56 protein-coding genes, 1 tRNA gene and 2 pseudogenes (1 of these 59 cut by a window edge) are annotated in these 54,850 nt (G+C 74.0%); 38 read left to right on the top strand and 21 right to left on the bottom strand.

Features of this window, described 5'->3' with window-relative positions; translation table 11 throughout:
• The 5 genes from ACIQOW_RS06360 to ACIQOW_RS06340 form a co-directional block, all read left to right on the top strand.
• Positions 1–131: the 3' portion of a hypothetical protein gene (locus tag ACIQOW_RS06360; protein ID WP_401080309.1), read on the top strand. It extends 2,239 nt beyond the left edge of the window; only the last 131 of its 2,370 coding nucleotides appear in the window; its start codon lies beyond the left edge, outside the window; the stop codon is at positions 129–131.
• 121 nt (positions 132–252) lie between these two features.
• Positions 253–906, top strand: coding sequence for a DedA family protein (locus ACIQOW_RS06355; protein ID WP_401080307.1), 654 nt, complete (start codon positions 253–255; stop codon positions 904–906).
• A gap of 206 nt (positions 907–1,112) precedes the next feature.
• Positions 1,113–2,834 (top strand): threonine/serine exporter ThrE family protein, encoded by a 1,722-nt coding sequence (locus ACIQOW_RS06350; RefSeq protein WP_401080305.1) that lies wholly within the window; start codon positions 1,113–1,115, stop codon positions 2,832–2,834.
• A gap of 89 nt (positions 2,835–2,923) precedes the next feature.
• Complete coding sequence (locus tag ACIQOW_RS06345; protein WP_401080303.1) at positions 2,924–4,006, top strand: hypothetical protein; 1,083 nt, start codon at positions 2,924–2,926, stop codon at positions 4,004–4,006.
• A 242-nt stretch (positions 4,007–4,248) separates the two neighbouring features.
• Entirely contained in the window at positions 4,249–5,649 is a 1,401-nt protein-coding gene (locus tag ACIQOW_RS06340; protein WP_401080301.1) for a C40 family peptidase, read from the top strand.
• 160 nt (positions 5,650–5,809) lie between these two features.
• On the opposite strand, the gene ACIQOW_RS06335 is transcribed toward ACIQOW_RS06340, so the two are convergent.
• Positions 5,810–6,133 (bottom strand): hypothetical protein, encoded by a 324-nt coding sequence (locus tag ACIQOW_RS06335; RefSeq protein WP_401080299.1) that lies wholly within the window; start codon positions 6,131–6,133, stop codon positions 5,810–5,812.
• A gap of 123 nt (positions 6,134–6,256) precedes the next feature.
• On the opposite strand from ACIQOW_RS06335, the gene ACIQOW_RS06330 reads away from it, so the two are divergent.
• A complete protein-coding gene (locus tag ACIQOW_RS06330) occupies positions 6,257–6,778 on the top strand; it encodes a GNAT family N-acetyltransferase (protein WP_401080297.1) in 522 nt (173 codons plus the stop codon).
• A 40-nt stretch (positions 6,779–6,818) separates the two neighbouring features.
• Positions 6,819–8,099, top strand: a complete 1,281-nt coding sequence (locus ACIQOW_RS06325) for a GNAT family N-acetyltransferase (RefSeq protein WP_401080295.1) — start codon at positions 6,819–6,821, stop codon at positions 8,097–8,099.
• 61 nt (positions 8,100–8,160) lie between these two features.
• Here the strand turns inward: ACIQOW_RS06325 and ACIQOW_RS06320 are convergent, their stop codons facing one another.
• A complete protein-coding gene (locus tag ACIQOW_RS06320) occupies positions 8,161–8,979 on the bottom strand; it encodes a TetR family transcriptional regulator (protein WP_317620327.1) in 819 nt (272 codons plus the stop codon).
• A 180-nt stretch (positions 8,980–9,159) separates the two neighbouring features.
• On the opposite strand from ACIQOW_RS06320, the gene ACIQOW_RS06315 reads away from it, so the two are divergent.
• On the top strand, positions 9,160–9,738 hold the full coding sequence (locus tag ACIQOW_RS06315) for a GNAT family N-acetyltransferase (protein WP_401080292.1): 579 nt from the start codon (positions 9,160–9,162) through the stop codon (positions 9,736–9,738).
• 210 nt (positions 9,739–9,948) lie between these two features.
• Here the strand turns inward: ACIQOW_RS06315 and ACIQOW_RS06310 are convergent.
• A pseudogene (locus tag ACIQOW_RS06310) lies at positions 9,949–10,125 on the bottom strand (Appr-1-p processing protein); the annotation flags it as partial.
• A gap of 189 nt (positions 10,126–10,314) precedes the next feature.
• Positions 10,315–10,929: a YceI family protein gene (locus ACIQOW_RS06305; RefSeq protein WP_401080290.1), complete on the bottom strand. Its 615-nt coding sequence runs from the start codon at positions 10,927–10,929 to the stop codon at positions 10,315–10,317.
• Positions 10,930–11,112: 183 nt separating this feature from the next.
• On the opposite strand from ACIQOW_RS06305, the gene ACIQOW_RS06300 reads away from it, so the two are divergent.
• The 8 genes from ACIQOW_RS06300 to ACIQOW_RS06265 all read left to right on the top strand — a co-directional run bounded on the left by ACIQOW_RS06300 (position 11,113) and on the right by ACIQOW_RS06265 (position 19,079).
• Positions 11,113–14,268 carry an SNF2-related protein gene (locus tag ACIQOW_RS06300; RefSeq protein WP_401080288.1) on the top strand — a complete coding sequence of 1,052 codons (3,156 nt, stop codon included), beginning with the start codon at positions 11,113–11,115 and terminating at the stop codon, positions 14,266–14,268.
• Positions 14,265–14,462: a hypothetical protein gene (locus ACIQOW_RS06295; protein ID WP_401080286.1), complete on the top strand. Its 198-nt coding sequence runs from the start codon at positions 14,265–14,267 to the stop codon at positions 14,460–14,462. The genes ACIQOW_RS06300 and ACIQOW_RS06295 overlap by 4 nt, the downstream gene beginning before the upstream one ends.
• A gap of 33 nt (positions 14,463–14,495) precedes the next feature.
• On the top strand, positions 14,496–15,530 hold the full coding sequence (locus tag ACIQOW_RS06290) for an RNA polymerase sigma-70 factor (protein WP_401080284.1): 1,035 nt from the start codon (positions 14,496–14,498) through the stop codon (positions 15,528–15,530).
• A gap of 34 nt (positions 15,531–15,564) precedes the next feature.
• Positions 15,565–16,692, top strand: coding sequence for a MerR family transcriptional regulator (locus tag ACIQOW_RS06285; RefSeq protein ID WP_401080282.1), 1,128 nt, complete (start codon positions 15,565–15,567; stop codon positions 16,690–16,692).
• A 37-nt stretch (positions 16,693–16,729) separates the two neighbouring features.
• Positions 16,730–17,533, top strand: a complete 804-nt coding sequence (locus ACIQOW_RS06280; protein WP_401080280.1) for an alpha/beta fold hydrolase — start codon at positions 16,730–16,732, stop codon at positions 17,531–17,533.
• A gap of 103 nt (positions 17,534–17,636) precedes the next feature.
• On the top strand, positions 17,637–18,044 hold the full coding sequence (locus ACIQOW_RS06275) for a helix-turn-helix domain-containing protein (protein ID WP_401080277.1): 408 nt from the start codon (positions 17,637–17,639) through the stop codon (positions 18,042–18,044).
• Positions 18,045–18,046: 2 nt separating this feature from the next.
• Positions 18,047–18,607: a hypothetical protein gene (locus ACIQOW_RS06270; RefSeq protein WP_401080275.1), complete on the top strand. Its 561-nt coding sequence runs from the start codon at positions 18,047–18,049 to the stop codon at positions 18,605–18,607.
• 184 nt (positions 18,608–18,791) lie between these two features.
• Positions 18,792–19,079, top strand: coding sequence for a DUF2516 family protein (locus ACIQOW_RS06265; protein ID WP_401081336.1), 288 nt, complete (start codon positions 18,792–18,794; stop codon positions 19,077–19,079).
• 87 nt (positions 19,080–19,166) lie between these two features.
• On the opposite strand, the gene ACIQOW_RS06260 is transcribed toward ACIQOW_RS06265, so the two are convergent.
• Complete coding sequence (locus tag ACIQOW_RS06260; RefSeq protein WP_401080273.1) at positions 19,167–20,663, bottom strand: PP2C family protein-serine/threonine phosphatase; 1,497 nt, start codon at positions 20,661–20,663, stop codon at positions 19,167–19,169.
• Positions 20,664–20,902: 239 nt separating this feature from the next.
• On the opposite strand from ACIQOW_RS06260, the gene ACIQOW_RS06255 reads away from it, so the two are divergent.
• Positions 20,903–21,463 (top strand): O-acetyl-ADP-ribose deacetylase, encoded by a 561-nt coding sequence (locus ACIQOW_RS06255; protein WP_401080271.1) that lies wholly within the window; start codon positions 20,903–20,905, stop codon positions 21,461–21,463.
• Between the two features lie 234 nt (positions 21,464–21,697).
• On the opposite strand, the gene ACIQOW_RS06250 is transcribed toward ACIQOW_RS06255, so the two are convergent.
• Entirely contained in the window at positions 21,698–22,540 is an 843-nt protein-coding gene (locus ACIQOW_RS06250) for a class I SAM-dependent methyltransferase (protein WP_401080269.1), read from the bottom strand.
• Between the two features lie 216 nt (positions 22,541–22,756).
• Here ACIQOW_RS06250 and mshA point away from each other — a divergent pair, with 216 nt between their 5' ends.
• Both mshA and ACIQOW_RS06240 read left to right on the top strand, forming a co-directional pair.
• Positions 22,757–24,127 (top strand): D-inositol-3-phosphate glycosyltransferase, encoded by a 1,371-nt coding sequence (gene mshA, locus ACIQOW_RS06245; protein WP_401081332.1) that lies wholly within the window; start codon positions 22,757–22,759, stop codon positions 24,125–24,127.
• Positions 24,128–24,227: 100 nt separating this feature from the next.
• Entirely contained in the window at positions 24,228–24,764 is a 537-nt protein-coding gene (locus ACIQOW_RS06240) for a YbjN domain-containing protein (protein WP_401080267.1), read from the top strand.
• Positions 24,765–24,778: 14 nt separating this feature from the next.
• On the opposite strand, the gene ACIQOW_RS06235 is transcribed toward ACIQOW_RS06240, so the two are convergent.
• Positions 24,779–26,146: an MDR family MFS transporter gene (locus ACIQOW_RS06235; protein WP_401080265.1), complete on the bottom strand. Its 1,368-nt coding sequence runs from the start codon at positions 26,144–26,146 to the stop codon at positions 24,779–24,781.
• Between the two features lie 148 nt (positions 26,147–26,294).
• Between ACIQOW_RS06235 and ACIQOW_RS06230 the strand changes: the two genes are divergently transcribed.
• Positions 26,295–27,053, top strand: coding sequence for a phosphoglyceromutase (locus tag ACIQOW_RS06230; RefSeq protein ID WP_401080263.1), 759 nt, complete (start codon positions 26,295–26,297; stop codon positions 27,051–27,053).
• An 81-nt stretch (positions 27,054–27,134) separates the two neighbouring features.
• On the opposite strand, the gene ACIQOW_RS06225 is transcribed toward ACIQOW_RS06230, so the two are convergent.
• Positions 27,135–27,314, bottom strand: coding sequence for a hypothetical protein (locus tag ACIQOW_RS06225; protein WP_401081381.1), 180 nt, complete (start codon positions 27,312–27,314; stop codon positions 27,135–27,137).
• A gap of 80 nt (positions 27,315–27,394) precedes the next feature.
• On the opposite strand from ACIQOW_RS06225, the gene ACIQOW_RS06220 reads away from it, so the two are divergent.
• The 3 genes from ACIQOW_RS06220 (at position 27,395) to ACIQOW_RS06210 (ending at position 29,876) form a co-directional block, all read left to right on the top strand.
• Positions 27,395–28,204: a protein phosphatase 2C domain-containing protein gene (locus ACIQOW_RS06220; protein WP_401080261.1), complete on the top strand. Its 810-nt coding sequence runs from the start codon at positions 27,395–27,397 to the stop codon at positions 28,202–28,204.
• Between the two features lie 476 nt (positions 28,205–28,680).
• Complete coding sequence (locus ACIQOW_RS06215) at positions 28,681–28,869, top strand: hypothetical protein (protein WP_401080259.1); 189 nt, start codon at positions 28,681–28,683, stop codon at positions 28,867–28,869.
• Between the two features lie 410 nt (positions 28,870–29,279).
• Complete coding sequence (locus ACIQOW_RS06210; RefSeq protein ID WP_401080257.1) at positions 29,280–29,876, top strand: lytic polysaccharide monooxygenase; 597 nt, start codon at positions 29,280–29,282, stop codon at positions 29,874–29,876.
• Between the two features lie 135 nt (positions 29,877–30,011).
• On the opposite strand, the gene ACIQOW_RS06205 is transcribed toward ACIQOW_RS06210, so the two are convergent.
• Positions 30,012–30,191: a hypothetical protein gene (locus tag ACIQOW_RS06205; protein WP_188296605.1), complete on the bottom strand. Its 180-nt coding sequence runs from the start codon at positions 30,189–30,191 to the stop codon at positions 30,012–30,014.
• Between the two features lie 217 nt (positions 30,192–30,408).
• Entirely contained in the window at positions 30,409–31,098 is a 690-nt protein-coding gene (gene phoU, locus ACIQOW_RS06200; RefSeq protein WP_188296604.1) for a phosphate signaling complex protein PhoU, read from the bottom strand.
• A gap of 306 nt (positions 31,099–31,404) precedes the next feature.
• Between phoU and ACIQOW_RS06195 the strand changes: the two genes are divergently transcribed.
• Positions 31,405–32,817 (top strand): sensor histidine kinase, encoded by a 1,413-nt coding sequence (locus ACIQOW_RS06195; protein ID WP_401080254.1) that lies wholly within the window; start codon positions 31,405–31,407, stop codon positions 32,815–32,817.
• Positions 32,818–32,819: 2 nt separating this feature from the next.
• Positions 32,820–33,515 (top strand): response regulator, encoded by a 696-nt coding sequence (locus ACIQOW_RS06190; RefSeq protein WP_188296603.1) that lies wholly within the window; start codon positions 32,820–32,822, stop codon positions 33,513–33,515.
• Positions 33,516–33,614: 99 nt separating this feature from the next.
• On the opposite strand, the gene ACIQOW_RS06185 is transcribed toward ACIQOW_RS06190, so the two are convergent.
• Entirely contained in the window at positions 33,615–34,277 is a 663-nt protein-coding gene (locus ACIQOW_RS06185; protein WP_401080252.1) for a DUF461 domain-containing protein, read from the bottom strand.
• A 439-nt stretch (positions 34,278–34,716) separates the two neighbouring features.
• Here ACIQOW_RS06185 and ACIQOW_RS06180 point away from each other — a divergent pair, with 439 nt between their 5' ends.
• The 7 genes from ACIQOW_RS06180 (at position 34,717) to ACIQOW_RS06150 (ending at position 41,844) form a co-directional block, all read left to right on the top strand.
• The gene (locus ACIQOW_RS06180) at positions 34,717–35,199 is read left to right on the top strand and encodes a CarD family transcriptional regulator (protein WP_014136563.1); all 483 of its coding nucleotides are present in this window, start codon (positions 34,717–34,719) and stop codon (positions 35,197–35,199) included.
• A gap of 295 nt (positions 35,200–35,494) precedes the next feature.
• Positions 35,495–36,250 (top strand): 2-C-methyl-D-erythritol 4-phosphate cytidylyltransferase, encoded by a 756-nt coding sequence (gene ispD / locus ACIQOW_RS06175; RefSeq protein WP_401081329.1) that lies wholly within the window; start codon positions 35,495–35,497, stop codon positions 36,248–36,250.
• Positions 36,240–36,740 carry a 2-C-methyl-D-erythritol 2,4-cyclodiphosphate synthase gene (gene ispF / locus ACIQOW_RS06170; protein WP_401080250.1) on the top strand — a complete coding sequence of 167 codons (501 nt, stop codon included), beginning with the start codon at positions 36,240–36,242 and terminating at the stop codon, positions 36,738–36,740. The genes ispD and ispF overlap by 11 nt, the downstream gene beginning before the upstream one ends.
• A 142-nt stretch (positions 36,741–36,882) precedes the next feature.
• Positions 36,883–37,275, top strand: coding sequence for a PPOX class F420-dependent oxidoreductase (locus ACIQOW_RS06165; protein ID WP_188296599.1), 393 nt, complete (start codon positions 36,883–36,885; stop codon positions 37,273–37,275).
• Positions 37,276–37,369: 94 nt separating this feature from the next.
• Positions 37,370–38,764 carry a cysteine--tRNA ligase gene (cysS, locus tag ACIQOW_RS06160; RefSeq protein WP_401080247.1) on the top strand — a complete coding sequence of 465 codons (1,395 nt, stop codon included), beginning with the start codon at positions 37,370–37,372 and terminating at the stop codon, positions 38,762–38,764.
• Positions 38,765–38,901: 137 nt separating this feature from the next.
• Positions 38,902–39,894 carry a 23S rRNA (guanosine(2251)-2'-O)-methyltransferase RlmB gene (gene rlmB / locus ACIQOW_RS06155; RefSeq protein WP_401080245.1) on the top strand — a complete coding sequence of 331 codons (993 nt, stop codon included), beginning with the start codon at positions 38,902–38,904 and terminating at the stop codon, positions 39,892–39,894.
• Positions 39,895–40,164: 270 nt separating this feature from the next.
• A complete protein-coding gene (locus ACIQOW_RS06150) occupies positions 40,165–41,844 on the top strand; it encodes a DoxX family membrane protein (RefSeq protein WP_401080243.1) in 1,680 nt (559 codons plus the stop codon).
• 124 nt (positions 41,845–41,968) lie between these two features.
• Here the strand turns inward: ACIQOW_RS06150 and ACIQOW_RS06145 are convergent, their stop codons facing one another.
• The 3 genes from ACIQOW_RS06145 to ACIQOW_RS06135 form a co-directional block, all read right to left on the bottom strand.
• Positions 41,969–42,760: an NDP-sugar synthase gene (locus tag ACIQOW_RS06145; RefSeq protein WP_401080241.1), complete on the bottom strand. Its 792-nt coding sequence runs from the start codon at positions 42,758–42,760 to the stop codon at positions 41,969–41,971.
• A gap of 83 nt (positions 42,761–42,843) precedes the next feature.
• Positions 42,844–43,299 carry a hypothetical protein gene (locus ACIQOW_RS06140; protein WP_401080239.1) on the bottom strand — a complete coding sequence of 152 codons (456 nt, stop codon included), beginning with the start codon at positions 43,297–43,299 and terminating at the stop codon, positions 42,844–42,846.
• A 173-nt stretch (positions 43,300–43,472) separates the two neighbouring features.
• On the bottom strand, positions 43,473–44,564 hold the full coding sequence (locus tag ACIQOW_RS06135) for an ABC transporter ATP-binding protein (RefSeq protein ID WP_401080237.1): 1,092 nt from the start codon (positions 44,562–44,564) through the stop codon (positions 43,473–43,475).
• A gap of 284 nt (positions 44,565–44,848) precedes the next feature.
• Between ACIQOW_RS06135 and ACIQOW_RS06130 the strand changes: the two genes are divergently transcribed.
• Positions 44,849–44,922 (top strand) — tRNA-Thr (locus tag ACIQOW_RS06130).
• 125 nt (positions 44,923–45,047) lie between these two features.
• Here ACIQOW_RS06130 and ACIQOW_RS06125 read toward each other — a convergent pair.
• The 5 genes from ACIQOW_RS06125 to ACIQOW_RS06105 all read right to left on the bottom strand — a co-directional run bounded on the left by ACIQOW_RS06125 (position 45,048) and on the right by ACIQOW_RS06105 (position 49,312).
• A complete protein-coding gene (locus ACIQOW_RS06125) occupies positions 45,048–46,262 on the bottom strand; it encodes a sensor histidine kinase (protein ID WP_401080235.1) in 1,215 nt (404 codons plus the stop codon).
• A complete protein-coding gene (gene cseB, locus ACIQOW_RS06120; protein ID WP_401080233.1) occupies positions 46,259–47,029 on the bottom strand; it encodes a two-component system response regulator CseB in 771 nt (256 codons plus the stop codon). The genes ACIQOW_RS06125 and cseB overlap by 4 nt, the downstream gene beginning before the upstream one ends.
• Positions 47,026–47,883 (bottom strand): hypothetical protein, encoded by an 858-nt coding sequence (locus tag ACIQOW_RS06115; protein ID WP_401080231.1) that lies wholly within the window; start codon positions 47,881–47,883, stop codon positions 47,026–47,028. Before ACIQOW_RS06115 ends, cseB begins: the two co-directional genes overlap by 4 nt.
• A 156-nt stretch (positions 47,884–48,039) precedes the next feature.
• Positions 48,040–48,774, bottom strand: coding sequence for a class F sortase (locus ACIQOW_RS06110; protein WP_401080229.1), 735 nt, complete (start codon positions 48,772–48,774; stop codon positions 48,040–48,042).
• Between the two features lie 82 nt (positions 48,775–48,856).
• Positions 48,857–49,312 (bottom strand): hypothetical protein, encoded by a 456-nt coding sequence (locus ACIQOW_RS06105; protein ID WP_401080227.1) that lies wholly within the window; start codon positions 49,310–49,312, stop codon positions 48,857–48,859.
• A 253-nt stretch (positions 49,313–49,565) separates the two neighbouring features.
• Here ACIQOW_RS06105 and ACIQOW_RS06100 point away from each other — a divergent pair.
• Positions 49,566–49,721 (top strand): annotated as a pseudogene (locus ACIQOW_RS06100) (transcriptional regulator); the annotation flags it as partial.
• Positions 49,718–49,927, top strand: a complete 210-nt coding sequence (locus ACIQOW_RS06095; RefSeq protein ID WP_401080225.1) for a DUF397 domain-containing protein — start codon at positions 49,718–49,720, stop codon at positions 49,925–49,927. The pseudogene ACIQOW_RS06100 and the gene ACIQOW_RS06095, both read left to right, overlap by 4 nt.
• Before the next feature lie 57 nt (positions 49,928–49,984).
• Here the strand turns inward: ACIQOW_RS06095 and ACIQOW_RS06090 are convergent, their stop codons facing one another.
• A complete protein-coding gene (locus tag ACIQOW_RS06090) occupies positions 49,985–50,782 on the bottom strand; it encodes a hypothetical protein (RefSeq protein ID WP_401080223.1) in 798 nt (265 codons plus the stop codon).
• Positions 50,783–50,984: 202 nt separating this feature from the next.
• Here ACIQOW_RS06090 and ACIQOW_RS06085 point away from each other — a divergent pair, with 202 nt between their 5' ends.
• The 3 genes from ACIQOW_RS06085 (at position 50,985) to ACIQOW_RS06075 (ending at position 53,352) form a co-directional block, all read left to right on the top strand.
• Positions 50,985–52,250: an MFS transporter gene (locus ACIQOW_RS06085; protein ID WP_401080221.1), complete on the top strand. Its 1,266-nt coding sequence runs from the start codon at positions 50,985–50,987 to the stop codon at positions 52,248–52,250.
• A 167-nt stretch (positions 52,251–52,417) separates the two neighbouring features.
• Positions 52,418–52,651 (top strand): hypothetical protein, encoded by a 234-nt coding sequence (locus ACIQOW_RS06080; protein ID WP_188296214.1) that lies wholly within the window; start codon positions 52,418–52,420, stop codon positions 52,649–52,651.
• Between the two features lie 155 nt (positions 52,652–52,806).
• On the top strand, positions 52,807–53,352 hold the full coding sequence (locus tag ACIQOW_RS06075) for a methylated-DNA--[protein]-cysteine S-methyltransferase (protein WP_401080218.1): 546 nt from the start codon (positions 52,807–52,809) through the stop codon (positions 53,350–53,352).
• 99 nt (positions 53,353–53,451) lie between these two features.
• Here ACIQOW_RS06075 and ACIQOW_RS06070 read toward each other — a convergent pair whose 3' ends face one another.
• Positions 53,452–54,525: an ATP-grasp domain-containing protein gene (locus ACIQOW_RS06070; RefSeq protein WP_401080216.1), complete on the bottom strand. Its 1,074-nt coding sequence runs from the start codon at positions 54,523–54,525 to the stop codon at positions 53,452–53,454.
• Positions 54,526–54,850 lie beyond the last annotated feature (325 nt).

Genomic DNA, 54,850 nt, shown 5'->3' with positions numbered 1-54,850 from the left:
CCGCGGCCGACGCCCTGCTGCTGCGGCTGACCGACGGCTGGCCGCACCCGCTCGCCTGGCCGGCCCTGGCCAAGGCGGCGGGCACGGACCTCGCCCGGCACGAGGAGGTCGTCGAGCGCTACGGGCTCTGACCGGACGGTTCCCCGGCCCGGGCGCCCCCGCGGGCCGGGGAACCATCCCGGCCCGGAGCGAGTCTTTGTCAATGCTTTACTGTTTCATTGCCAAGACCCGACCTTCCGGAGTGCCCGCACCGTGACCAGCCTCGCCCTCGGCCCGTCCTGGCTCGATCCGACCCACCTGATCTCCACCTTCGGCCCGATCGGCATCCTGGCCATCGTCTTCGCCGAGTCCGGCCTGCTGATCGGCTTCTTCCTGCCCGGCGACTCGCTGCTGTTCACCACCGGCCTGCTGGTGGCCGACGGCACCTACCTGCACCAGCCGCTCTGGCTGATCTGCGCGCTGATCGTGGCCGCCGCGGTGGCCGGGGACCAGGTCGGCTACCTGTTCGGCCGCAAGGTCGGTCCGAGCCTCTTCCGCCGCCCCGACTCCCGGATCTTCAAGCAGGAGAACGTGGAGAAGGCCGCCGCCTTCTTCGACCGGCACGGGCCCAAGGCGATCGTGCTGGCCCGCTTCGTGCCGATCGTGCGGACCTTCACCCCGATCGTCGCCGGGGTGAGCAGGATGAACTACCGCACCTTCGTGGTCTACAACCTGGTCGGCGGCGTGCTGTGGGGCGGCGGCGTCACCGTGCTCGGCTACTTCCTGGGCCAGATCCCGTTCGTCCGGGACAACATCGAGGCCATCCTGGTCGGCATCGTGCTGGTCTCGGTGGTCCCGGTGGTCATCGAGCTGCTGCGGGCCCGCCGCTCCGGCGCGGCCTCCGCCGCCCGCCACCGCGCCGGGTAGGCGCCCGCCGTCCCGTCCGTGGGACGCCGCGTACATGTGCGTCGCGCTTTTCGATCAGGCAAGGTGTAACCCGAGATCGAGCAGTGGCCGAAGGCCACCAGGGGCGGCAAGGAGCGGAAGTGCCTAAGCGGGGCCGACCGGGTGCGGGCAAGCGGGCGAGGGGAGGCCGGGCGGTACGACAGGCGCGGCAGGCACCCCCGACACCGGTGCACCCCGCCGACGCCCCGCCCACCGAGGGCCTGCTCGGCCACCCCGCCCCGCCGGTCGAACCCACCACCGTCGTCCCGCTCGCCCCGCCCGTCCCGGAGACCAGGGGCCTGCTGGCCCCCGAGCCGGTACCCGAGCCCGAGCCGGTGCCCGTGCCGGGGGCCCGCCCGGAGGCCGGGCGCCCGGCCCGCCGCCGCTCGGTCGCCGAGGACACCCTGACCCCCGAGGAGTGGCGGGCGGCCGGCTACACCCCGCCCGACGGCATCCCGATCCCGGAGCTGACCGCCGGCGCCCCCGGCGAGGCACCCTGGCCGGACCGGATGCGCACCCTGCTGCGCACCCCGATGTCCGAGCGCCCCGCCTTCGAGCGCACCGCCCGCGACATGCACCCCGCCGCGGCCGTCACCCGCAACGTCCCCCGCATCCTCGACCTGACGCTGCGCATCGGCGAGCTGCTGCTGGCCAGCGGCGAGGCCGCCGAGGACGTCGAGGCGGCGATGCTCGGCATCGCGCACGCCTACCGGCTGGACCGCTGCGAGCCGCAGGTCACCTTCACCCTGATCGGCATCTCGTACCAGCCCTCGCTGGTCGAGCCGCCGGTCACCGCCGACCGCGTGGTGCGCCGCCGCACCTCCGACTACACCCGGCTCGACGCGGTGTACGCGCTGGTGGCGGACATCACCGCGGAGAAGGTGTCGGTCAACGACGCCTACCGCCGGCTCGCCGTGATCCGCCGCAACCGGCACCCGTACCCGGCCTGGTTCCTCGCCCTGACCACCGGCCTGCTGGCCGGTGCGGCGACCTTCCTGGTCGGCGGGCGGGCCGACGACAAGGGCTGGCTGGTGTTCGCGAGCGCCTTCGTCGCGGCCGTCCTCGGCGACCGGCTGGCCTCCGCGCTGGCCAGGCGCCGGCTGCCGGAGTTCTACCAGTTCGTGGCGGCCGCGATGCCGGCCGCCGCGTCCGGCATCATCCTCTCGCTCAACGACTGGGGCCTGCGCGGCTCGGTCGTGATCACCGGCGGCCTGTTCGCCCTGCTGCCCGGGCGCGCCCTGGTCGCCGCCGTGCAGGACGGCCTGACCGGCTTCTACATCACCGCCGCGGCCCGCCTGCTGGAAGTGATCTACCTGGTCGCGGGCATCGTGATCGGGGTGATGGTGATCCTCTACCTGGGGGTCGGCTTCGAGGCGAACCTGCGGCCGGACGAGAGCCTGGTGGGCGTCAACTACCCGCCGGTCCAGATGATCGCCGCGATGGTGCTGACCCTGGCCTTCGCGACGCTGCTCCAGACCGACCGCCGCACCCTGGCCCTGGTCACGGTCAACAGCGGCATCGGCTGGGCCAGCTACGGCGCGCTGGTCTACAACGCGGGCGTCAACCCGATCGCGGCGACCGGCGTGGCGGCTGGGCTGGTCGGCCTCTTCGGCCAGCTGATGGCGCGCTACCGCAACGGTTCGGCGCTGCCGTACGTGACCGCCGCGATCGGGCCGCTGATGCCCGGTTCGGCGCTCTACCTCGGGATGCTCGCCTTCGCCCAGGGGCACTCCAGCGCCGGCCTGGTGTCGGTCTTCCGGGCGGCGGCGATCGCGATGGCGCTGGCGGTCGGGGTGAACCTCGGCGGGGAGATCGCCCGGCTGTTCATGAAGCTGCCGGTCGGCGACGAGCGCCCGTCGCTCTACCCGGTCATGCCGCGCCGGGCGGCCAAGCGCACCCGGGGATTCTGACCGGGCGTCGGGCCAGGGACCGGGTCAGGTACGGCCCGGGGCCACGTCAGGGCAGGCAGGACGCAGGACCAGGAACGAAGGTAAGACCCATGACCACACTGCTGGACGGCTACCGCGAGCACATCGTCGGCGCGCACAAGCAACCGCTGTTCCTGCTGCTGGTCGGATTCATCACCTCCTTCGTCTTCATCCGGTTCAGCGTCCGGATGATCCGCGCCCAGGTGCGCTGGTGGCCGGGCAACGTGACCCCCGGCGGCCTGCACATCCACCACATGGTGTTCGGCCTGGGCTTTCTGCTGCTCGGCGGCATCGGGGTGTTCGCCACCTACGGCGGGCACCCGTGGATCGACTGGTTCGGGCTGGCCTTCGGCATCGGCTGCGGCCTGGTGCTGGACGAGTTCGCGCTGATCCTGCACCTGGACGACGTGTACTGGAGCGAGCAGGGCCGCAAGTCGGTGGACGCGGTGATCTTCGGCATCCTGTTCACCGCCCTGCTGCTGGTCGGGTACGTGCCGCTCGGCGTGGTGCCCGGCGAGGAGACCAGGTGGGGCCTGATCACGATCATCTCGGTGAACGCGCTGGCCTCGGTGATCACCCTGCTCAAGGGCAAGGTCTGGACCGGTCTGCTCGGGATCATGGTCCCCGGCCTGTCCTGGATCGGGGCGATCAGGCTGGCCCGCCCGAGCAGCCCGTGGGCCCGCTGGCGGTACGCCGGGCGCCCCCGCCGCCGGGCGCGCGCGCTACGGCGTGAGCGCCTGCTGCACCGGCGCGCGGACCGGGCCCGCACCTGGCTGTTCGACCTGATCGCCGGGGCCCCCGACAAGGTGCCCGCCAACCACCCCGCCGCGCACCGGGTGGCCGAGCGGATGGCCGCCAGGGCCACCGCCCATCTCGACGCGCACGCCGCGCGGGCGCTGGCCCGCCGTCAGGCCCGGCTGGCCGACCGCCGCTCGGCGGCCGCCGCCGGGACGGCGGGGAGGGCCCCGGGCGCGGCAGGTCCGGCGTCCGGGGCGGTCGAGCCGGGCCCGGTCCGCTCCGGACTGGCGCAGCAGCGCCGCCGTACCGTCCGGGCCGGGCGCAGCCGGACCTTCGCCGTGGGCCCGACCGGGCTGGAGAGCCGGCCCGAGCGGCACCCCCGGCTGCGGACGCGGACCCGCCGGATCCACCGGTAGTCCGTCCGCCGGCGGGGTCTGTTCGGAGCCGGTTCTGGTCGGATCATCCGATGGTCACTCGACCGATGCAGCGCGTTCCGGGTGTGAAGGCCACCGGAATTGAGAACATGAGCAGCATGTGACCGTTCTGTCACGTGATGGGATGATTCCTCGGACTCCCCGCCGTCCCCGGGCCGCCGACCGCCCGTACGCCGCGCGCCGTCCGACGCCGTCCCCTCCGGACCCGTCAGAAGGGACGTCGCGTGGCGCGCAGGCTCCTGCCGACCATCCTGTTGGCCCTCACCGCCCTGCTCGGACTGCTCCCCGCCGCCCAGGCCGCCCCGGCGGGCCCCGAACCGTCGGTCGTCGGTGAACCGGTCAGAGGCGAACCGGCCGCCGGCGCGCCTGTGGCCGGTCGGACCGGGGGCGAGGAGCCGTACCCGACCACCGAGGAGATCGACCGGGCCAGGGCCGAGGCCGAGGGCAAGGCCTCCGCGGCCGCCGCCCTGGAGGCCGCGCTCACCGCCGCCAGGGCGGAGCTGGACCGGTCCGCGCGCGCCACCGAACAGGCCGTCGAGGCCTACAACGGCGCCCAGCTCGCGCTCACCAGGGCCCGCGCGGAGGAGAGCGCGGCCGCGCGGCGCGCCGCCACCGCCGAGGCCGAACGCTCGGCCGCCGCCGAGGACGCGGCCGGGCTCGCCGCCGAGACGTACCGTCAGGGCGCGGGCGCCGAACTGTCCGCCCTCAACGCCCTGCTCGGCGCCCACGGCCCGCGCGAGGCGGGCGACCGCGCCGCCGCCGTCGGCCAGGTCAGCGAGCGCACCCGGCAGATCCTGGACGCCGCCACCTCCACGGCCGCCGCCGCCCGCAGCGCCTCCGCCGCCGCCAGGGCCGCCACCGAAGCGGCGGGGAAGGCCGCCGACGCGGTGGGCGCGGCCAGGGCCAGGGCGGAGCAGCGGCTGGCCGCCCAGCAGGGCGAGGTCGCCGCCGCCGGGCAGCGCCGCGAGCAGCTGCTCACCGAGCTGGCCGCCGCCAGGAACACCACCGTCGAGCTGGAGCGTCGGCGCCGCGAAGCCCTGGAGGCGATCGCCGCCCGCGAGGCCGAGGCCGCCGCCCGCGCCGCCGCCGAGAAGGCCGCCAGGGAGGCCGAGGAGGCAGCGGCGGCGGCCGCCGCCAAGGCGCAGGCGCAAGCTCAGGCCCAGGCGCAAGCTCAGGCCCAGGCGCAAGCTCAGGCCCAGGCCCGAGTGCAGGCCCAGACGCAGGCCCAGGCCCCGCCGCCGCTCGCCCGCCCGTGGTCCGCCGAGGGCGCGGCCGCCGCGATCGCCTTCGCCAGGTCCAAGATCGGCCTGCCCTACGTCTGGGGCGGCGAGGGCCCGGGCGGCTACGACTGCTCCGGGCTGACCATGATGGCCTGGCGCGAGGGCGGCCGGCGGCTCAACCACTTCGCCGCCGACCAGTACGCCCAGAGCACCCCGATCGGCTACCGCCAGCTGCGCCCCGGTGACCTGGTCTTCTGGACGGCCACCGGGCGGGCCGCCGACATCCACCACGTCGGGCTCTACATCGGCGACGACCAGATGATCGAGGCCCCGCGGGCCGGCATGCCGGTCAAGCAGGCCAGCCTCTGGATCATGGGAACCCCGAACTTCTACGCCCGCCCCTAGGCATTCCGGAACGCTCCGCGGGCCCTCGATCCGGGCGGCCGCTTCGCGGGGATCGATCTGCGAAGGCTCCGTGTCCGCTGCCGATGCCGACCGCCCCGCCTCGGAGCCCTTGGCGCCGGTCCGGGGCGGCCTCCGCGCCGGCCCGGGGCGGCGCGGTCGGCTACCGGCCGGCCAGGGCGGACACGACCGTACGGCTGTCGCGCAGCCGCACCACGGTCCAGGCCCAGAGGGCACCGAGCGGGATCGTCGCCAGGAAGACGGCGACCGCGCCGCCGATCCGGCCGATCACCTCGGAGTCGCAGACCTCCGCCATGTGGAAGCCGGTCGGCTGGTAGAAGGCCGGTGAGCCGCAGAGCCCCGCGGCCGGGACGAGGACCAGTCCGATCGCCCAGAGCCAGCCGGCCACGGTCAGCCCGCCGACCAGCTTCGCCGCCAGCGCCCGGCCCTCGTACTCCTTCAACGCGCGGACGTACTCGTCCTCCATGGTTCCCCCCGAAGCGGATCGTCTGTACCTGAACCGGCACGAGGATGCCAGGTCGGGCCGCCCGGGGCCACTGTCGGTGGGCCGCGCTACCGTGTCCGCTCGGACCGGCACTGAGGAGGCGTCATGCGACTGCGGGATGTTCGGGCGGGGGACCTCGAGGCGTACGTCAGGATGCGCTGCGACCCGGTGATGATGGCCGAACTGGGCGGCCCGCTGCCCCGGGAGACGGTGGAGGCGCGGCTGCGCAAGGACCTCGCCCTGACCGCCGCGGACGACGCCTGGATCAGGATGATCGTGCCGGACGGCGCCGAGGACGACGAGGCGGTGGGCGCCGTCACGCTCTGGTCGGACGAGGAGGACGGCGTGACGGTCTCCGAGATCGGCTGGATGGTGCTGCCCGGGTACCAGGGCCGCGGCCTCGCCAAGGCGGCGGTCCGCCTGGTGCTGGACGCCGCCGCCGCGGACGGCCGCTGGGGCGAGGTGCACGCCAACCCGGGGACCACCAACGGACCGTCCAACGGGATCTGCCGGGCGCTCGGCTTCCGGCTGCTCGGCGAGCGGGACCTCGACTTCGCGGACCGCGTCCTGCGCGCCAACGACTGGGTGGTGGTGCCGGGCGAGCACGTCGGGTCGGGCACGGAATAAATCGGATGCCGCCCCGGGAGGGCCGCCGTACGGTGGCCCCATGGGCGACAGCATCGATCACACGGCCGTGGACAGCGTGAGCGGACTCCGGATCCGGGCCGTCTCGGTGGACGAGGTGGCGGAGTGGGGCCGGGCGCTCAACTTCGGCTTCCTGCGCCCCCACGTGCCCGCCTCGGGGGATCTGCGCCGTCGGCTGTGGACGCCGGGCCGGATGCTGGCCGGCTTCGACGGCGAGCGCCAGATCGCCACCTTCCGCAGCTTCGACGCCGAACTGACCGTCCCCGGCGGGGCCGTCGTGCCGGCCGACGCGATCACCAACGTCACGGTCAGCTCCACCCACCGCCGTCGCGGCCTGCTCAGCGCGATGATGCGCCGGGACCTCGCCGCCGCCGCCGAGCGCGGCAGCGCGGTCGCGATCCTGGCCGCCGCCGAGTACAACATCTACGGCCGGTTCGGCTTCGGCCCGGCCACCCACGGCGGCGGCCGGAACATCGAGCTGCGCCGCACCCGCGGTCTGCGCGACGGCCTGCCGGGCGTCCCCGGCGGCCGGATCGACTTCGTGACCATGGCGGAGCTGCGCGAGCAGGGAGCGGAGCTGTACGACCGCTGGCGCCGCACCCAGCCGGGCGCGATCGACCGCGACTCGCTCTGGTGGGAGCGCACCGTCGGAGAGGTTCCCACGCCCGGCGACGAGTTCAAGGAGCCGTTCGCCGCCGTCCACCGGGACGCCGCAGGCGTGGTCACCGGGCTGGTGGTCTACCGGATCGACGCCAAGTGGGACGGCGCCTACCCCGACGGCAAGCTCACCGTGGACGAGTTCATCGCCCTCGACCTGCCCACCTCCGTCGAACTCTGGCGCCTGGTGCTGTCGGTGGACTGGGTGGCCCGGGTCGAGGTGCGCAACCTCAGCCCGGACGACCCGCTGCCGCTGCTGCTCCAGGACCCGCGCGCGGCCACCCCGCACGAGGACAACGGGGACATCATGTGGCTGCGGCTGCTGGACGTCGAGGCCGCGTTCGGCGCCCGGAGCTACGGCGCCCCCGGCCGGGTGGTGCTGGAGGTCGACGACAAGCTGGGCTACGCCTCGGGCCGTTGGGCGCTGGAGGTGGCCGAGGGCGGCACCGGGCGCTGCGCCCGGACCACGGACGACGCCGACCTCGCGCTCGGCGCCTCGGAGTTGGGCTCGCTCTACCTGGGCGGTGAGACGGCGCCCCGGCTCGCCGCGGCCGGCCTGGTCACCGAGCTGCGCCCGGGCGCGGCGGCCGCCGCCGACCTGCTGCTCCGCACCCCGGTGCGGGCCTGGACGCCGACCGAGTTCTGAGCCCGGCGCCGTGAAGAAGGCCGGCCTGCGATCGGGCCGGCCTTCCGTGTGCCGCTGGGCGCTACTTGACCGCCGCCTTGCCGATGGTGGGCAGGATGAAGTCCTGGATCAGGCCCTTGGCGTCGCGGACGATCGGCCGGAAGACCCGGTAGCGGGACAGGTTGATCACCCGGGCCGTGAGCGGCGTCGAACGCCGGACGAACTCCCTGGTCCGCTCGGTGTCCGGGGTGCGGTCGAAGACCCAGTAGAGCACCACGATCATCAGGTACAGCCAGAGCACGTCCGGCAGCAGGTCGACCAGTTCGGCGTCCAGCTTGGGCGCCAGCTCCGAACCCTGGAGCACCTCGCGGAACAGCTCGACCGCGGTCGCCCTGGCCGGGTGGGACTCGTTGGAGAACGGGCTCAGCGAGCTGGTCGGGTCGGCGGCGGTGCGGAAGAACTGCGCGGAGAACTCGTGGTACGGCGCGGCCGTGTCGAGCCAGGAGGTGAGCGCGATCTGCAACCGCTCGGAGAAGTCCCGGGTATGGGCCATGCGGCGCTTGGCGTCTGCCGCGTGGTCGTAGGTCATCCGGTCGTAGAACCCCTGGATCAGGAATTCCTTCGCCGAGAAGTAGTAGTACGCGTTGCCCACCGAGACGCCCGCCTCGGTGGCGATCGCGCGCATGGTGGTCTTCTCGTAGCCCCGCTCCTGGAACAGCCGCATGGCCGTCTCCAGGATCAGCGCCCGAGTCGCCTCGCTCTTGTCGGTCTTCGGCTGCGCCCGGCCGCCGGGCAGGGGCCCGCCGTCCGGGCCGGGACCGCCCTCCGGTCCTGGCACGGCCGAAGCCTCGGCCGTGCCGTTCTCGCCGTCCGCTCGGTTCGTCGCTGCCAGGTCGTCCACGGGGACGAGCCTAGCCGGAGACGACGTTCCATCCGGTGTCGGTGTTCGTGACACCGGATGTCCCCTCCACATCCGGTGCCACGGTGGCCCCCCGCTTTTCGAACGCGTTCAAAGGCTGGACAGGATTGTAGGCGTGTCGGTTGAACATGTTCAACTCCATCTCTGTGGGAGGCTGGTCACATGATCAGTTCAGGGCAGACCGTCATCCGGCGCGGCGGAGTGCAGGACGCCGGGTCCATCGCCGAACTGCATGCTCACAGTTGGCGTACCGCCTACCGGGGGATCGTCCCGGAGGAGGGACTGGGCGACGGGATGGCCGCCCAGCGGCGCGAGCTGTGGGAGCTGCGCCTGGACGCCGACTACGGCGAGCCGGAGAACGTGCCCGAGCTCCTGGTGGCGGAACGGGCGGGTGTGACGGTCGGGTTCATCTACCTCGTCCCGCAACCGGACGGCGGGGTGCTGATCGACAACCTGCACGTGCGCCCCGGCCTGACCGGTGGCGGCATAGGCCGCGAGCTGCTGGCGGCGGCCCGCACCCGTGTCGCCGAGCGGCACCCCGGGGCCGAACTCTTCCTGGAGGTACTGCGGGACAACACCCGCGCGATCGCCTTCTACGAGCGCGAGGGCGCCGAGCGGGTCCGGGCGCAGGAGGGGGAGTTCCCCGGTGGGTTCCTGCTGCCCGAGTACGTGTACGCCTGGCCGGCCGGGCGCGTGGCGCCCGGATCCGACCGGCCGGAGCCGGTGGATCGGTCGAAGTAGCCGAAGTAGCCGAAGTAGCCGAAGTAGTCGACGTAGCCGAGGCGGCCGGGGTGGCCGGGGTGGCCGAACCGGCTGAACCGGTGAACGTGGTCGAAGTGGCGGCGGTGGCCGGACTGGTGGACGCGGTGGAAGTCGTGACCGGGGCCGGGGCGTCCGGTCAGTCGAAGTCGTAGACGGTCACCGGGACACCCCGGTCCGCCGGCCGGCCGTCGCCCGCTCCCGATACCAGCGTCGATACGCGGCCTCGGGCTCGGGCCGGCGTCTGGAGAGCGCGAGCACGAAGCCCTTGCCCCAGCCGCCGAGATCGTTGCAGACGTGCGCGATCACCTTCACGCCCTTGCCCTGGGGCGTGGTGGCATCGCCTCGGACGTAGGTGATTTCCCCCATGCCTCGACGTTAGAGGGTGGCACTGACAATCGGCTCGCCATTTTCCGGCGCCCCGCCCGGACGCGCCCGCTGACGCGCCGTCGTCCTCTGTCGCCGCCGCTCGTACAGGGCGGGCGCCGCTCCCGCACGGGAACGCGGAACCGCCCCTGCCCAGGGGGATGGGCAGGGGCGGTGCTCGTGGGGGCGGGCTCAGGCGGCCTTGACGGCGGAGATGTCGAAGCTGAGCTTGACCTTCTCGCCGATCAGCACGCCGCCGGTCTCCAGCGCCGCGTTGTAGGTCAGGCCGAACTCGGTGCGGTCGACGACGGCCTTGCCCTCGAAGCCGACCCGGTCGGCGCCGTACGCGTCGGTGGCGCTGCCGGTGTACTCCAGGTCCAGCACGACCGGGCGGGTGGTGCCCTTGATGGTGAGGTCGCCGGTCATCCGGTACGAGTCGCCGTGGACCAGCTCGGCGGCGGTGCTGCGGAAGCGGATCTCGGGGTGGGCCTCGACGGCGAAGAAGTCGCCGGTGCGCAGGTGCTCGTCGCGCTGGGCCTGGTTGGTGTCGACGCTCGCGACCTTGATCACCAGCTCGGCCGAGGACTTGCCCGGGTGGGTCCCGTCCAGGTGCAGCTTGCCGTCGTACTCGGTGAAGCGGCCCTTGACGTTGGTGACCATCGCGTGGCGCACCGAGAAGCCGATCTCGCTGTGGGTGTGGTCGATCGCCCAGTCGCCGGTCAGGTGGGCGAGGTCCGGGCCGGCCGGGGTCCGGACGGCGGCCGCGGCGGGGGCGGTGACGGTCTTGGTGCGGTTGAACAGGCCCATGGCTTCCTCCTTGGTTCGAAGCCATTTGTTTAGGCTTCAACTTGTTGGCTCCAGCGTAGGGCAGTTTCGTTCAACTTTCAACCACAAGTCCCGGGCGTCCCCCGGACGGCTCAGCGGAGCGGCCCTGTCGGCCCTCCCGGTTAGGCTGCGAGGGACGGTTCCACCCCGCCCGGAAGGCCCCCGATGTTCGTCCTGCACGCGCTCTGGCAGGCGGACGGGCGGCTGGCGCTCTGGGCCGAGGACGCCCGCGCCCACCCCGGCGCCGCCGCACCGCGCCCCGACCGGCCCGCCCCGCGCGCCCACCCCTACGCCTGCCCGGCCGGCGAACTGGCCGCCGTGCTCGGCGGCATCGGCCCCGGCCTCGGCTGGCTCGCCGGGCAGGCCCCCGAGCGCTGGGCCACCCTGCTGCTGCCCACCGTCGGCACCGTTCCCGCGCCCTCGCCCGACCTTCCGGTCGCCCCGTCGCGCGGCGCCGCCGTGCTCGCCCCCTGGCGGGTGCCGGCGCTGCTCTTCGACGCCGGGGCCGCCGCCCAGCTGCTCGGCGAGGTCTTCGACCCGGTCTGGGCCGTCACCGGCACCGACCTGCCCGGCGCCGGGCGGATCGAGGTGGTCCACGGCCCCTCGCTCCGCTGGCTCACCGGGGTGCACGACCTCGCCTGGCGGACGGTCGGCCGGGGCCGGGTGCTGCCGCTGCCCGTCGTCGCCGCCGACGGGCGTCCACGGGCCCGCTGGCAGCCCGACCTCACCCCGGCCGGGCGCCGGGAGGCCGCCGCCCTGGCGTCCGGCTGCCCGCCCGTCCTGCTGGGGGAGTGGCCGCACGGCGCGGGCGGCGGCGAAGGGCTGCTGGCCGCCGCCCTGGGCGCGCTGGTGGACGCCGAGGCCCGCGCCGCCCTGGCCGACGCACCGCCCCTCTCGGGCAGGGGCGGGGACGGAGCCGCACCGGGGCCGGCCGTCGCCGAACGCTGGCTGCACGCCCTCACCACCCCCGACGGCGGCCTCGACGGCGCCCCGCCCGAGGAACTCGCCGAACTGGGCCGCCGGCTCGGCGCCTGGTACGCCGCCGCCCGGCCCGTCGACCCGGCGCTGCGGCTCTGCTTCCGCCTGGTCGAACCGCTCGGCCCCGACCCGGACGACCCCGAGGGCAGTCCCTCCGACGACGCCTGGCGGCTGGAGTTCCTGCTCCAGGCCGTGGACGAGCCCTCCCTGCTGGTCCGCGCCGCCGACCTGCACGAGGGCGGCGCCGCCCACGCCGCGCTCGCCCGCAGGGCCGAGGACCCGGTCGAGGTCCTGGTCGCCGAACTCGCCCGCGCCGCCCACCGCTGGCCCGCCCTGGACGGGCTGCGCCACCGCTCCCGCCCGTCCGCCCTGTCGCTCGACCGGGCCGGCGCGCTGGACTTCCTGCGCGCCGCCGCGCCCGCCCTCGCCGAGGGCGGCTTCGGGGTGCTGCTGCCCGCCTGGTGGCGCCGCCGCCCCCGGCTCGGGCTCGCGCTGCGCGCCACCACCCCGCCCGCGCCCGGCTCGCTCGCGGTCACGAGTCAGGTGGACCGGGACGCCGTGGTCGACTTCCGCTGGCAGGCCGCGCTCGGCCCGGAGAGCAGCCCGCTCACCGACCAGGAGCTGGCCGAACTCGCCGCCGCCAAACAGGGGTTGGTCCGGGTGCGGGGCGCCTGGCTGGAGGCCGACCCGGACCAGATCGCCGCCGCGCTCGCCTTCCTCGCCGACCGGCGCGACGGCGTGCTCGCCGCCGCCGACCTGCTGCGCCTCGCCCTCGATCCGGAGCCGACGGTCGCCGGGCTGCCGGTCACCGGTGTCAGCGTGGACGGCCCGCTCGGCGAACTGCTCGCCGGGCGGGCCGGTGCCGCTCCGCCGCCGGAGCTGCCGCCGGACTTCCGGGCCGTGCTGCGCCCGTACCAGGAGCGCGGACTGGCCTGGCTGCGGACCATGTCCGAGCTCGGCCTCGGCGCCGTGCTGGCCGACGACATGGGCCTCGGCAAGACCGTCCAGACCCTCGCCCTGCTGGCCGCCGAGGGAGCCGCCGGTGCCACCGGCCCCACCCTGCTGGTCTGCCCGATGTCCCTGGTCGGCAACTGGCAGCGGGAGACCGAGCGCTTCGCCCCCGGCCTGCGCCGGTACGTCCACCACGGCGCCGGCCGTCTCGGGGCGGAGCAACTCGCCGCAGCCGTACGGGGCGTGGACCTGGTCATCACCACCTACGGGCTGGTCCAGCGCGACCTCGCCGCCCTGCGGGCGATCCGCTGGCGCCGGGTGGTCGCGGACGAGGCCCAGCACATCAAGAACACCGGCACCGCGCAGTCCAGGGCGATCCGCGCGCTGCCCGTCACCCGGCACCGGATCGCGCTCACCGGCACCCCGGTGGAGAACCGGCTCGCCGAGCTGCACGCCGTCCTGGACTTCGCCAACCCCGGCCTGCTCGGCCCGGCCGAGCGCTTCAAGGAGCGCTACGCGATCCCGGTCGAGCTGCACCGCAGCCCCGAGCGCACCGCCGAACTCCTGCGCCGCACCGCCCCGTTCGTACTCCGCCGGGTCAAGTCCGACCCGGCGGTGGCGGCCGAGCTGCCCGCCAAGCAGGAGATGACCGTCTGGTGCAACCTCACCGCCGAGCAGGCCGGCCTGTACCAGGCGGTGGTCGCCGACCTGCTGCGGCGGGTCGAGGGCATCCGGGGCGTGGAGCGGCGCGGCACGGTGCTGGCCGCGATCGGCAAGCTCAAGCAGGTCTGCAACCATCCGGCCCAACTGCTGCACGACGGCTCGGCGGTGGGCGGCCGCTCGGGCAAGGTCGCCCGGCTGGCCGAACTGCTGGAGGAGGCGCTGGCCGAGGGCGACCGGACGCTGGTCTTCACCCAGTACGCCGAGTTCGGGGCGATGCTCCGCCCGTACCTGGAACGCCGGCTCGGTGAGGAGGTGCTGTACCTGCACGGCGGCCTGTCCAGGGCGCGCCGCGAGGAGCTGGTGGATCGCTTCCAGTCCCCGGACGGGCCACGGGTGTTCCTGCTCTCGCTGCGGGCCGGCGGGACCGGCCTCAACCTGACCGCCGCCAACCAGGTGATCCACCTGGACCGCTGGTGGAACCCGGCGGTCGAGGAGCAGGCCACCGACCGCGCCTTCCGGATCGGCCAGCGCCGGGACGTCCAGGTCCGCCGGCTGGTCTGCGTCGGCACCGTCGAGGAGCGGATCGACGAACTCCTCGCCGCCAAGCGCTCGTTGGCCGATGCGGTGGTGGGGGAGGGGGAGCGCTGGCTCACCGACCTGCCGGCCGAGGCGCTGCGCGAACTGGTCGCCCTCACCCGGGAGGACGCCGTGGCCGAGGAGGACGCGTGACCGACGAACCGAGACCGCCCGCCGTCAACGTCGCCGCCTACTGGCGCGGCGACTTCACCCTGCGCCCCGCCCCGCCGGAGGAGGACGGCCCGGACGAACCCTCGCTGCGCCGCCTCGGCCGCTCCGGCATCACCGTGCACGGCCGCGACCTCGCCGCCCTGCTCGCCCCCGCCTACGAGGCCTTCCGGGGCTGAGCGCCGCGGCTACCGTGCGGTAGCGTCGCGCGGGTGACCGACACCCACGACCACGGGCAGGACGACACCCGGCAGGACCACGCCCGGCAGAGCGACCACGGGCAGGACGACACCCGCCTCGCCGACTTCGAGCGGTACCGGCGGATGGTCTTCGGCATCGCCTACCGGATGCTCGGCAGCGTCGCCGACGCCGAGGACCTGGTCCAGGACACCTGGCTGCGCTGGAGCGGGGTCACCGGTCCGGTCGCCGGCCCCGGCGCCTTCCTGGCCCGTACGGTCACCAACCTCGCGCTCAACAAGCTGGACTCGGCCGCCGTCCGCCGCGAGTCCTACGTCGGCCCGTGGCTGCCCGAGCCGCTGGTCACCGAACCGGACGCGACCGACGCCGTCGAGCGGGCGGAGACCGTCTCGGTCGCGCTGCTGGTGGTGCTGGAGAGCCTGTCCCCGCTGGAGCGGGCGGTGTTCGTGCTCAAGGAGGCCTTCGGCTTCTCCTACCGGGAGATCGCCGAGGCCCTGGACCGCACCGAGGCCGCCTGCCGCCAGGTCGGCAGCCGGGCCGGGGCGCACGTGCGCGCCCGCCGGCCGCGCTACGACGCGCCGCCCGAGCTGCGCCGCCGCGCCACCGACGAGTTCCTGGCGGCCAGCGTCGGCGGCGACCTCAACCGGATGCTCGAACTGCTCGCCCCCGACGTCACCGGCTGGACCGACGGCGGCGGCGTGATCCGCGCCGCGCTGCGGCCGCTCGGCGGCGCCGAGAACGTCGCCCGCTTCGTCCTCGGGGTGTTCCGCCGGCTCGGCGAGGGCGCCGGAGCCCGGCCGGTCCTGGTCAACGGCGAGCCCGGCCTGCTGGTCACCGTGGACGGCGCGGTCGACTCCGTCGCGGTGTTCGAGTTCGCCGAGCAGCCGGACGGCACCGTGCGGATCTCCGAGATCCGCGTCGTCCGCAACCCGCGGAAGCTGGCCCACCTCACCGGCCCTGGGACCCTCACCGGCACGGGCCCCCTCACCGATCCCCGCCCCCTCACCGATCAGGGCCGTCTTCCCGACGACGGCGCCGACCGGGCTTGACCCTCGACCAGGTCGAGCCCGCAGAGTCACCGGCATGGAGAGCGAGCTGCACAGCATCGGCGAACTGGCCCGCGCCAGCGGCCTGGGCGTCGGCACCCTGCGCTACTACGACGGCGCCGAGGTGCTCACCCCCGCCTGGGTCGACCCGCAGACGGGCTACCGCTGGTACCGGCCCGGCCAGCTCGCCGACGCCCGGCTGCTGGCCAGGCTGCGCCGGGTCGGCCTGCCGCTGGCGGCCGTCCGCGCGGTACTCGCCGCCGCCCCCGGCAGCGGCGAGGCCCGGCGGGTGCTCGACGCGCACCTGCGCCGGCTGGAGGACGGCCTGGCCGACGCCCGCCGCGAGCTCTCCCTGATCCACACGATGATCGAGCAGAGGGAGCAACCGATGACCACAGCCCCCGCCGAACTCCGGCTCACCGTCCCGGCCGAGGGCCTCGCGGCCGCCCTGGACGCGGTCCGCTTCGCGGTCTGCGGCGACCCCGGGCTGCCCTCCCTCGCCGGGGTGCTCTTCGAGCCGGACGGGCCGGTGCTGCGCCTGGTCGCCACCGACCGCTACCGGATGGCCCTCGCCGAGGTGCCCGCCGCCTCCCAGGACCCGGCCGGGCGCCCGGTGGCCGGCACGGTCGTCCCGACCGCGCTGGTGGACGCACTGCGCGCGCTGCTCGGCGCGGGGGCGCCCGAGGTGGCGCTCACCCTCGGCGCCGGACTGGTCCGCGCCGAGGCCGGGGCGCACCGGATCGAGGGCGCCGCCCTGGACTTCGACTACCCCGACCACCGGGCCGTCACCCGGCTCGAACCCGAGCACCGGATCGCCCTGTCCGCCGCCGAACTGCGCGCCGCCGTGGCGGCCGGAGCCACCCGCACCCTGCCCTCGGGGCCGGGCGGCGCCGACTGCGCGGTCACCGTGCTGACCCTGACCGGGGACGGCCGGCTGGCGGTGGCCGACGACCCGGCGCCCGAGGGCTACCGGCTGGCCGTCAACCGGGACTTCCTGCTGGACGCCCTCGACGCCGGACAGTCCGGAGAGCCCCGAGAGTCCGGGCAGCCCGGACAGCTGCTCCTCGAACTCGGCGGCCCGATCGCCCCGCTGGCCGTCCGCACCCCCGGCCGGGCGGGCACCTTCTCCGTCCTGATGCCCGTCCGTCTCCCCGAGTCCGCCTGACCGGCCCGCCCGACGGGGCCTCTGGAAGGATCACCCCATGAGCCCGCACACCGATCACCCCGCCGCCGAGGTCCACGTCCCCGCCCCCGGTGGCGGCCGGCTGTGGGCGGAGCGCCGGGGCAGCGGCAGCCCGGTGGTGCTGCTGCACGGCTCCGGCATGGACTCCCGGCTGTGGGACGCCGTCGTCCCCGAGCTCTCCCGGAGCCATGAGGTGATCCGCTACGACGCCCGCGGCCTCGGCCGGTCCGGCGCACCGGAGCGGGCCTTCGACGACGTCGAGGACCTGGGCGCGGTGCTGGACCACTTCGGTCTGCGCGGCGCCGCACTGGTCGGCCTGAGCATGGGCGGCGAGACCGCGCTGGACTTCGCCATCGCCCACCCGGGGCGGGTCGCCGCGCTCGGCCTGGTCGGCGCCTCGGTCAGCGGCCACGACTGGCCGCCGTCCCCGGAGGCCACCGCCTACGCCGAGGCCAGGCGGCGGGGCGACGCGGAGGCCCTGGCCGAGCTGGAGCTCTCGGTCTGGGCCGCGATGGGCCGTACCGCGCCGGGCGGCGAACTGATCGCGGCGATGGTCGAGGAGAACGCGGCCCGCCGCATCGTCAGCGAGCACCACCTCGCGGGCGCCCCGGCCAGGGCGGCGGAGTCCGTCCTCGGCACGGTCACCGCGCCGACCCTGGTCGTCCACGGCGACCGGGACCACCCGGAGATCGCGGCGATCGCGGAGCGGCTCGCCGCCGGCATCCCCGGTGCCCGCGGCCACCTCGTCCCGGATGCCGACCACTACCTCCCGCTGCGCACCCCCGAACGGCTCACCGAACTCCTCCTCACCCACCTGGCCTGACCGCCCTGGTCCGCCCGGCCCGCCCTGACCCGTTCGGCCTGGCGCGTTTGCTGCCGCTAGCATCCTGCTTGCATGTGCAAGCAGGGTGTTGCAGGCTGTCCCCATGGCCTCACTGAACGTCGGCTCGCTCGGCGAGTACATCCGCGAGCAGCGCCGCACCGCCCAGTACTCGCTGCGGCAGCTGGCGGAGGCCGCCGGCGTGTCCAACCCGTACCTCAGCCAGATCGAGCGGGGGCTGCGCAAGCCGAGCGCGGAGATCCTCCAGCAGATCGCCAAGGCGCTGCGGATCTCGGCGGAGACGCTGTACGTCCAGGCCGGGATCCTGGAGGAGCGGCGGGGCGAGGGCCTGGAGTTGCGGGCCTCGATCCTGGCCGATCCGATGATCAACGAGCAGCAGAAGCAGGCGCTGCTCGCGGTCTACGACGCCTTCCTCAAGGAGAACGCCGCTTCGGCCACCGGTGCGACGGCCGACGGCTCAGCCCCCCAGAACACCCACCGGGAGGACCGGTAACCATGCCCATCACCGACGAGATCAAGAAGACCCTCGGCGACCCGACCCCGCTGTACGCCCTGGCCGGTGCCGGGGACCTCGCGTACGAGAAGCTGCGCGAGGTGCCGGGCCGGGTCGAGGCGCTGGCGGCCGACCGCAAGGGCACCCAGGAGAAGGCCACCGCCAGGCTCCAGGAGGCGCAGTCGCTGTTGACCGGGGCGCAGGCCAGGGTCGCCGAGACCGTCACCACGCTGCCGACCGACCTCAAGGCCATCCAGGAGCGGGCCCAGGGCTTCGCCCTTCAGCAGGTGGCCCGCGCGGTCGAGCTCGCGGTGAAGGCCAAGGAGACGTACGACGAACTGGCCGAGCGCGGCAAGGTCGTGGTGGACAAGGCCCTCCCGGGCGCGCCGGCCGAGGCCGAGGAGGCCGGGCAGCCCGTGCTGTCCGTCGAGCCGGCCGGGACCGGGCCGGTGGCGGAGGAGGCTGCCGGGCCCGCCCCGAAGAAGCCCGCCCGGGCCCGCAAGGGCGCCGCCGCCGACACCGCCGCCGACCTCGCGGCCGCCGAGGACACCGCCGCGGAGTGAGCCCGGGTGCCGAAGGGCACATCGGGTGACCGCGGGACGTTGACCCCGTTGCGGACGGTCGCCGTGCCAGGATGGGCGGTGGTCGCAGCATCGGAGCCGAGAACAGAGGAGATCGCGAATGGTCGGAATGTTGCAGATTCTGGCCTTTTCCTACCTGAATCCGATCTGGTGGGCGATCGTCGCCATGCTCGCCTACAAGTTGTTCGCCCTGGTCGACGCGGTCACCCGCAGGGAGGACGCCTACCGGGCGGCCGACAAGAAGACCAAGGGCTTCTGGGTGGCGATCCTGGCGGTCTCCTTCGGCTGGGACTTCCTGTTCGGGGTGAACTTCTTCACCGGCATCGGCACCCTGGCCGGCCTGGTCGCCTCGATCGTCTACGTGGTGGACGTCCGCCCGGCGATCCGGGCGCTGACCGGAGGCGGTGGCGGCCGTGGTGGCCGCAGCAACACCGGCCCGTACGGCCCCTGGTAGGCCGGACGACGACGAAGCGAAGGCCCGGGCGGGGGCTCTGAAACCTGGGAGCCCCCGCCCGGGCCTTCGTCCGTGCGCTGAGGGCCGTCAGCCGAGGATCAGCTGGACCGGGTTGCGCTCCAGCAGCAGCACCGCGACGTCGTCGGTCAGCGCGCCGCCGTTCAGCTCCTCGACCTCGGCGATGGCGCTGTCGACCAGCCGCCCCCTGGTCAGCCCGGCGGCCTGGTGGTCGCCGACCAGGCCGGCGAGCCCGTCCTGGCCCAGCCGGCGCGACCCGGCCCCGACCCGGCCCTCGATCAGCCCGTCGGTGTAGAGCAACAGTCGCCAGCCGGCCCGGAGTTCGATCTCGTGGGCGGGCCAGGCGGCCTGCCCGTCGTGGCACGGCAGCAGGCCGAGCGCGGGCCCGGCGAGGTCGGCGGGCAGGGTGACCGGCTCGTGGTCGCGGCCGAGCAGCAGCGGCGCCGGGTGCCCGGCGAGGTAGAGCCTGGCCCGTTCGCCGGCACCGAGCGAGTCGAGGCCGTTGCCGGTGCCGCCGGGCTCGATGACGAGCATGCAGAGCGTCGCGAAGATCTCGTCGCTGCGCCGCTCGTGCTCCAGTACGTGCTGGAGGGTGGTGAGCAGGGCCTCGCCGGTGAGGCCGGCGAAGACCAGGGTGCGCCACGCTATCCGGAGCGCGACGCCGAGCGCGGCCTCGTCGGGGCCGTGGCCGCAGACGTCGCCGATCACGACGTGGACGGCGCCGTCGTCGGTGCGCACGGCGTCGTAGAAGTCGCCGCCGAGCAGTGCGCGGCGGCGACCGGGGCGGTAGCGCCGGGTGAAGGAGAGCCCGGCGCCGTCGAGCAGCGGGGTGGGCAGCAGGTGGCGCTGGAGGCGGGCGTTCTCCTGGCCGCGCAACTCGGCCTCGACCAGACGGCGCTGGGACTCGTCGGCGCGCTTGCGCTCGACGGCGTGGCGCAGGGCGCGGGCGAGCAGCGGGCCGTCCGTCTCGTGCTTGAGCAGGAAGTCCTGGGCGCCGGCCGCGACGGCGGCCGCTCCGAGTTCGGCCCCGGCGGCGTCGGTGAGCACCACGACCGGGGTGTGCGGGGCCCGGCGGAGCAGTTCGTGCAGGCCCTCCAGTCCGTCGGAGGCGTCGGACGGGTGCGGCAGGTCGGCGGGCGCGGCGAGGTCGAGCAGCACGCAGCCGAACTCGGGAGTGCGGGAGCGCCCGCGCCGGGCCCAGGGCGCGGGCGGGGCGAGCAGTTCGGTGGCCTGGTCGAGGCCGCGGGCCCAGTGGATCTCGATCGAGGTGCCGCTGTCGGCCACCGCCGCCTTGATCAGCTGGGCGTCCGAGGCGTCGTCCTCGATGACCAGCAGCCGCAGCGGTGCGTCGTCGGCGGGACCCTCCGCCGCCGCGGGGCCGCCGGGATCGGAGAGGCGGGACGGGTGGGAGGCGTGCACGGCCCGCGCGCGGGGGTGGGGTATCGGGGGAGCCGCCAGGCCCGGACAGGTCGTGGCGCGGTTGCGGGCACGACCGACGGGGGCGCCGTCATGGGCGCCCGGCAGGTCCGCGGCAGCAGGTGCCCGCCCGTCTCCCGTTGCGGGCATCGGTGGTTCCTCCCTTTCCCCGACTGCGTAACGGTCGGCGTCCGTCCGCAGTGCCCGCCTGGCACCGCGCGTCGGGGAACTTCTCGCGACCATAACGTGGTCTCCGGGGATTTCTCTGGCCGACCGGCGCCGTTGTGGCTCTTGCCACGCCGGTGGCGGTGTGGTGACTGGACTCGGACGACGGCCCGGTTTCCCGTCCCGGCGGCTGCCGGGCGGACCGGGGAAGGGGAGTGGTGGCGGTGGAGCGGATCATCCTGCTGGAGGGTGACATCACGGAGCAGGCGGTGGACGTGGTGGTGAACGCCGCCAACTCGTCCCTGCTGGGCGGTGGCGGGGTGGACGGCGCGATCCACCGCAGGGGCGGGCCGCAGATCCTGGAGGAGTGCCGCCGGCTGCGCGCCTCGCACTGGGGCAAGGGGCTGCCCACCGGGCGCGCGGTGGCGACGACGGCCGGACGGCTGCCCGCCCGGTGGGTGGTGCACACCGTCGGGCCGGTGTACCGGGCGGAGGAGTACGGGGAGCGGGCGGAGCTGCTGGCCTCCTGCTATCGCGAGTCGCTGCGCACCGCGGCGGGGCTCGGCGCGCGCACGGTGGCCTTCCCCGCCGTGTCGGCCGGGATCTACGGCTGGCCGCCGGCGGACGCGGCCCGGATCGCGCTGGGCACCGTCGCGGAGGTGCTGGACGGCGGTGAGGCGGAGGCGGGCGCGGGGCTGGCGGAGGTGCGGTTCGTGCTGTTCGGGTCGGAGATGTACGAGGTGTTCGAACGGGTCCGCCGGGAACTGCCCGGGCGGGAGGGCTGACGAGGGACTGGGCACGGCACGCGCCGGGCGGCGTGTGGTGCGTCGCTCGGCCGGGGTCCATGGTGGCGTGTCGAGGCGTCAACACGCCAGAGATATTCGATAACTCGTTCGAGTGAAGGTATCGGGTCGCTCACCAGCTCCCCGCGCACCGCCCGTAACCGCGCGCAACCGGGCGCACCGCCCGTGACCGTCGGCACCGCGGCCGACGCCCCGTACGGCGCCTGCGGGGAGCGCCTACGGGGAGAGCGCCGACCAGGGCACCGTGACCTCGCCCTGCCGCCACCGGCCGCGCGCGTCCACCAGCGGCCAGCTGCCCGCCAGCGCCGTGCAGGCCGCCACCCAGCGCTGCCGCGCCCCGAACGCCCCGTACGGCGCGGCCGCCGCCCAGGCCCGGTCGAAGTCGGCCAGGAAGGCGTGCACGGGACGACCCGGCACGTTGTGGTGGATCAGCGCCTTCGGCAGCCGCTCGGCCAGGTCGGAGGGCCGGCCCAGGCCGCCCAGCCGGGCCGCGAAGGTCACCGTCCGCGGCCCCTCGGGGCCGAGCGCGACCCAGACGTGCCGCCGCCCGATCTCGTCGCAGGTGCCCTCCACCAGTAGCCCGTCCGGGGCGAGCCGGGCGCACAGCCGCTCCCACACCCCGGCCACCGCCGACTCGTCGTACTGCCGCAGCACGTTGGCCGCCCGGATCAGCTGGGCCGGCGCGCCGCCGTCCAGCGGCACCTCGAAGCCGCCGCGCCGGAAGGTGAGCAGCGGCGGCTCGGCGTACGGCAGCGCGGCGGCGACCCGCTCGGGCTCGATCTCGATCCCGACCACCCGGACGTCAGGGCGCACCGTGCGCAGCCGCCCGGCCAGCTCGACGGCCGTCCACGGCGCGGCGCCGTAGCCGAGGTCCACCGCGATTGGTGGGTGTTCGGCGGCGCGCAGCGAGCGGCCGAGGGCGTGGGCGATCCAGCGGTCCATCCGGCGCAGCCGGTTGGTGTTGGTGGTGCCCCGGGTGACCGTCCCCACCGGGCGCCCGGTCCGTCCGCGGGCGGGCGCGGCAGGCGCGGCGGTCGCGGGGTCGAAGGAGGCAGCCATGCCCAGAAGGGTAGTCGGGCCGCCGACCGCACCGTGCTGACCTGGGACGATGCCGGCCGTTCCGGCCGGTGGGCCGGGGCGGGAATGCCGGACCCGGTCCCCGTGGTTGGCACCCTGTTGGTGATGTGTGCCCGGACGGGGCAGCGCACACCGGACAACGGGCGGCCCGGCGCGGACCGCCTAGACGGGCCGCACAGAGGAGGCTTCAGCCAGGTGATCCAGCACCCCGTCCGTTCGGTACGCCGTGCCCAGCCCGCCGCCCCCGCGCGCGGCAGGCTCCAGTCGCTCGTCCCCGGCCGCCGCCGCCCCCGCCGGATAGCGATGCTGAGCGTCCACACCTCGCCGCTGCACCAGCCGGGCACCGGGGACGCCGGCGGGATGAACGTCTACATCGTCGAGCTGGCCAAGCGCCTGGCCGAGCTGAACATCGAGGTCGAGGTGTTCACCCGCTCGATCTGCTCCGACGACGCGCCGACCGTCGAGCTGGCCCCGGGCGTGCTGGTCCGCCACGTCACCGCCGGGCCGTACGAGGGCCTGGTCAAGGAGGACCTGCCGGCCCAGCTGTGCGCCTTCACCCACGGGGTGCTGCGGACGGAGGCCGGCCACCGGCCCGGCCACTACGACCTGGTGCACTCGCACTACTGGCTCTCCGGGCAGGTCGGCTGGCTGGCCGCACAGCGCTGGGGGGTGCCGCTGGTGCACACCATGCACACCATGGCGAAGGTCAAGAACGCCGCGCTGGCCGAGGGCGACACGCCCGAGCCCGCGGCCCGGGTGATCGGCGAGACCCAGGTGGTGGAGGCGGCCGACCGGCTGATCGCCAACACCACGGAGGAGGCCGCCGAACTGGCGGTGCACTACGCCGCCAGGCCGGACCAGCTGGCCGTCGTCCACCCCGGGGTCAACCTCGACGTCTTCCGCCCCGGCAGTCCCGGGGCGTCCGCCGCCGCGCGGGCCCGGCTGGGCCTGCCGCAGGAGGCCGCGGTGCTGCTGTTCGCCGGCCGGATCCAGCCGCTGAAGGCCCCGGACGTGCTGCTGCGGGCGGTCGCCGCGCTGCTGGGCCGCCGCCCCGAGCTGCGCGAGCGCCTGGTGGTGCCGGTGGTCGGCGGGCCGTCCGGCACCGGGCTGGCGCGGCCGGAGAGCCTGCACAAGCTCGCCGCCCAGCTGGGCATCTCCGACGTGGTGCGGTTCCACCCGCCGGTCGGCCAGCCGCAGCTCGCGGACTGGTACCGGGCGGCGACGGCGCTGGTGATGCCCTCGTACAGCGAGTCCTTCGGGCTGGTCGCGCTGGAGGCGCAGGCCTGCGGCACCCCGGTGGTGGCGGCCGCGGTCGGCGGCCTGCCGGTCGCGGTGCGGGACGGCGAGACCGGCAGCCTGGTGAACGGCCACGAACCGCTGGAGTGGGCGCTCGCGCTGGAGCCGTACGTCATCGACCGGGAGCTGGTGGCCAGGCGCGGCGAGGCGGCGGCCCGGCACGCGGCGGGCTTCGGCTGGGACGCCGCCGCGGCGACCACCGCCGAGGTGTACGCGGGCAGCATGGCCCGCCCGGCCGGACGGCTCGCGGCGGCCCGGCGCCTGCTGGCCTGAGGCCGCGCCGGGGGGATCAGGGGTCGCGCCGGGCGGTCGGTGACTGCGCCGGGCGGTCAAAGGCTGCGCCTTCCGGGTACCGACGAGTAACGTCACCCCCATGGCAATCCGCACCAAGGACGAGGCCCTGACCCTCCTGCGCGCCGCCCTGGACGACGCCGGGGCGGCCTGGGAGCCGGCCGCCACCGACCCGTACACGCTGGTGGCGGCCCTCCCCGGCACCCGGAAGCTGAGCACCGCCTGCGCGCTGCGGGTCGGCGACCACACCCTGTCGGTGAACGCCTTCGTGATCCGCCGTCCGGACGAGAACCACGAGGCCGTCTACCGCTGGCTGCTGGAACGCAACACCAGGCTGTACGGCGTCGGGTACGCGATCGACGCGCTCGGCGACGTCTACCTGGCCGGCCGGCTGCCGCTGGAGGCGCTCACCCCGCAGGTGGTGGACCGGCTGCTCGGGACGGTGCTGGAGAACGCGGACGAGCCGTTTGACACCTTGCTGGAGCTGGGCTTCGCCTCGGCGATCCGGCGCGAGTGGGAGTGGCGGACCAAGCGCGGGGAGTCCACCCGCAACCTGGCCGCCTTCGCCCACCTGGCCGCGCCCGGGGCCCCGTCGGCGGAGGCCCCGGAAGCGGGCTGATCCGCGCCGCCCGTTCAGGCGTCCGCCGGAGCCTTCCCGGTCGGCTGCCCCGCTTGCCGCCCGGCCGGCTCCGCCGCGGTGGCGGGGATCGCCGTGGCCGCCGGGGTCTGCGCCGCGGGCGCGAGGACCTCCGTCACCACGGCCTCGCGCCGCCCCACCGCACCGGTGCGGCGGGCCAGCGTGACGTACCCGAGCGCGGTGACCGTTCCGACCGCCCCGCAGACCGTCCAGAGCACCACGGGCCCGGCGTGCTGGAGCAGCAGCCCGCCGCCGGCCGGGCCGAGGAACGAGGCGAGCGACCAGGAGAGGCTGTGCACGCCCTGGTAGCGGCCGCGCCCGTGGGTCGGCGCCAGCTCGGCGACCATGCCCATCATCACCGGCGTGTTCAGGATCTCGCCGACCGTCCAGACCGCCACCGAGAGCGCGAACAGCCAGGCCGAGGACCCGGCCAGCGCGGCCAGTCCGAAGCCCCAGCCGGTGAGCAGACAGCTGGCGACCAGCAGCCCGGTGCGCGAGCGGCCCTCCATCCACCGGGTGAGCGGGATCTGGAGGACCACGATCAGCAGCCCGTTCAGGCCGATGACCAGGCCGTACTGGGTGGAGGTGATCCCGGAGGCGCCCATGTCCACGGCCAGCGTGGTGCTGCCCTGCTGGAAGACCAGCGCGAGCAGCAGGGTCAGCCCGACCAGCGCCATGAACGGGGCGTCCCGGAACACCGAGAGCAGGCTGACCGGCGGTTCGGCGGAGCCGGCCGGGTCGCCGGGCGGGAACTGGGGCCTGGTCTCCGGGATCCGGACGAAGATCACCACCGCGCAGACCAGGGTGGAGAACGCGTCCAGCAGGAAGAGCGTCAGGTAGCCGTGGGTGGCGATCAGACCGGCCGCGGCGGCCGAGAGGCCGAAGCCGATGTTGATCGCCCAGTAGTTCAGCGAGTACGCGCGGACCCGGTCCTCGGCGGGCACCAGGTCGGCGATGATCGCCGAGGTGGGCGGCCGGGTCGCGTTGCTGCACAGGCCCACGAAGAAGACCACCACGGCGATCGCCACCTGGCCGTCCGCGAAGCCCAGCACGGCGGTGGACAGCGCGGTGCCGAGCTGGGCGGCGACCAGCGTGGGACGGCGGCCGATCCGGTCGGCCAGCACGCCCGCGCCGATCGCCGCGACGGCCGAGCCGAGACCGAACAGGGAGGCCACCAGGCCCGCGTAGGAGGCCGAGTACCCCCGGTCGACGGTCAGGTACAACGCCAGGAAAGTGACGACGAATGCGCCGAGCTTGTTCACCAGGGTGCTGACCCAGAGCCACCAGAACTCCCGCGGCAGCCCGCCCACCGTCTCCTGGACGAGTCTTCGGAGCCGGGGGTTGGAGGCCAGGGCGACGAGCATGTGGGGGCTCCCGGAGGCAGGCGTCCGCTGAGCGGTGCGGCAGGCCCGGTCAGCCAACGAAGGTAAGTGTCAGATGCGCGGAGCACACATTACACATCGGCCGAAGGTCCCCACCAGGGGTTTTCCGGCCCCCACTAAGCTGGGGGCCATGGCTGACACGACGTACCGACTCATCCTGCTCCGCCACGGCGAGAGCCAGTGGAACCAGAAGAACCTGTTCACCGGTTGGGTCGATGTCGACCTCAACGAGAAGGGCGAGAAGGAGGCCGCCCGCGGTGGCGAGCTCCTGGCCGCCGAGGGTCTGCTCCCCGACGTGGTGCACACCTCGCTTCTGCGCCGCGCCATCCGCACCTCCCAGATCGCCCTGGACAAGGCCGACCGGCACTGGATCCCGGTCAACCGCAGCTGGCGGCTGAACGAGCGCCACTACGGCGCGCTCCAGGGCAAGGACAAGGCCCAGACCCTGGCCGAGTTCGGCGAGGAGCAGTTCCAGCTGTGGCGCCGCTCGTACGACACCCCGCCGCCGGTGCTGGCCGACGACGCCGAGTACTCGCAGGCCGGTGACGCCCGTTACGCCGAGATCCCGAGCGAGCTGCGTCCGCGCACCGAGTGCCTGAAGGACGTCGTCGAGCGGATGCTCCCGTACTGGTACGACGCCATCGTCCCGGACCTGGCCGCCGGCCGGACCGTCCTGGTCACCGCCCACGGCAACAGCCTGCGCGCGCTGGTCAAGCACCTCGACGGCGTCTCCGACGAGGCCATCGCCGGCCTGAACATCCCGACCGGCATCCCGCTGGTCTACGAGCTGGACGCCGACTTCAAGCCCGTCGCCCAGGGCGGCCGCTACCTCGACCCGGACGCCGCCGCGTCGGCCATCGAGGCGGTCAAGAACCAGGGCAAGAAGTAAGCCACTTGCCGACACGGCCCCTCACCTGCGCGTTTGGCGCTGGTGAGGGGCCGTCGTCATTCCCGGGCCGTCTGTGGGCCGTCAGCCTTCGTGATCTTGGACCCCGAAGACCCCTTCCATGGCCTTCCGGGCCCGGTGCCGGCTCTCCGGCATCAGGTGCGCGTAGACCCGCAGCGTCAGCCCCGGGTCGGCGTGGCCCAGGTACTCGCTGACGGCCTTGACGCTCTCCCGGTATCGGACGAAGCGCTTCTCCACGCTCATCTCCTGCCGTTATGACCCGGAGACTCTGGAAGTTCTGGAGAGCAGCAGGATCACCCCGATCTACCGACACGAGGCCTGAGATGCGCGTCTCCATCGCCACCGCCCCGGGCGGCGCGAACCCGAACGAAGACTGGGTGGCGGCCACGCCAACGCTCGCCGTGGTTCTGGACGGTCTGAGCACGGCCGGGCTCGACACCGGCTGTCGACACGGAGTCCCGTGGTACGTCGCCCAGTTGGGCGGCCACCTGGTGGCCGCGCTGGCAGAGCCCGGCCGGCCGTTGGCTGACGGGCTGGCCCAGGCCCTCGACCAGGTCGCCGCGCTCCACTCAGGGTGCGATCTCGGCAACCCCGGGACGCCATCGGCAACGGTCTCGATTCTGCGAGCCGGCGCCGATCGCTTCGACTACCTGGTGCTCGCCGACTCGCCGATCGTCTTCGAGCGGGCCGACGGCTACCAGGTGGTCACCGACCTGCGGGTGGACACTGTGGTGCCCGAGCTCCGCGCGGAGACGGAACGGTTCGCCACCGGGACGTCCGAGCACACAGAGGCCGTCCGCATGATGGTCGAAGCCCAGCGGCTCACCCGAAACACCGTGGACGGCTACTGGGTTGCCACCTCCAATGGCGAAGCGGCACACCATGCGATCGCGGGCACGGTGCCGCTGGCCGACGTTCGGGCGGCAGTCGTCCTGTCCGACGGGGCCTCGCGCCTCGTCACCGAGTACCGCGCCGCATCGTGGGCGGACGCCTTCTCGACACTTCGGGCATCCGGCGCTGACGGGTTGATCTCAGCGGTCCGGAAGGTTGAGGCCACGGATCCAGAGGGGCTCCGCTGGCCGCGCTTTAAGTCCAGCGATGATTCCGCCGTGGCGTTCTGTCGTCTGCCCTAATCGATAGCGACTCGAATTGGCAATCAGACTTGCTGGGACTTGCCTCTTCGATGCCTAGTCAGAGTCATCTGAATCGCCAATGGAAAAGCGATCGGACTCGCCTATTGGAATGAAGTGCCAGCATAATTTCCAATGTGACCTTCGCCACTGGATATTCAGTGATAAAAGGGATATTTGGGTGCACTGGATGCATTTTCCATGGTATTCTTTTTCTTGTCAGATCGGGTTGCTTCCGGCAAGATGAATGCCCAGGTCGAGGGATGATGCGGAGGCGTGGAGCGGTGCTGGATGTGTCGATCCAGCGCAATCTACTCACTCGTCGGATACGCCGTCGATCCTTCTGGATGGTTTGCGTTAGTGGGGTGGTGGCTGGCCATCATGGGGGCTCAAGCAAAGCAAAGAGCCCGCGCACGCCGCTCAGGGGGGACAAGCCAAGAGCGGCACGTGCGGACTGCTGACGCCGTGGAGGCATCCCTATGAGTCTGACCCCTGTCCCGTATCCCGTGTCAACTGTCGACGCGTTGCCGTGGGCTGTCACCGTCATCGTGGTCGTCATCGTTCTCGCGGTGCCGGCCGGGTATCTGCACCAGGCGCTTGTCGACAGCGCTGCTCTTGCCGCGCTGCTCTTGGGTGGCAAGAGCACTTCCAAGGTGAGTCGACGCTAGCTTCTGGGCCGCCTGTGGGCCGTCCGGCGTTAGCCAAAGGGGCCCAACGATGACAACCGTCGACGGCTCAGCCCCAGGTCAGAGCTCGTTGATCAGGGCTGAAAAGTCGACAGGCCAGACCCGGGGCAAGAAGTAAGCCACTTGCCGACGAGGTCCCGCCGCCCGGTCAGACCGGACGGCGGGGCCTTCGTTCGTTTTCGGTCGGTTCGGAGTCAACCCGCTTGCTCGGCACTGGAGTTGGGTAGGCGGGAAAATGGTTCAGACCATTGACGGCTCAATCGGCGGCTCCTACGGTGAGGGCACCGGACTGGCGCAGGCATGCCAGGAACTCCCCGTCCGGGCCGCCGCACCCCCACGCGCGCGCGTCTGCGCCCCGGCGCACACTCCATCCACCCCCACGGAGGAGCACCATGCGCACACGCCACGTCGTCGGGGCGGTCGTCGCCGCCCTGGCGATCCCGCTGACCCTGGCCTTCCCGGCCGCCTCCCACGGCTACATCACGACTCCGCCCAGCCGGGCCGCACTCTGCGACGTACACACCCACGGCGTCGCCTGGGACTGCGGCGACATCCAGTGGGAACCGCAGAGCGTCGAGGGCTCGAAGGGTTTCCCGGCCCTGGGCCCCTCGGACGGCACCATCTGTGCCGGCGGCAACGCGCGCTTCGCCGAACTGGACGACCCGCACGGTGGCGCCTGGCCGACCACGCAGGTGTCGGCGGGCCAGCAGCTGACCTTCACCTGGCGGTTCACCGCCCGGCACGCGACCGCCGACTTCCGGTACTACCTGACCAAGCCGGGCTACGACGCGAGCCGGCCGGTCACCCGGTCCGACCTGGAGCTGACGCCCTTCCTGACCGTCCCGTACGGGGGGCAGCAGGTGCCCGGCTCGCTCAGCCACACCGCGACCGTCCCCGGCGGGCGCACCGGCCACCACGTGATCGTGTCGGTCTGGAACATCTCCGACACCGCGAACGCCTTCTACTCCTGCTCCGACGTCCGGTTCTGACGCACGCGGGAACGCACGCGGGAACGCACGTAGAAACGCACCCGGGAACGCACGCAGGAACACGCGCGGGAACGCACGAGGTGCACGGCCGTCGGCGGGCCGTGCACCTCGGGGACTCCTCGGGCGGCGGGCCGCTCAGTGGCCGCCGCAGCAGCCGCCGTCCGCGCCGCCGCACTGGCAGGGCGCGCCGGACTGGCAGCCGCAGCCGCAGCCGGGGCCGCAACCGCAGCCGGCCGCGAGGACGGGAAGCAGCTTCGGGGCGAGTGGCTCGACGGTTTCGTGGGCGGTCGCCGGTCGGGTCGAGTTGGCCTTCATCGAGCTTCCCTCCTAGTGACGGGCACAGTCCTGTGCCCCCACTGTCGAGTGAAACCGCCGAACGGACGGAGCGTCAACGGGCGCGCAGTGGTGGGGCGCACGGTAGCCCGTGCGCCCACACCACCCCCGTCGCGGGTTTACTCACCCCCCCGGGGGTGAGCCGGGACCGGCTCCGGCGGGACCGGCGAGCCCGCCGGCACCGGTCCGGCCCCGGCGGTCAGTCGACCGGCGCCGCCTCGGCGGCCTCGGTGGCGGCCACGAACTCGGCCACGTGCTCGCCCGTCACCAGGTACACCACGCGCTTGGCGACCGACACCGCGTGGTCCGCGAAGCGCTCGTAGTAGCGGCCGACCAGGGTGAGGTCGACGGCGGTCTCGATGCCGTGGTGCCAGCGCTCGTCGATCAGGTGCGACAGCAGCTCGCGGTGCAGGGTGTCGATCGCGTCGTCGTCCTGCTCCATCTCCAGCGCCTTGTCGACGTCCTTGGTGGCGATGACCAGGCCGGCCTTGGCCACCAGGCGCTGGGCGAGCTGGCCCATCTCCAGGACGGTGGAGTGCAGGTCGCCCGGCACCGCGGTGTCGGGGTAGCGCATCCGCGCGACCTTGGCGACGTGCCGGGCGAGGTCGCCACAGCGCTCCAGGTCGGCGCTCATCCGCAGCGAGGTGACGACGATGCGCAGGTCGGTGGCGACCGGCTGCTGGCGGGCCAGCAGGTCGATGGCCCGGTTCTCCAGCTCGTGGTGCAGCTCGTTGATCTTGGCGTCGGCGGCGATCACGCTCTCCGCCAGCGCCAGGTCCGCGTCGAGGAGGGCGGTGGTGGCGCGGCCCAGTGCAGAGCCGACCAGCCGGGCCATCTCGACCAGGCTGTCGCCGATCGCATCGAGTTCCTCGTGGTACGCGTCGCGCATGTTCTCTCCTCAGTAGCTGTGTCGGTGGCGGTGCCGACCGGTCAGCCCGTCCGACCATCGTTCCGGCGTCCGGGTGACCGCTGCTGGTGGCGCGCATCGTACGCGCACACCCGAGCCGGTGACCGCCGTTCGGCACACCGATCTCTCCCACACGGGCTGCCTGGCCAACTTTCCGCCGCCAGGGCGACGGCGTACGGCCGCTACGGTGAATCGGTCACAACGTGAAGGTGAATTCTCGGCAACGTGCGGTCGATGCCTTGACCCAGTGCATGGGGACTGCCCTGGCCGTACGCTTACGCTGGCCACATGGACGTGAACGTGGCCGCCGCCGCTGCCTGCGCCATAGCCGGGCTCGGCGTCGGCCTCACCGCCTCCATCGCCTTCCGTTGGAGCGAGCGCGAACAGGCCCGGGGCAGGTACAGCGGAACCGGCGGCAGAAACCCCGGCCGGTACCAGTCCCTGGGCACCGGCCACCCCGAGCCGCCGCTGCCGCCCGGGGTCGACACCGTGCTCTCCGTGCTCCGCTCCTGCGCGATCGTGCTGGGCGAGGGCGACGAGGTGGTCAAGGCCAGCTCGGCGGCGTACGCGATGGGCCTGGTGCGCGGTGGCGCCGTCGCCGTGGACCAGATGCTCGCCCTGGCGCGCGCCACCCGCAGGGACGGCGAGATCCGCCAGGTCGAGCTGGAGGTGCCCAGGCCGGGCGCGGCCCGCGCGGCGGAGCCGCTCGCGGTCTCCGTCCGGGTGGCCCCGCTGGGCTCCCGGCTGGTGCTGGTGCTGGTCGAGGACCAGACCGAGCGACGCCGGGTGGAGGCCGTCCGCCGGGACTTCGTGGCCAACGTGAGCCACGAGCTCAAGACCCCGGTCGGCGCGCTGTCGCTGCTCTCCGAGGCGGTCGCCGACGCGTCCGACGACCCGGAGGCGGTGCAGCGCTTCGCCGGCCGGATGCAGGTCGAGGCGACCCGGCTGGCCAGCCTGGTCCAGGAGATCATCGACCTCTCCAGGGTCCAGGACGACCGGCTGATGGTCGACCCGGAGCCGGTGGCGGTGGACGAGCTGATCGCCGAGGCGATCGACCGCTGCCGCCAGCAGGCCGCCGCCAAGCAGATCCTGATCGCGGCGGGCGGCATCGCCGGCCTCTACCTGCACGGCAACCGCGGCCAGCTGGCCGCGGCACTCGGCAACCTGGTCGAGAACGCCGTCAACTACAGCCCGCCCCGCACCCGGGTGGCCATCGCCACCCGCCGGATCTCCAGCGCCGCGGCGCTCGGGGAGGCGGACGGCGAGCTCATCGAGATCTCGGTCACCGACCAGGGCATCGGTATCTCCGAGAAGGACCGCGAGCGGGTCTTCGAGCGGTTCTACCGCGTCGACCCCGCCCGCTCCCGGGCGACCGGCGGCACCGGCCTGGGCCTGTCCATCGTCAAGCACGTCGCGGCCTCGCACGGCGGCACCGTCTCGGTGTGGAGCGTCGAGGGCCAGGGTTCGACCTTCACCATCCGCCTGCCCGCCGGGCAGGCACCCGTGGACGGCGATCCCGACGACGCGTTCGACGACGAGCCGGACCACGTGCCTGACCACGAGCCGGACGGCGACTCCGCCGGACGACCCGCCGCCGCACCCCGAACCCTCACCACGGACCGCACGGCCCGTCCGTTCCCCGCCGGGGAACGGGAACAACACCTGTCAGACACAACCCCTCAGCTTGCCCCGGAGGCCTGATCGTGACCCGAGTACTGGTGGTCGAGGACGAGGAGTCGTTCAGCGACGCCCTCTCGTACATGCTCCGCAAGGAGGGCTTCGAGGTGGCGGTCGCCGCCACCGGCCCCGACGCCCTGGAGCAGTTCGAACGCAACGGCGCCGACCTCGTCCTGCTCGACCTGATGCTGCCGGGCCTGCCCGGCACCGAGGTCTGCCGCCAGCTCCGGGTGCGCTCCAACGTCCCGGTGATCATGGTGACCGCGAAGGACAGCGAGATCGACAAGGTCGTCGGTCTGGAGATAGGCGCTGACGACTACGTCACCAAGCCGTACTCCACCCGTGAGCTGGTCGCCCGGATCCGCGCGGTGCTGCGCCGCCGCGGCGAGGACGGCGGCGCGGGCGACAACGGCAGCGGCCCGGGCGCCCTGGAGGCGGGCCCGGTCCGGATGGACGTGGACCGCCACGTGGTGACCGTGGACGGCGCCAAGGTCGACCTGCCGCTCAAGGAGTTCGACCTGCTGGAGATGCTGCTGCGCAACGCGGGCCGGGTGCTCACCCGGATGCAGCTGATCGACCGGGTGTGGGGCGCGGACTACGTCGGCGACACCAAGACCCTGGACGTCCACGTGAAGCGCCTGCGGGCCAAGATCGAGCCGGACCCGGGCGCGCCGCGCTACCTGGTCACCGTCCGCGGCCTGGGCTACAAGTTCGAGCCGTAAACCGTCCCGATCACGCGGAAGGCCCCCGCCGGCTGCCGGCGGGGGCCTTCGCGTCGCTCCGGCGGGCCCGTGCGGGCCCGCCGGGGGCGGGGTGGGTCGTCAGTGCGCGGCCGGGACGGCCGGCGTGGTGGTGGTGCCGGCCGGGACGCCGGTGGCCGGAGCGCCGGGGACGGCGGCACCGGTGGTCGGGGCGGTCGCGGGGGTGGTGGCCTTGGCGGGGGTGGCGGTCGGCGCGGGGGTCGGCCCGAAGCCCTTGTACAGACCGAGGCCGTGCTCGCCCGCGTCCGGGTTCACGGCGGCCTCCGCCTCGACCTTCTGGCCGTCCTTGAAGGCGAACGCGGTCGGGGCGAAGCCGCCGACGTGGACCTTCGCCGAGGTGACGGAGGCGGACGGGTTGCCCTGGCCGCCGATGGCCACGGAGCCGCCGGCCGGGACGACGATGGTGGACAGCGGGGCGCCGGCGGCGTCCGCGAAGGTGGCAGCGGCACCGCCGACGGTGACGGACTGGAGCTCGGCCGGGGTGGTCGCGGTGTTCGCGATGTTGACGACCACGTTGGCGGCACCGGTGTAGTCACCCGCGGTGCCCACCCCGGTGACGACCACGATGTTGTTCAGCCGGAGGTTCGCTCCGAGGGTCGCCGCCGCGTTGTCGGGCTTGATCTGCAGGGTGTCCGGCGTGTTGCCGGCGGCGCAGGACGACAGCGAGGCGATGGCGATGGCGGCGATGGCGGCGATGCTGCCGCGTCGAAGAGTGCGGCTCACGGCGGCGGCTTCTCCTAGGTCACGTGTCGGTAGGTCAGGTCTCAGATTATCGACCTCACTTATGCGCTCCTCACGGGGTGGTCCCCGTGTCGCACTCCCGGGGGCCGCCGGGGGCCGTCCGGCGGTACGGGCGGCGGCGTGTTCGGCATGTCCGGGTCACTCGACGGACAAGGTTCGACCAAGATCGAATAACGATTCGGCCGCGACCTGAAAAGGGGTGAAAGCTCAAGATCCAACCATGGTTGCGGGGGTGTTGCGCAAGGGTTTCGTCGAACCCCGGAACCGCCTCCGACCTGCGGGAAGCCCCTCTCGAACATCGGTCGCAGCACGTCATGGGGGTCCTTGTCAAGCCCCGAGACCGGCCCTGACCTGCGAAAACGCCCTTCGGGTGCGCCGAGAAGCGTGTTATTCTGGAAAGCCACGGAAGGGGTCCTGTCACATGACGTTCAAGGTTGGCGACACGGTGGTCTACCCCCATCACGGGGCCGCGCTGATCGAGGCCATCGAAACTCGCCAGATCAAAGGTGTGGACAAGACCTACCTGGTGCTCAAGGTGCAGCAGGGAGACCTGACGCTCCGCGTGCCCGCCGAGAACGCGGAGTTCGTCGGCGTGCGCGATGTGGTCGGCCAGGAGGGTCTGGACCGGGTCTTCGAGGTGCTGCGCGCACCGTACACGGAAGAGCCGACCAACTGGTCCCGTCGCTACAAGGCGAACCTGGAGAAGCTCGCCTCGGGCGACGTCATCAAGGTCGCCGAGGTCGTCCGCGACCTGTGGCGCCGCGAGCGCGAGCGCGGCCTCTCGGCCGGCGAGAAGCGGATGCTCGCGAAGGCGCGCCAGATCCTCGTCAGCGAGCTCGCGCTGGCGGAGAACACCAACGAGGACAAGGCGGAGACGCTGCTCGACGAGGTCCTCGCCTCGTAGCGCGCGCCACCGCAGTGCGGTCGGGCTGCCGCCCGACGTTCACAGCGCCCGGTGCCGACGCGCCGCTCCCCGGACCGACCGTCCGGGAGTGGTGCACTGGCACTCCGGGCGCTGAGGCGTGTCCGGAGCACACCACCCGCCCGACTCGGTCCAGGCCTGCAAGACCGTTTCCGCACCCGCTTGCGCGGAGCCCGCGGAACCGTGCGGCGGGCGGTGGACCGTGGTTCTTCGGAAGGGGTCCGGTGCGCCCGCCGGGCACGCCATGGCCATACCCACTTCGCCGAAGGAGTGAAACCTGAACGCGTCAGCAGCAGTCGCAGCAGCAGTGGTGCCCGCCGCCGGCCGGGGTGAGCGGCTGGGGCCGGGGGCCCCGAAGGCCCTGCGGGAACTGGGCGGTGTGCCGCTCCTGGTGCACGCCGTCCGGGCCCTGGCCCGCAGCCGGGCGGTCGGCCTGGTCGTGGTCGCCGCACCCGCCGACGGGGTGGCCGAGGTGGTCGCCCTGCTGGACAGCCACGGGCTGGACGGCAAGGACGTCCGGGTGGTGGCCGGCGGGGCGACCCGCCAGGAGTCGGTCCGGCTGGGCCTGGCCGTGATCCCGGAGGAGGTCGGGATCGTGCTGGTGCACGACGCGGCCCGCCCGCTGGTCCCGGTCGAGGTGGTGGACGCCGTCGCGGCCGCCGTCCGGGCCGGGGCGCAGGCCGTTGTGCCCGCCGTGCCGCTGGCTGACACCGTGAAGCGGGTCGAGCCCAACCCGGGCCGCCCCGAGCCGGTGCTCGACACGCCCGAGCGCGCCACCCTGCGCGCCGTGCAGACCCCGCAGGGCTTCGACCGCGCCACCCTGGTCGGGGTGCACGCCAAGGCGCTGGCCGAGGAGAGCGCGGGCACCGCCGACGCCCCGCCGGTCACCGACGACGCCGGCCTGGTGGAGCGCTACGGCGGCCGGGTCGTCGTGGTGCCAGGCCACGAGGAGGCGTTCAAGGTCACCCGTCCACTGGACCTCGTGCTCGCCGAGGCCGTACTCGCCCGCCGGAGGGCCGCCGATGCCTACTGAGACGCAGACTCCGTCCGTCCCCCGGGTCGGGATCGGCACCGACGTGCACGCCTTCGAGGCCGGCCGCCCGCTCTGGGTGGCCGGGCTGGAGTGGCCGGACGCCGGGGACGGCCTCTCCGGGCACTCGGACGCCGACGTCGCCGCGCACGCCGCCTGCGACGCGCTGTTCTCGGCCGCCGGGATCGGCGACCTGGGCGCCCACTTCGGCACCGACCGCCCGGAGTGGGCCGGTGCGTCCGGGGTGAAACTGCTCGGCGAGGCGGCGCGGCTGGTCCGCGAGGCGGGCTTCGAGATCGGCAACGTCGCGATCCAGGTGATCGGCGTGCGGCCGAAGATCGGCAAGCGGCGGGCCGAGGCCCAGGCCGCGCTGTCGGAGGCGGCCGGCGCCCCGGTGTCCGTCTCCGGCACCACCACCGACGGGCTGGGCCTGACCGGCCGGGCCGAGGGCCTGGCCGCGATCGCCACCGCCCTGGTGTACGAGCGGCGTTGAGCCGGTCGCGGTGAGCGGGCGGGAACAATCCGCCGCTGACGGGTGTTCACCGGGTGTTCCGGGGGTCCGAGTCGCTAGTGTTCGGCTCGGGCCCGTACGGGGCTTCCGCTCGGGCCGCACCGCCGACGAGAAGAGGTTTCCGATGGGTGTCGGACTCGCCGACAAGGTCAAGGAACTGCTCGACAGCACGAGCTTCGCCGTGGTCTCCACGATCCAGCCCGACGGGAGCCCGCAGGCTTCGGTGGTCTGGGTCAAGCGGGACGGCGACGACATCCTGTTCTCCACCGTCGAGGGCCGCCGCAAGCACCTCAACCTGGTCAGGGACCCTCGGGTGTCGCTCGTCATCAACTCGAAGGACAACCCGTACGAGTACTTCGAGGCGCGGGGTGAGGCCACGCTGACCACCGAGGGCGGGCGGGAGCTGATCGACGAGCTGTCCCACAAGTACATGGGCAAGGACTACGGCTTCGACGGCCCGGAGGACGTCCGGGTGGTCGTCCGGATCTCCCCGCGCAAGGTGGTCGGCAACATCTGACCCCCTCCCGTCACCCGCCGTTCCCCGGGGCCGCGCCCCTGTTGTCCCGGGGAATGTGGCGGGGCACCCCCCTGTGCCCACTACGCTTGACGCTGTGAGCATTCGTCTGTACGACACCAGCACCCGCCAGGTACGCGACTTCGTCCCGCTTGTACCGGGTTGTGTCTCGATCTACCTGTGCGGCGCTACCGTCCAGTCGGCGCCACACATCGGGCACATCCGGTCGTACCTGAACTTCGACCTCATGCAGCGGTGGTTCGCCTACCGCGGCTACCAGGTGACCTTCGCCCGGAACGTCACCGACATCGACGACAAGATCATCACCAAGGAGCGCGAGCTCGGCACGCCGTGGTGGCAGATCGCCTACGAGAACGAGCGCGCCTTCAACGACGGCTACGACGCGCTCGGCTGCCTGCGGCCCACCGTCGAGCCGCGGGCCACCGGGCACATCCCCGAGATGATCGCGATGATGCAGACGCTCATCTCCAAGGGCCACGCCTACGCGGCCGACGGCAACGTCTACTTCGACGTCCGCTCGTACCCCGACTACCTGGCGCTCTCCAACCAGAAGCTGGACGACCTGCGCCAGCCCGAGGGCGAGGGCGAGACCGGCAAGCGGGACCAGCGCGACTTCGCGATGTGGAAGGCCGCCAAGCCGGGCGAGCCCAGCTGGGAGACCCCGTGGGGCCGCGGCCGTCCCGGCTGGCACCTGGAGTGCTCGGCGATGGCCCACAAGTACCTCGGCGCGGCCTTCGACATCCACGGCGGCGGGCTGGACCTGATCTTCCCGCACCACGAGAACGAGATCGCCCAGTCCAAGGCCTACGGCGACGACTTCGCCGGCTTCTGGGTGCACAACGCCTGGGTCACCATGGCCGGCGAGAAGATGAGCAAGTCGCTGGGCAACTCGGTGCTGGTCTCCGAGATGGTCAGGGCATGGCGGCCGATCGTGCTCCGCTACTACCTGGCGGGTCCGCACTACCGCTCGATGATCGAGTACAGCGAGGAGTCGCTGCGCGAGGCCGAGGCCGGCTTCGGCCGGATCGAGGGCTTCATCCAGCGCGCCGTCGAGCGCTGCGGCACGGTCGACGCGGCGCCCGAGGTGCCGCCGGCCTTCGCCGAGGCGATGGACGACGACTTCGGCGTCCCGCAGGCGCTGGCCGTCGTGCACACCGCCGTCCGCCAGGGCAACAGCGCCCTGAACGCGGACGACAAGGAGAGCGTGGTGGCGCGACTCGCCGAGGTCCGTGCGATGCTCGGAGTACTGGGCCTCGACCCGCTCGACCCGCACTGGGCCGGGACGGAGCGTGGCGAGGACCTCCACGGCGTCGTCGACTCGCTGGTCCGCCTGGTCCTGGACCAGCGGCAGGCGGCGCGCGCGCGCAAGGACTTCGCCACCGCGGATGCCATCCGCGACCAGCTCGGCCTGGCCGGGCTGGCGATCGAGGACACCCCGTCCGGCCCGCGCTGGACGATCAACAGCCAGTAACCCCATCCGACGATCGGGGTGATGGGTGGGCCGTACCGGACCGGTGCGGCCCTCCCTCATGACGTAGCGCATGCCGTCGGCCGCCACCGGACAGACCGGGGTGGCCGGGGCATGCCGGACAGACAGGAAGTACAGCCATGGCCGGCAACAGCCAGCGCAGGAACCGTCGAAACCCCGGATCGAAGAAGGGTGCGGCTGTCGGTACCGGCGGGCACAGCCGGAAGGCGCTCCAGGGCAAGGGCCCGACCCCGCCCGGCGAGGAGCGCAAGGGCCACCCGAAGCAGCGGGCCGCCAACGCCGCGATCAAGCGCGAGCGGGACGCCAAGGCCCGGGCCGGCATGCGCCGGTCCGGGGCCGGCGGTCGCGGTGGCCGCGGCGGCGCGGGCAGCGCCGAGCTGGTCTTCGGCCGCAACTCGGTGGTCGAGGCCCTGAAGGGCGACGTGCCCGCCAACACGCTGTACGTCCAGCAGTTCATCGACACCGACGACCGGGTCCGCGAGGCCTTCCAGGCCGCCAACGACCGCGGCATCCCGCTGATGGAGGCCCCGCGCCCGCAGCTGGACCAGATGACCGGCGGGCTCAACCACCAGGGCCTGGTGCTCCAGGTGCCGCCGTACGAGTACGCGCACCCCGAGGACCTGCTGGCGGAGGCCGCCGACTCCGGCCAGGACGCGCTGATCATCGCGCTGGACGGGGTGACCGACTCGCGCAACCTGGGCGCCGTGGTCCGCTCGGCCGCCGCCTTCGGCGCGCACGGCGTGGTCATCCCCGAGCGCCGTGCGGCCGGCATGACCGCGGGTGCCTGGAAGACCTCCTCCGGTGCCGCGGCCCGGCTGTCCGTCGCCCGGGCCACCAACCTGACCCGCGCCCTGGAGGCCTACCAGAAGGCCGGCCTGATGGTGGTCGGCCTGGCCGCCGACGGCGAGGCCGAGATCGGCGACCTGGAGCTGCTGACCGGTCCGGTGGTGATCGTCGCCGGCAGCGAGGGCAAGGGCCTGTCGCGGCTGGTCTCCGAGACCTGTGACATGCGGGTCCGGATCCCGATGTCCGGCCTGACCGAGTCGCTGAACGCCGGTGTCGCGGCGGGCATCGTGCTGTACGAGGCCGCCAGGCTGCGCGCCAAGCGCTGAGTACGACGGGGTGCCCGGCAGGGCTCGGAAGCCGAGCACGGCCGGGCGCCCGGAGGGTTCGAAGGCTGAGTACGGCCGGGTCGTGGAAGGCTCGAAGGCTGAGTACGGCCGGGTCGCCGAGCGCAGGCGATCTTCCTAATTCTCCGCAATCCGAGTGGAAGGCGATCGGGCCCGACCGGGCCCGATCGCTTTTTTCATGATCACTTCAAGTGTGCGCCGGACATCCACCCGGGAGAGTGTCCTAAGCGCCCGTCACCCGGTTAGACGGGCGTGGACACCAGAACACCTCGGCGCCCCCTGTTCGGCGACGGCAGCACCGGGATAGACGCGGGCCCCGGCCTCAACACCGTCAAGGTGGAGTCGGACCCGGGGCGGATCAGCAGCACCCAGGCGAGTTTCCGGCTCCGGCTCGGCGCCCCGGTGCCGCCGCTGATCGAGGCCCCGGCCGGACTGCTGTCCACCGGTGCCGCGTTCGGCGACCCGTACGCCAACCAGGGCCTGATCCGCCGTCCGCTGGTCACCCCGCAGGTCGTCGTGCCCGCCTCCGCCGTCCCGGTGCTGGCCGGGGTCGGGGCCGGCGGCGCGACGCGCCGCAAGGGCCGGGTCACCACCGTCACCTGGACCGGGCAGGCGCCCCCCGGAGACCTCGCGGCCACCCGGCTGCTGGAGGCCGTGCGCCCGGGCGGCAGCCCGGCCGGTGGCGTCCGCCTGGTCGATGCCGACACCCAGGTGCTCCCGTCCCTCGCGGGCGCCCGGGCCGTCCCGCGCCAGCCCCGCGAGGGCGCCGGCACCGCCGTCGACGCGGGCGTCGGGCCGGTCGGCGAGCCGCACGGCTGGACCCCGAGCGGCGAACTGCCCGAGGTCTCCGCCGCCGACGCCGAGGGCCGGCAGCCCTGGTACCCGGGCCGCCGGGTCGACCTCGGCCTGGTGCTGCTGCCGCTGCGCGCCGTCCTCGGCTCGCTCTCGGTCTACGCCGGGTTCAGCAAGCTGTGCGACCCGGTGTACTTCGACGGCGGCGAGCGCGGCTCGATGATGCGCTGGCTCTCCTCGCTGCACCCGTGGAAGGTCGCCGAGCCGCTGCTGGCCTTCGCCATGGCGCACCCGGTGGGCGCCGGGCTGATGGTGGCGTTCGTCGAGATCGTGGTCGGCGTGCTGACCATCCTCGGCCTCTGGCAGCGGCTCGCCGCCGGTGCGGCGATGGCGCTCTCCGCCGTGCTGCTGTTCACCGTCAGCTGGCGGGCCGTCCCGGTCTACGACACCCCGGACCTGATCTTCCTCGCGGCGTGGAGCCCGCTGCTGATCGCCGGGGCGCCGTTCGCCTCGCTGGACGGGCGGCTCAACCTGGAGGCCTGGCGCCGGTTCGGCGCGGACGCGCCCGGGGCGCTGCGCCGCCGGGTGCTGCGCCGGGGCGCCGTGGTCACCACGGTGGTGGTCGGCCTGACCCTGCTGCTCGGCTCGATGCTCGGCGCCGCCGTCCGCACCGGCGCCAGGGCGCACCAGGAGCCGGACCGTCCGGCCACCGACTACGGCACCCCGGTCTGGCCGTCCGGCAGCCCGTCCGGCACCCCCGGCGGCAAGGGCACGTCCACCTCGCCCCCGTCCGCCCCGCCGTCCGCCCCGCCGTCCGCCAGGCCGACCACCCCGGCGCCGAGCGCCACCACTCCGTCCACCACACCGTCCGCCAAGCCGGCCACTCCGACGCCGAGCGGCAAGGCGCACCCGGGCCGGGCGGAGACCGGGTCGGGCTCCTCCCCGGCCGCGGCCCCGTCCGGCGGCTCGGGCAGCACCACGCCCGCCGCGCGCAGCACCCCGGGCAGCGGCGGCTCGGGCCCGGCGTCCAAGCCCAGCCCGAGTACCGGCGGGCTGCTCGGCGGGGTGCTGGGCAGCGCGCCGCTGGCGGACCTGTCCGGCGGCCGGGCCTCCCACCCGGGGGCGCCGACCGCGACCTGAGGCCCCGGACGCGCGCGTCGGCCGGGTGCTCCGTGGGGGAGCACCCGGCCGACCGGCCTGTCCGGGCGCGGTGCTGTGGCCGGGGGGCGTCAGCGGGGTGCCCGGGCTGCCCGGGGTGGGGCTGTCAGCCGTGTGCCCGGCCGGCACCGGAGGCGAGCTCCTTGGCCGCCTCGGTGAGGTCCTTGGCGGTGTCGATGGCCCGCCAGTACACGCCCTGGGGCAGCTGGTAGCCCGCCAGCCGCTTGCTGCGGGCGAGCTGGGGGAAGGTGGTGCGCTCGTGGTCGCCCACGTCCGGCAGCAGCTCGGCGAACTCCGGGCTGAACACGTACAGGCCGGCGTTGATCAGGAACGGCGACGGCGGGGCCTCGATGAAGTCCAGCACGTTGCCGAACTGGTCGGTCTCCACCGCGCCCCACGGGATCCGCGGACGGGCCAGGGCGAGCGTCGCGACGGCGTCCCGCTCGTGGTGGAAGGCGGCCATGTCGCGCAGGCTGAAGCGGGTCCAGATGTCGCCGTTGGTGGCGTACCAGGGCTCGTCCGGGCGGGGCAGCGCCTTGGCCGCGTACTTGAGGCCGCCGCCGCGCCCGAGCGGCTCCGCCTCGACCACCGTGCGCACCCGCAGCGGCAGGTCCGCCCCGTCCAGCCACTCCTCCAGCACGTCGGCGAGGTGCCCGCAGGAGACCACGACGTCGGTGACGCCCTCCTCGGCGAGCCAGGCCAGCTGGTGGCCGAGGATCGGCGTGCCCGTCCCGGGGATCTCGACCAGCGGCTTCGGGCGGTCGTCCGTGTAGGGGCGCAGCCGGGACCCCTGGCCGCCGGCCAGGATCACGGCCTGGGTGACGGGCGTCGTGGTCGACCGGGGCTGCGGGCGGGGTGCGGACGGGAGGTCGGCGACGGGGCCGGAGTCAGCGCTCATGCCTGAACAATAGGGCGGCGGACGGGGGCGTCCGTCGCCCCGGGCACCGTCGCCCAGGGCGACCCGGGCCGGCCTCGGCTGCCTCAGCCGACGACGCCGGCCGCGAACGAGCCGTCGCAGACCGGGCGGGCGAAGGAACGGGCCCGCTGGACGTCGCCCTGGTACTTGCGCACCGCCGCCTTGCCCAAGTCGCCTGCCAGCGAGGTGCAGTAGGGCGTCAGCGAGGGCTGCTCGCGCATCGAGCGCTCCAACAGGTCCAGCGCGGCGGAGGGGCTCTTCGCGCGCAGCTCGTCGAGCAGAGCCACCCGCAGCGACTCCTGCGGGGCGAGCCCCTCCAAGGCCTTCGCCGCCGCTCCGGCCGCGTTGTCGGAGCGCCCGATCCCGGCGCCGTCGCCGCTGGACGCCGCCACGACCTGCTGGTCGAGCCCGGTCGGCGGGGCCCAGGGGACCCGGGTCACGGCGAGGGTGCCGGTGGTCACCAGGACGACCGGCAGGGTCAGGGCGAAGGTCTGGCCGATACGGCGCACAAGCTGCTTCACCCTCAGGAGAGTAGCGGTGGGTGCCGGTCGAATCGCCCTCCGTTACACCATCGAGTGACAGGGTGTCCTGGTTCGTCCCCGTGCCGTGTTGACGCGGGGGTACGACGGAGCCCGCCGGACCGTGGGTCCGACGGGCTCCGTGACGCTTCGCCGGCGGCCGGGCCGGCGTGCTGTCAGCTGCTCAGGCGCAGGCCGGAGCTGGTGGAGAACACGTGGGTCTCGTGGGCGATCGGCACGACGTGGACGGTCTCGCCGCGGGCCGGGATCTGGCGGCCGGGCACCCGGACGACCAGGTCCTGGTCCTTGCCGCCGATCTGGGTGGTGCCGTAGACGAAGCCGTCCGAGCCGAGCTCCTCGACCACGTTGACCGTCACCGCGACGCCCTCGATGCCGCCCGCCGGGACGATCTCGAAGTGCTCGGGACGGACGCCGACGGTCACCGACTTGTCGGTGCCGGCGCCGGACAGGTCCTCGCGGGAGATGTTGACGACCGAGCCGCCGAACTTCACACCGCCGTCCACCAGCGGCACCTCGACCAGGTTCATGGCCGGCGAGCCGATGAAGCCGGCCACGAACAGGTTGGCGGGCTTGTCGTACATGTTGCGCGGGGTGTCGACCTGCTGGAGCAGACCGTCCTTGAGCACCGCGACCCGGTCGCCCATGGTGAGCGCCTCGGTCTGGTCGTGGGTGACGTACACCGTGGTGATGCCCAGGCGGCGCTGGAGGCCGGCGATCTGGGTACGGGTCGAGACGCGGAGCTTGGCGTCCAGGTTCGACAGCGGCTCGTCCATCAGGAAGACCTGTGGCTGACGGACGATCGCGCGGCCCATCGCGACGCGCTGGCGCTGACCGCCGGAGAGCGCCTTCGGCTTGCGGTCCAGGTACTCGGTGAGGTCGAGGATCTTCGCCGCCTCCTCGACCTTGGTGCGGATCTCCGCCTTGTTCACGCCGGCGATCTTGAGCGCGAAGCCCATGTTGTCGGCGACGGACATGTGCGGGTACAGCGCGTAGTTCTGGAACACCATGGCGATGTCCCGGTCCTTCGGCGGCAGGTGGGTGACGTCGCGGTCGCCGATCCGGATCGCACCGGCGTTGACGTCCTCCAGGCCGGCCAGCATGCGCAGGCTGGTCGACTTGCCGCAGCCGGAGGGGCCGACGAGCACGAGGAACTCGCCGTCCGCGATCTCCAGGTCCAGCGCGTCCACCGAGGGCTTGTCCGCCCCGGGGTAGACGCGGGTCGCCTTGTCGTACGTGACAGAAGCCATGGTTCTCGTTCTCCTTCACCGGCAGGAACGTGCCGGACGATCCGAGTAAAGGGGGTCTGTTCGGGGCCGCCGGGTCCACCAGTGGTCTGAACCACTGCGCGAACCGGCTCCCGGCGACGCTACCTGCGCTTCCGCCGCTTGTCAGCCCCCGCCCGACCCGATTTCGGCATCGGTTCCATCACGCCCACCCATCCCACCAACCCCTGGATATCCCACCATCGCGCCACCCCGGCCCGGTAGACTGCCCCCCGGTGCCGCCGTGATCCATCGCGGACGGCCACCGTGCCTCCTTAGCTCAGCTGGCCAGAGCACCGCTCTTGTAAAGCGGGGGTCGTCGGTTCGAACCCGACAGGGGGCTCAGCGGCACGAAGGGCCGGGTCGACGGGTGTCGGGCCGGTCCTTCGGCGCTGGTGGGGGTGGGGCGTCGGGGCCGGGCGGCCCGGCGGGCTGCGTCGCCCGGGCCCGGCGGCCGCGTCCGGGCGTTCAGTCCGGGGGCAGGACGAGGGTGGCCAGGGCGCCGCCCGCGGGGTGGTTGGCGAAGGTGAGGGTGGCGCCGATGACGCGGGTGTGGCCGGTGGCGATGGTGAGGCCGAGGCCGTGACCGCGGCCGCGTTCGGGGGCGTTGGTGCGGAAGCGCTGCGGGCCGTGGCTGAGGAGGTCCTCGGGGTAGCCGGGGCCGTGGTCGCGGACGGTGATCCGCAGGCCGTCGACGCGCAGGTGGACCGGCCCGGCGCCGTGGCGGTGGGCGTTGAGGATCAGGTTGCCGAGGATGCGGTCCAGCCGGCGCAGGTCGGTGCGCACCTGCCGGTCGGCGACCCCGGCGGCGACCTCGACGGTGACGTCCAGTCCGGTGAGGGTGACGGTACGGCGCACGGCGCGTTCCAGCGGTACGGCGGAGAGGTCGGGGGCCTCGGCGTCCGCGTCCAGACGGGAGACCTCCAGCAGGTCCTCGACCAGCCCGCGCAGCGCCTGGACCCGGTTCTGCACGAGCTGGGTGGGCCGTCCCGGCGGCAGCAGTTCGGCGGCGGTGACCAGGCCGGTGAGCGGGGTGCGCAGTTCGTGGGCGACGTCCGCGGTGAAGCGCTGTTCGTCCTCCAGCCGGCGGTGCAGGGTGCGGGACATCAGGTCGACGGCGGCGGCGAGGTCGGCCACCTCGTCCTTGCCGTCGACGAGTTCGCCGATCCTGGTGTCCGTCCCGCCGGCGGCGATGCCCCGGGCGGCGGTGGCCGCGGTGCGCAGCCGGCGGCTGATCCGGTCGGCGACGAGCACGCCGGCCAGCACGGTGGTGAAGACCGAGGCGACGACGGTGAGCAGGATGATCCGGTCCAGGTCGGCGATGGCCTGCCGGTCCTGGGCGAAGCCCACCCGGACGGACAGCACCCCGCCCTGCACCGGGCCCGCCGCCCACATCGACTCGTCCTTCCCGGTGCCCGCGAGCAGAGTGCCGCGCCGGCTGCCGTCGGCGAGGGCGCGCAGCCGGTCGGGCAGGGCCGGGTCGTCCAGGGCGGCGCCCCGGTCGGCCGGCTTGCCGCCAGCGCCGTAGTCGATCAGCGCGGATTCGAGGGCGGACAGGGTGGCCGAGCGGGCCTGGTCGACGTGCTGACGGATCATCGCCTGGTGGACCAGCAGACCGACGGCCACCGCGACCAGGACGGCGATGGCGGCGACGGCGGTGGCGATCTGGCGGCGCAGGGTCATGCCGGGCGCCGCAGCTTGTAGCCGAAGCCGCGGACGGTCTCGATCCGGCCGGAGCCGATCTTGGCGCGCAGCCGCTGCACGTGGACGTCGACGACCCGGGTGTCGGCGCCCCACTCGTAGTCCCAGACGCGTTCCAGCAGGGTGGAGCGCTCCAGCACGATGCCGGGCGCGGCGGTGAACTCCAGCAGCAGCCGCAACTCGGTGGGGGTGAGCGGGGCGAGGCGGCCGTCCACCCTGACCTCCATGCTGTCGGTGTCCACCCGGAGGCCGTCGAAGTCGCGCACGGCGGTGGACGGAGCGGGAGGAGCGGGAGAGGCGGAAACGGCAAGGGGCGCAGGGGGGACGGAAGGGGCCGGGGGTGCCTCCGGCGGCGGGGGGACGACCCGGACGCGGCGAAGCACCGTACGGATCCGGGCGACCAGGACGGCGCTCTCGAAGGGCTTGACCACGTAGTCGTCCGCCCCGGCCTCCAGCCCGGAGACCACGTCCACCGGGTCGGTCCTGGCGGACATCATCAGGATCGGCAGCTGGCTCTCCTCCCGGATCCGGCGGCAGAGGCCGACCCCGTCGAGCAGCGGCAGCATGACGTCCAGCAGGAGCAGGTCGGGCCGGACGGCCTGGAAGGCCTCCAGCCCCTCCAGGCCGTCGGCGGCCGTGGTGACCGGGAAGCCGTAGCGCTCCAGGGCCATCCGGGTGGCCTCGCGGATCACCTCGTCGTCCTCGACCAGGAGGATGTGCGGGTGGGCGGGGGTGGCTGCGGGGGTCATCGCTTCGCTTCCGGTTGCACGGCGGGGACGGACGGCCCGGCAGGCGGCCCGGCGGAGGGCCGGGCGGTGCGCGGGGTGGGGACGGCGGTGGGGACGAGCGCCTTGGGCACGTCCGCGCCGGGGCGCGGCGGCTCGGGCTCGGCCGTGGTGGTGGCCGGCCGGCCGGACTCGCCGCCGGTGGGCGGGGGCAGGGCGGCGCCCTCGTCCTTGCGGTCCTTCAGGAGGAGCCTGCTCCCGTCCCACACGTAGTGACTGGTGGTCCGCACGTAGGCGCTGGTCAGCTCGTACAGCCACAGCTCGGAGCCGATGGTCGCGGCGCTGAACGCCGGCTGGACCTGTACCTGGAGGAGGGGCAGCAGGCGGTCCTCGGCGAGGGCGTAGACGTGCAGCACGGTCCGCCCGGGAGTGGTGACGGCGGTGATCAGCTCGGGCTGTCCGTCCCCGGTGAGGTCGCGGAACTCGGGGGTGCGGACCTCGCACCCCGTGCAGGAGCCGAGCGCCTGGCGCTCCTCGGGGCCGACCGCGGGGTCCTTGGCGAGGACGGCGTGGACGTCGACCGCGGTGATGTCGCGCCCGGGGACGGTCAGGTCGGGGACCGGCTTCGGCGGCTCCTGGGTGGCGCTGCCCGCCTCGGGCGTGGTGGGCGCCGGGGAGGCGGGCAGCTGGGACCAGAGCAGGCGGCGTTCCGGCGGCGGTGTGACGGCCTGGGCCGGGCCCTGGTCGCGCAGGCCGCCGGGCGTGGACGGGCCGATGGCGAGGGCGGCGAGGCCGGCGAGGACGATCAGTCCGGCCAGGGCGAGCACCGGGACGGCGCCCGGCCGTCGGCGGCGGGGTGGTGGTGCTGTTGCTGCCACGGTCGGTGCTCGTCCTCCTGGTCTGCGGGGCGATGCGGCGATGTGTCGGTCGCCCCCGTTGCCGCCCTGGTGGTAGGTCGCACGGTGTGCGGCCCGCGGTTCCGTACGGAACTCCCGGCGGGGCGTCCCGTACGGAACCGCGGGCCGCACCGGCCGTCAGGCCGGGTCCGCCAGCACGATGATGTTGTCCGTCCAGTGGCCGTCCGAGCCGATCCGCCCGCCGCAGGTGATCAGCCGGAGCGCGGGCGCGGGCGTGTCGCCGTACACCTCCTCGGTCGGGAAGCGGCCCTTGTCGGCCTGGAGCAGCGTACGGACCTTGAAGTCCACGGTGCTGCCGTCCGCGCGCCGGATCCGGATCAGTTCGCCGGGCCGCAGTTTCGGCAGCTGTTTGAAGACGGCGGGGCCGTGCAGGGTGTCGTAGTGCCCGATGAGTACGGCGGGGCCGGTCTCGCCGGGGGTGGGGCCGTTGCGGTACCAGCCGACCTCGTCGCCCCGGTCGGCCGGCGGCACCTCGACCGTGCCGTCGGGGTTCAGGCCGAGTGCGCTCACCGGTGCGTCCACCCCGACGGAGGGGACCAGCAGCCGGGTCGGCGGCGAGGCCGGGTACGGCTTCGGGGCGGTGGGCGCCGTCGTGCCCGTGCCTGTGCCCGTGCCCGTCGTGCCCGTCGCGGCCGGACCGGCGGCGGGGGCGTCGGAGCCGTGCCCGGAGGTCTCGACCCGCACCACCGGGGTCTCCCGGCCGGACAGTGCGAGCGAGGTGCCGAGCACCAGGCAGAGCAGGCCCGCGGTGCCGAAGGCGGTGCGGCGCAGCGGGCCGGGGCCCGGCCGGGCGGCGCGTCGGCGCCCCCGCCCGTGCCCCCGGGGGCGTCGGTGGATGTCGGTCCCCGCCACCGGGACGGCCCCGGCGCCGCTTCCCCGACTGGCCGGGTTCGGGGAAGCGGCGCCGGGGTGCCCGGCGGACTCGGGACCGGTGTCAGCCGCGCGCACCGGAGCGGCGGCGCAGGACGGCGAAGCCCAGGGCCGCGGCGCCGACGGCCGCGACGGCTCCGCCGCCGGCGAGCATCAGGCCGGAACCGTCGGAGGCGCCGGAGCCGTCACCGGCCTGCGCGGCGCCCTTGGGCACCTCACGGACCTGCGGCTGGCCGTTGGGGGCCGGCGGGGTGTCGACCTTCGGGGCCGACGGGGCCTGCGGGGTGGGGGTGGCGGTCGCCGTGGCCCCGGCCGAAGGGGCGGCCGGGGTGGGCGTGGCGGTCCTCGGCGCCTCGGCGCGCGGGGCGTCGGGGGCGGCGACGCTCGGGGCGGCCGGCTTCGGCACGCCGTCGGCCCAGGCCTGCCCGCCGGTGACGGTGGCCAGCAGCGCGGCGCCGGTCAGGGCGCAGGCGGCCAGGACGCGGCGGGTGGGCGAGTAGTGGGTACGGCTCCTGCTCATACGGGGTGTCTCCATCTGCATCGGTCGGTACGTGGTGGACGCCGGCCCGCGGTGCGGGTCGCGGTACGGTCCGCGGTGCCCTTCGCGGGGCCGGGCGTGGTGGCGTCGGGGGACGTACGTCGTCGGCGCCGGACGCGTACGTCCTCGTCGCGGACGCTCTCCGGCCGGTGCGGCCGGGGCGTCGTGGATGACGGTAGGAGGGCCGTGTCGCGGTCCTCGGCCGGTCGTGTCACGGCTGTCCATCGGCTGCGTAACGGTGGCGCACGTGGAAGTGCAGCAGGTCGGCCGCGTGATCGCGGAGCGGAAAGAAGTTCACCCGCTTGAGATCAGGTATGGGATCATCCGAGCGCAGGCGCTCACGCCTCGGGAGTCGATGGCGTTCATCGAGAAGCTTCTGGGAGAGACATGACGATCAAGCCTTCTGTCGACCGCCCTGCGGGGCTGGAGTGGTTCAAGAGCAGCTACAGCACGAACGAGGGGCCTGACTGCGTCGAGGTGGCCCACGGCCCCGGCTCGGTGCACGTGCGGGACTCGAAGGACAAGGAGGGCCCGCAGTTCCGGTTCTCCCCGAGCGAGTGGTCCGCGTTCGTCGGCTTCGCGGCAGAACTCGGCTGACTCCCACGAGCGTTGACGCGGCGGTTCCGGCTCCAGGCCGGGGCCGCCGCTTTGTTGCTACCGCCCCGGTCGTAGCCGCCGCAGCGTCCATCCCTCCCCGAGCTCCCGGGTGTGGGCGGTGAAGAGTTCGGCGGCGCGGCGGTAGGAGAGCCGGGCGCGACCGGTGTGCGGGCAGCGGTCGGCGGCGGGGGTACCGGCGGGGGCGCGGCGGTCGGTGAGGAAGAGCGGGCCACTCGCGCGGCCGGCGATGAGGAGGGGGAGCAGGCGGGCGGTACCGGACCGCCAGTGCAGGGGGGTGTGGCCGGGGCGGGTGCGGCGGCGGGGGAGATCGAGGTGGTCGGCGTCCAGGGCGAGGGCGGCTTCGATCGCGGCGCCGGACTCGTGCAGCAGGTGCCACAGGGTCTGCTCACGCAGTGGTGCGCGCAGGGCGAACAGGGCGTGTAGCCCGTCCTCGGCCAATGGGGCGGCGGCCTCGGCCGGTTCGGGCAGTGGAAGGGGGCGCAGCCCGGTGGTCGGGTCGCCGTCGATCCAGCCCTGGGCGCGCCACCAGGCCGCCGCCGCGCGCAGGGTGGAGAGTTCCCGGTTGAGGGTGCGCGGGTCGGCGTCCGCGCCGCGCCGGGTGAGGGCGGTGCGGAGCCGGGCGGCGGCGTCCGGGTGGTCGAGCAGGGCGAGCGGCAGGACGGGCGGCCGGGCGCGCCGCCGTTCGGGGCCGGTGGGGGCGGGCCGGTCGGCGAGTGCCCAGGCCCAGGTGCTCAGTGCGATCCGGTAGATCCGCCGGGAGCCTTCGGTGAGCCCGGAGTCGGCCAGGTAGCGCTCGACGGCGAGGCTGTACTCGACCGGGGGCAGCTCTGTCACGATCGCCCTCTTCCGCAGTAAACCATCGACTCCAATGCCGTGTCAGGATATTCGAAAGGCGCAGTAAATGGCAGGTGGGAGTGGATTTCGTGGGTCATTTACTGCGGCATTCAAGCGCATCGCCAAAGTTGATGCCAAAAGACTCAAGATTCCCTCCGGAAACCCTTGATTCGCACGTGCGGGTGCTCGCAGACTGCTGCCCATGGCAGTGCAGACAGAACGGATCCCGGCCTCCCGAAGGCGCCTGGGAGACCGTCTCGCCGTGTTCGGCGAGCGCGAGTTCACGTGGTTCTTCGTCGGGTACACCACCTCCCTCGTCGGTTCCTCGATGGCGCCGGTCGCGGTCGCCTTCGCGGTGCTCGACGGCGGGGGCGGCGGCACCGGCCTGGGGTGGGTGATGGCGGCCCGGATCCTCCCCGTGGTGCTGGTGCTGCTGGCCGGCGGGGTGATCGCCGACCGGCTCGGCAGCCGCCGGGTGATGCTGGGCTCGGACCTGCTGCGCGGCGTGGTCCAGGCACTGTTCGCCGTGCTGCTGGCCACCGGCCGCGCGCCGGTCTGGGCGATGGTCGCGCTGGTGGCGGTCTGGGGAGTCGGCGAGGGGCTGTTCATGCCGGCCTTCGGCGCGGTCGTGCCCGGCCTGGTGCGCCGCAAGGAGCTGATGGCGGACGCCAACACCCTGCTGGGGCTGGCCCGCTCGGTGTCCACCGTGGTCGGCCCCGCCGCCGCCGGACTGGTGACCGCCGCCTGGGGCCCGGCGACGGTGCTGCTGGCCGACGCGGTGACGTACGGCGTCGGCGCCTTCGCCCTGGCCGGGCTGCGACTGCCGGTACGGGCGGCGGCCGGTGAGGTGTCGATGATCCGGGACGTGCGGGCCGGCTGGTCGGAGTTCGTCTCCCGCCCGTGGCTGTGGATCACCACCGCGCAGATGGGCCTGTTCAACCTGCTGGTCTGGGCCCCCTTCCTGGTGCTCGGCCCGCTCATCGCCCAGCGGGACCTCGGCGGCGCCCGTGCCTGGGGCCTGGTGATGGGTGTGTACGGGGCCGGCGCGGTGCTGGGCGGCCTGCTGATGCTCGGCCGGGCACCCGGCCGTCCGCTCGCGGTGGCGTCCGCGGCCGCGCTGGGCTGGGCGCTGCCCTCCGGGGCGCTCGCGGCCGGGGCGGCACTGCCCTGGGTGGCCGTCGCCGCGCTGGTGGCCGGGGCCGGATCGGCGGTCTGCGGGACGCTCTACAGCACCACCACGCAGAAGTGGGTGCCGGTGGAACTGCTGGGCCGGATGACGGCCTTCGGCACGCTGGGTGCCTTCGCGCTCGGCCCGCTCGGGCTGGCGGCGGCCGGTCCGCTGGCCGGCCGGCTGGGTGCAGGCCGCGTGCTGCTGCTCGGGTCGGTCTGGCAACTGGCCGCCGGGGCCGTAGTGTTGGCCGCACCGGCGGTACGGAACCGCCGCTGGGAAGAGGGCCCGGACAGCTGACCGACCCCTCGGACGGCTTCGGGGCGCACCCCCGGCCCCCGCGCACCGCGCCCGGCCGGCCCCGGAGCGCGAAAGGCTGCCCCACCCGCGCACGCGCGTCTCCGCGGCGGGCGGGGCGGCCGACCCGGTCGTACCGTGGAGGGCGGGGGAGACGGAGGAGGCCGATCATGCCCGGTTCGCTCACCATCAGCCATCACGAGTCCGCGGTCGCCCTGGACCACGCGGACGCGGAGCGGCTCGCCACCGTGCTGGCGGAACTGGCGTACCTGTTGGAGATCCCGGGGCCGAACCGGATCAACGACGCACAGCTGGCCGTGCTCTGCGAGGGCCGCGCCCCGGACCGCGGTGAGCTGGTGCACTGGTGCGCGTCGCTCGCCCGCGGGCTGAAGGGACAGCTCTGACCGGAGCCCCGCGTGCCGCCGGCCCCCCGCCGGACGATCGCGCCGGAGCCGCCCGTGCCACCGGCCGCCCGCCGTACGATGGCGCGCGGGGCGGGGACGTCCTCCGGGTGCCGGCGTGGCCGGCGTCCGGTCCGGCGGAGGGTGGGGGTCCGAGCGTGCCGCAGTCCTGGTCGATGTCCTGGCTGACCGTGCCGACGCCGCTGCCCAGCGGCCCGATGGAGGTCGCGGTGACCCCGCTCGGCGTCGCCTCGGCCGGTTACGTCCGGCGCGAGGGCGGGACCCCGCCGTGCACCGACGAGCCGAAGATCAGGGCGGTCACCGAGCGGATCGGCGCCTACCTGGCGGGCCGCACCCGCGAGTTGGGCCTGCCGATCGACTGGAGCCTGAGCTCGGGACCGCACCGCGCCGTGCTGGAGACGCTCTGGCGCGAGGTGCCGTACGGCCGGACCATCACCTACGGCGAACTGGCCGCCCGCAGTGGGGTGTTCGAGGACATCACGGAGCCCGGGCTGGCCGCCCGCACGGTCGGGCAGATGATGGCCGCCAACCCCGTTCCACTGCTGGTGCCCTGCCACCGGGTGGTGGCGGCGGACGGGATCGGCGGCTTCGGCGGCGGCCGGGTCGGGATCGAGGTGAAGCGCTGGCTGCTCACCCTGGAGGGCGTGCTGGAGCCGACCCTCGACTGGGACGGCCCGCTCTGACGGGAACGGCCCGCCGCCGCGCGACGGGGCGGCGGGTGTCCGCGAGGCCGTGGGTGTCCGCCGGGAGGTGAGCCGTCCCGGTCCCGGCCCCGGGGCCGCTCACCGGTGCAGCGCCCGGACCAGCGACACCCGCCCCGGTGCCCGGCGCGGCAGCACCGGCTGGATGCCGGACACCAGCGTGTACTCGATGCCGCGCACGTCCGGCGCCGCCCCCGCGCCCGTCGGCCGTTCGCCGAGTGCCAGCCGGACGGCGTCCCAGGGCAGGTTGAGGCCGCACAGCCGCAGCTGGTGGAGTCCGGCGGCGGGGCGGGTGTTGACGTCGATGACCACCGGCCGGCCGTCGAAGCGGCGGAACTGCACGTTGGACAGGTACGCCATCCCGGTCGACCGGACCAGCCGCCGGACCGGCTCCAGGTAGCACTCCTCGGTGGTGAAGCCCCGGCGGCGGCCGTCCTTGGTGCGGCCGACCGCGGTGAGCGGGGTGCCGTCCCGGTCGGCCAGGCAGTCCACCGAGACCTCGGGCCCGTCCAGGTACGGCATCACCAGCAGGTCCACCGGCTCGCCGTCCGGGCCGCCTTCGTCCAGCGCCGCGGCCACCTGGTCGACCTGCACCCGGTGGTCCCAGCCGGCCAGCCGGTGTGCGCCGTACGGCTTCCGGGTGAGCACCCGGAAGCCGGTACCGCCGGCGCCCGCGACGGGCTTGAGGCAGGCGGTGTGCCCGCCGCCCTCGATCCGCCCGACGGCGTCCCACAGCTCGCCGGGGGTGCGCACCCGCCACCAGGGCGGGGTGGGCAGTCCGGCGCCGGCGATCGCCGCGTAGCCGTCCGCCTTGCTGGTGAAGGCCGCCACCGCGGTGGCGGGCGGGCAGAGCAGCGCGGTGCCGATCGCCTCGAACTCCGGCCGGGCCAGGGCGATGGCGAGCTGGTGCAGCTGGGGGACGAAGACGTCTATGGAGTGCCGGGCGCAGTAGTCCAGCGCGTAGCCGACGTAGCGGTCCGCGGGCAGGTCGGCCGGCTCCGCGGTGCCGTGGTCGGCGGCGGCGAGCACGGGGGAGTCCGGGTCGCCGTGGGTCGCGTGGACCACCACCGGGCGCGGGGCGGCGCGCAGTTGTTCGACGAAGAAGACGTTCTCGGCGTAGGTGCGGTTGAGCCAGACACGTACGGGTGCACTCATGCGGCCCTCCCGGGCGGTGAGTTGACGAAGCGTCAGGACACCCTAGCGGCCCGTTCGAACGGGCCGGACGGCAGGGCGCCACGTGCGGCTCGGGCCGGGAGGTGGCGCTGGGCGGGGCGTCGATGGGGGAGGATGGGGCGCGGCACGCCGATATGTTCGAATGGATAGTCGAACGATTTCGATCGGGTGATCTATTCGTACTATTTGTTCGACCATTCCGAACCACTCGAACGAGTGATTGCGGGTCACCCGCGAATGGGCCCACCATGAAGCTGCAACACGCATGTGCAAGGCGACACTTCATCGGGATATGCGAAGGGCCCCC

Source organism: Kitasatospora sp. NPDC091335 (assembly GCF_044757205.1).
Lineage (GTDB): Bacteria > Actinomycetota > Actinomycetes > Streptomycetales > Streptomycetaceae > Kitasatospora.
The sequence above is the reverse complement of the archived record's forward strand: the minus strand, read 5'-3'. Positions and strand labels throughout refer to the sequence as shown.

Coding starts and splice junctions, on each gene's coding strand:
- ACIQOW_RS06280 (WP_401080280.1), top strand. CDS start 16,730: ATGAGCCCGCACACCGATCACCCCGCCGCCGAGGTCCACGTCCCCGCC.
- ACIQOW_RS06325 (WP_401080295.1), top strand. CDS start 6,819: ATGGGCGACAGCATCGATCACACGGCCGTGGACAGCGTGAGCGGACTC.
- ACIQOW_RS06285 (WP_401080282.1), top strand. CDS start 15,565: ATGGAGAGCGAGCTGCACAGCATCGGCGAACTGGCCCGCGCCAGCGGC.
- ACIQOW_RS06215 (WP_401080259.1), top strand. CDS start 28,681: ATGAGTCTGACCCCTGTCCCGTATCCCGTGTCAACTGTCGACGCGTTG.
- ACIQOW_RS06270 (WP_401080275.1), top strand. CDS start 18,047: ATGCCCATCACCGACGAGATCAAGAAGACCCTCGGCGACCCGACCCCG.
- ACIQOW_RS06235 (WP_401080265.1), bottom strand. CDS start 26,146: ATGCTCGTCGCCCTGGCCTCCAACCCCCGGCTCCGAAGACTCGTCCAG.
- ACIQOW_RS06260 (WP_401080273.1), bottom strand. CDS start 20,663: ATGCCCGCAACGGGAGACGGGCGGGCACCTGCTGCCGCGGACCTGCCG.
- ACIQOW_RS06070 (WP_401080216.1), bottom strand. CDS start 54,525: ATGAGTGCACCCGTACGTGTCTGGCTCAACCGCACCTACGCCGAGAAC.
- ispF (WP_401080250.1), top strand. CDS start 36,240: ATGCCTACTGAGACGCAGACTCCGTCCGTCCCCCGGGTCGGGATCGGC.
- ACIQOW_RS06225 (WP_401081381.1), bottom strand. CDS start 27,314: ATGAGCGTGGAGAAGCGCTTCGTCCGATACCGGGAGAGCGTCAAGGCC.
- phoU (WP_188296604.1), bottom strand. CDS start 31,098: ATGCGCGACGCGTACCACGAGGAACTCGATGCGATCGGCGACAGCCTG.
- ACIQOW_RS06105 (WP_401080227.1), bottom strand. CDS start 49,312: ATGAGCAGGAGCCGTACCCACTACTCGCCCACCCGCCGCGTCCTGGCC.
- ACIQOW_RS06205 (WP_188296605.1), bottom strand. CDS start 30,191: ATGAAGGCCAACTCGACCCGACCGGCGACCGCCCACGAAACCGTCGAG.
- rlmB (WP_401080245.1), top strand. CDS start 38,902: ATGGCCGGCAACAGCCAGCGCAGGAACCGTCGAAACCCCGGATCGAAG.
- ACIQOW_RS06230 (WP_401080263.1), top strand. CDS start 26,295: ATGGCTGACACGACGTACCGACTCATCCTGCTCCGCCACGGCGAGAGC.
- ACIQOW_RS06305 (WP_401080290.1), bottom strand. CDS start 10,929: ATGGGCCTGTTCAACCGCACCAAGACCGTCACCGCCCCCGCCGCGGCC.
- ACIQOW_RS06085 (WP_401080221.1), top strand. CDS start 50,985: ATGGCAGTGCAGACAGAACGGATCCCGGCCTCCCGAAGGCGCCTGGGA.
- ACIQOW_RS06250 (WP_401080269.1), bottom strand. CDS start 22,540: ATGGCTGCCTCCTTCGACCCCGCGACCGCCGCGCCTGCCGCGCCCGCC.
- ACIQOW_RS06210 (WP_401080257.1), top strand. CDS start 29,280: ATGCGCACACGCCACGTCGTCGGGGCGGTCGTCGCCGCCCTGGCGATC.
- ACIQOW_RS06335 (WP_401080299.1), bottom strand. CDS start 6,133: ATGGAGGACGAGTACGTCCGCGCGTTGAAGGAGTACGAGGGCCGGGCG.
- ACIQOW_RS06145 (WP_401080241.1), bottom strand. CDS start 42,760: ATGAGCGCTGACTCCGGCCCCGTCGCCGACCTCCCGTCCGCACCCCGC.
- ACIQOW_RS06080 (WP_188296214.1), top strand. CDS start 52,418: ATGCCCGGTTCGCTCACCATCAGCCATCACGAGTCCGCGGTCGCCCTG.
- ACIQOW_RS06195 (WP_401080254.1), top strand. CDS start 31,405: ATGGACGTGAACGTGGCCGCCGCCGCTGCCTGCGCCATAGCCGGGCTC.
- cseB (WP_401080233.1), bottom strand. CDS start 47,029: ATGACCCCCGCAGCCACCCCCGCCCACCCGCACATCCTCCTGGTCGAG.
- ACIQOW_RS06275 (WP_401080277.1), top strand. CDS start 17,637: ATGGCCTCACTGAACGTCGGCTCGCTCGGCGAGTACATCCGCGAGCAG.
- ACIQOW_RS06315 (WP_401080292.1), top strand. CDS start 9,160: ATGATCAGTTCAGGGCAGACCGTCATCCGGCGCGGCGGAGTGCAGGAC.
- ACIQOW_RS06125 (WP_401080235.1), bottom strand. CDS start 46,262: ATGACCCTGCGCCGCCAGATCGCCACCGCCGTCGCCGCCATCGCCGTC.
- ACIQOW_RS06165 (WP_188296599.1), top strand. CDS start 36,883: ATGGGTGTCGGACTCGCCGACAAGGTCAAGGAACTGCTCGACAGCACG.
- ACIQOW_RS06135 (WP_401080237.1), bottom strand. CDS start 44,564: ATGGCTTCTGTCACGTACGACAAGGCGACCCGCGTCTACCCCGGGGCG.
- ACIQOW_RS06330 (WP_401080297.1), top strand. CDS start 6,257: ATGCGACTGCGGGATGTTCGGGCGGGGGACCTCGAGGCGTACGTCAGG.
- ACIQOW_RS06220 (WP_401080261.1), top strand. CDS start 27,395: ATGCGCGTCTCCATCGCCACCGCCCCGGGCGGCGCGAACCCGAACGAA.
- ACIQOW_RS06265 (WP_401081336.1), top strand. CDS start 18,792: ATGCTCGCCTACAAGTTGTTCGCCCTGGTCGACGCGGTCACCCGCAGG.
- ACIQOW_RS06345 (WP_401080303.1), top strand. CDS start 2,924: ATGACCACACTGCTGGACGGCTACCGCGAGCACATCGTCGGCGCGCAC.
- ACIQOW_RS06240 (WP_401080267.1), top strand. CDS start 24,228: ATGGCAATCCGCACCAAGGACGAGGCCCTGACCCTCCTGCGCGCCGCC.
- ACIQOW_RS06095 (WP_401080225.1), top strand. CDS start 49,718: ATGACGATCAAGCCTTCTGTCGACCGCCCTGCGGGGCTGGAGTGGTTC.
- ACIQOW_RS06180 (WP_014136563.1), top strand. CDS start 34,717: ATGACGTTCAAGGTTGGCGACACGGTGGTCTACCCCCATCACGGGGCC.
- ACIQOW_RS06300 (WP_401080288.1), top strand. CDS start 11,113: ATGTTCGTCCTGCACGCGCTCTGGCAGGCGGACGGGCGGCTGGCGCTC.